The sequence below is a fragment of the Mesorhizobium sp. BAC0120 genome (genome assembly GCF_033542235.1).
Taxonomy (GTDB): domain Bacteria; phylum Pseudomonadota; class Alphaproteobacteria; order Rhizobiales; family Rhizobiaceae; genus JAWRCU01.
In genome coordinates this window covers 1-50,340 of the sequence record NZ_JAWRCU010000029.1, presented here as the reverse complement: position 1 = coordinate 50,340, position 50,340 = coordinate 1, and the positions used below count along the sequence as shown (strand labels likewise).

Genomic DNA, 50,340 nt, shown 5'->3' with positions numbered 1-50,340 from the left:
TCGACGGTTGTGGCCGAAGGGGCGTCGGGCGACTTCGCCAAGCCTCGAACCGGATGGCCATCCGGTTCGAGGCTCAGTCGCTTCCATCGCACAGAAACCTTTCCGCGCAGATACAAGGGGCAGCGCCGACGTCAAAGATCGATCATCGGCGGTATCAACCGCTATCAGCGTTGCCGTAATCAATGACTTCAATTCATTCTCTCCAATGCGGCCTCGGAACGAGCCGACGTTGGCTTGGCGGGTTCCGTGCCGATGCGGCGCCAGGTGAAGTCGGCTGCCTGCTCGCCCGCGGCTCCGGCAGCCTCAACCTGCGCCGCCGCGATCAGCGCGGCCATGCGGGCATGGATCGGCGACTTCACGCAAGCCGGATCGGTCGCGGCGGCGTCGCCGGCAATCGCCATCGCCTGGCATCGGCAGCCGCCCCAGTCGGTCTCGCGCCGCTCGCAGCTGCGGCATGGCTCCTGCATCCAGTCGGTGCCGCGGAAGGCGTTGAAGGCGGGCGAGCCCGCCCAGATCTCGGCGAGCGACCGCTCACCGAAGCGATCGAAATTGAGATGGGTAATCGTCTGCGCGGCATGGCAGGGCAGCACCGTGCCGTCCGGCGTCACCATGAAGGCGTCGCGCGCCCAGCCGCCCATGCAGGGTTTCGGAAAGGTGGCAAAATAGTCGGGCGGCACGAAGTCGATGTTCATGATGCCGGTGAGCCGGTCGCGCGCTGCTTCCACGATCTCCATCTGGCGTTCCACCGCCGCCCGGTCGGGCATCAGCGTCTCGCGGTTGACCAGCGCCCAGCCGGCATATTGCACATTGGCGATCTCGAGCCGCTCGGCGCCGAGCGACAGCGCAAGCTCGATGAACTCTGGCACTTCCTCGATATTGTGCCTGTGGATCGGCGCGTTGATGGTGAGCGGTAGGCCGGCCGCACGGGCGCGGCGGGCCGTCTCCAGCTTCTTTGCATGGCTGCCGCGATGATTGCCGATGCGCTCGGTGGTCTCAGGGCGCGCGCCCTGGAAGCTGAGCTGCAGATGGTCGAGCCCGGCTTCGGCGAAGGCCTCCATCCGGCCCTCGGCAATGAGCACGCCGGCGGTGATCAGGTTCGTGTAGACGCCGCGTGCCGACAGCCCGGCGATCAGCTGCTCCAGGTCACGGCGTAAGGTCGGCTCGCCGCCGGAGAGGTGGACCTGCAAGACGCCGAGATCGGCGGCCTGGTTGAACAGCTCGAGCCAGGTCTCGGTCGGGAGCTCGCGATTGGCTTTCATGAGCTCGACCGGATTGGAGCAATACGGGCATTGCAGCGGGCAGCGATGGGTCAGCTCCGCCAGCATGCCGATCGGGGGAATGAACGGCTCGCTCATAGCTTCACCAGCAGCTTGTCCGACCATTCCTGCAGGAAGGCCGTCACGTCGGCCGCGACCTCGGCCTCCTCGGCAGCATATTCCGCAGCAAGGTCGGCGATGATCTGACCGACGTTGGCCCGCCCATCGCAGCGGCGCAATATGTCGAGGCTGATCTCGTTCGGCCAGAACACCTTTTCCGGCGACAGCACGGCAAAGGCCTGCCGCACCGGATCGAACTGGATGCGCACGTGCCTGGGCAGCGACGGAACCGACCGGGGCGAAACGATGGCGCGTTCGCCGAGCGCCGTCATCGCCGTTCCTCCGGCCGGAAGGCGCCGGGCGGGATGTTGCCTTCGCCATAGGCATGCTGGAGCGCATCGAGCATGGCCCACAGAATATCGCATTTGAGCACCAGCGCGTCGATCACCGCCTGCTGGCGTTCGGGCGTGTCGGCATGGGTCAGCACATAGGTGAGCGCGAAATCGGAATCGCGCGAGGCCTGTTCCGGGCGCTTGTTGAAATAGGCCAGCGTGTCTTCGGTGACGTAGTCGTATTTGGCGAGCATGGCCGGCACGCGCTCGCCAATGATGACGGGCGAGAAGAGCTCGGTCAGCGACGATGCCACCGCTTCGAGCAGCGTTCGGCTGCCGCAGAAGGAGAGATAGGCGCCGACGGCAAAGCGCGTGGCCGGCAGCGCCAGCCTTTCGCTTTTGACGGCTTCGGCATCGAGCCCGAGCGAGGTCGCCAGATGCAGCCAGCGGGCGATGCCGCCGCTCCAGCCGTCCTCGCCATCATGATCCTCGATGCGCTTGCGCCATTCGGCGCGAAAGGCCGGGTCCTCGGCACGCGCCAGGATTGTGGCGTCCTTGCGGGGAATGACGGCCTGGTAGCAGTAGCGGTTGAGGGCCCAGGCCTGCATCTCGCCCTTCGACAGCGAGCCGGACATCATGCGGTGATGGAAGGGATGGCGGTTGTGATAGCGCTCGGCGCCGACCTGCCGAAGCACGGCTTCCAGCTGACCGGTTGAGAGCCCGCCCTTCGCCGCATTGTGGAAGTCGCTCACAATTCGATCTCCATGCCGTCGCGAGCGACCTCCCAGCCCGCTGCCCTTACGGCCGCGTGCTCGGCTGAGTTCTCGTCGAGAACGGGGTTGGTGTTGTTGATGTGGACAAAGATCCGGCGCGCAATCGAGACACCGGCCAGCCGTGCGATCGATCCCGCTTCACCGGACATCGCAAGATGCCCCATGCGGGCGCCGGTCTTGGTGCCGACCCCCGCGGCAATCATCTCGTCGTCGGTATAGACGGTTCCATCGAACAGCAGGCAGGCCGCGCCTTCGAGCCGCTCGCGCAGGCGATCGTCGATCTCTGCGCAGCCAGGAATGTAGAAGGCCGAGCGGCTGCCCTTGTCGGCAGCCATGCGCACGCCGATAGTGTCGCCCGTGTCGGACCGGAAATCGGCCTCCGGGCGGGCGCGATCCTCGAGAAAGAGCGCCACCTTTCCCGGCACGGCGAAGCGCTCAATCCTTATGCCTGTCTCTTGCCCGTCCGCCGCTCGGATCTCCATCTCCCCTTGCGCCGGGAGCTCCCGCCGCGGCACGACGGCCGGGTCGAGCACGTTGAAGATGGAGTTCGCCTCGAGCACTTTCAGGACCTGCGCTGCGGCGTAAATGGCGAAGGGCTGACGCTCGCGCAGGCTGAGCAGGCCGGCGATATGGTCGACATCGGCGTTGGTGAGCACGACCGCGCGGATCGGCGTCGAGCGCAACGGCGCGTCGGTGGCGGGCTGCAGTTCAGGGGTCTCGGCGATCTGCTGGCGAATGTCGGGCGAGGCATTGAAGAGCACCCAGTTGCGCCCATCGGCGGACGCAGCCAGACTGGACTGAGTTCGCGGGGCGATGCCTGCCGCCCCCATGCGGGCTACACGGCTCAGCCGATAATTGCAATTCCATTGCGGGAAGCCGCCGCCCGCGGCAGACCCCACCACCTTCAGGCGCAATGTGATCATCGCCTCGCGGGGTTCCTGATGCCCGGCAAAATCTGCTGCCCTGCAAACGTCACCGCTGAGATCGGGCGCGTCAAGGCTCGTCATGCCTGAATAGGCGAGGGTGCGTGTCCCCTCGCGGGACACGCACCCCGCGGCCTACTTCTTGGGAGTCATTTCAGCAGGCAAATACCGTGAAATCTCAAGGCCTGCGGCGACCTGACACATGGTCGGTTTGGTCCAGCTCTTCTTCATTCATTCCTCCTACTCACAGCGGCCCAACGGACCGATCTGTCGCTCATGAGCCATTGCGAGGCACCGTTGCGCAATGGCGCGTCCATCACTTTGAAATGGACAAACGAAAGAGCTCGTCCTGAAAACTAGCAATGCAAGAAAACTGTTCCAAATGGCTCACTGCGTGATCGGCCTGTCCTGCTCGTCGATCAAAGGCACGTTGTAGTCGAGCAGGATCTTGTTGATCTCCTTCTGGTTGTTTCTGATGAACTGGTTGAGCGTGCGCTTCCACTCCTGGTCTGAGGGACGCACGCCCATCGTGATCCGGTAGGCCATGCGCGACCCGCCTTTCTCTTTCACCAGCGGAACCGTCACGAGGTCTGCGCCCGACTTCTTGATGTAATAGCCCGCCATCGGGCCCCAGACGATCGCCGCATCAGTCTCGCCTTTGACCAGGTCGTTGATCATCACTTCACCCATGGAAGGGCTCGAGCGGGTGTCGATCATGAGCGGGTAGATCTTGGCCGTGCGCATCAGCGTCGCTCGCGCCATATTGGTGCATGGCGGCGTCGACTGCACGACGCCGATCCTCTTGCCGACGAGCCGCGGGTCCTCGATCGTCTCGACCCCGTCGAGCCCCCGGCCCTTCGGATAGACCAGCACATAGGCCGACCGGTAATAGGCGTTGGTGTTCTGCACCAGCTCGTCGCCTTGGGCATAGCCCATGATGATATCGCAGCGATTTGCTCGCAGCGTGTTGCGCACGAAGCCTGTGACCATCGGGAACCAGGTATAGGCGACCGACTTGCGTCCGGTCTTGTTTGCGACCAGCTCGGCCAGCTTGTTCTCGAAGCCTTGGCCACTCTCATCGCTGGATGGCATGCTGGACGGGTCGGCGCAGACGCGCAGCACGTCCGGGTCGACCAATTCTCCCGCCGCACCGAGCCCCGCTCCCTGCGCGCCGGCATTCGATGGCAGCAAGGCGAGCACGCCCATCGCCAAGAGGGCGATACGCAGTCGCGATGTGCCGTTGCGAGACATCGGATCAATCACCCATGCAGGAGCTTTCGGCGTCCTTGGCGGCCTGCGGCTTCTCTTCTTTCTTGGCCGGCCGGCCGCGCGGCAGGTCGCCGACGGCGCGCGCGCGCAGATAAATGTAGAGGTCGTCCATGTAGCAGTAGACGTTCTTGTTGTCGCCGAAAGCTGGCATGACGTTTTCCTTGCCCGCGCCCGTGTTCTTGCGCCCTCCGGCGACGGTCGACACGAACGTCGCGTAATCCATGTTCTTCAGCGAGGCCGCGAGCGCAGGGGCGTAGCTCGACCCCATGCCGTCCGGTCCGTGGCAAACATGGCAGTCGGAATGGTAGCGCCGGTATCCGCTGAATGTATACCAGTCCACCGTCCCGTCCGGCTGGATCTTGAAAGTGGGGTTCGCGTCGGCATCGAAATACTTGCCGTTGTCATCCTTGACGGCTGCCGCCTTTTCCTTGGTGTCTTCCGCCTGGGCGGAGACTGAGCCGGTTAGAATCAGAAGAACCACGGCAAGACCCGAAGCCAGTTTGTCGACAGTCATTCAAACTTTCCTTGATTTCGCCACGAACACAACCTTGCTGTCGCGATGCGGCGGTAACAGTTGCTTGTGATTTCGTGACGAAATCGAGAGCCCGACCGGTCTTCCCGGACAATCCGGGCTCTCGTTTGTCATGCCTTACGTCTGCGAGACGTCGGCCTGCTTATGGCTCCTGCGGAGGTCAATCCGGGAGGCCAAAGACGGTGAGCTGACCGCCCAGCGTCGTGTAGTCGGCAAGTGCTGCATAGCCACCGACCGCGCCCAAACCGGCGGTGCCGACCTGTGTGGCCTGGTCGCCTTGCTTGCGGCCCTGATCGACGGCGCCGTGCCATGCTGCGGCAAGGTCAGGCGACAGCAGACCGCCGGCGAGGCCGATACCAGCCCAGCCGCCGACGCCCGAGAGCACGGCGACGTACTGCTTGCCGTTGTGCTCGAAGGTATTGATGTTGCCGATGATGCCGGACGGGGTCTTGAACTTGTAGAGTTCTTTGCCGTCCTTATCGACCGCCTTGATGTAGCCTTCCAGCGTTCCGTAGAAGACCACGTCGCCGTCGGTCGACAATGCGCCTGACCAGACCGAGAACTGCTCTGGCTTCGACCAGACGATCTTGCCGTTGGCGGCATCCCAGGCAATGAAGTTGCCCATATTGGTGCCGCCGGGTGCCGGATACATCGCAACCGTCGCGCCGACATAGGCCTGGCCGGCAGTGTAGCTTACCTTGTACGGCTCATAATCCATGCAGACATGGTTGGTCGGCACGTAGAACAGCCCGGTCTTCGGGGAATAGGTTGCCGGCTGCTGGTCCTTCGTGCCCAACGCCGCTGGGCACACGCCCGTGGTGTTGGTGTCTTCGCCATTATGCTGCGTGGAATATTTCGCCACGACCTGCGGGCGGCCGTACTGGTCGCTCTTCGGATCCATATTGACTTCGGTCGCCCAGTTCACTGCCGGATCGTACTTCGCGGCGACGAGCAGCTCGCCCGTGACGCGATCCATCGTATAGGCGAAGCCATTGCGATCGAAGTGGACCAGAACGTCATGCGGCTTGCCTTTGACGTTCATGCCATCGACGAGGACCATCTCGTTGACGCCGTCGTAGTCCCACTCGTCATGCGGGGTCATCTGGTAGACCCATTTGGCCATGCCGGTATCGGCATCCCGTGCAAAAATGGTCATCGACCATTTGTTGTCGCCTGGGCGCTGCACAGGATTCCAGGTCGAGGGATTGCCGGTTCCGTAATAGATCAGGTTCAGCTTCGGATCGAAGGAGTACCAGCCCCAGGTGGTACCGCCGCCTTGCTTCCACTGCTCGCCTTCCCAGCTGGTGACGCCGGAGTCCTTCCCGACCGGCTTGCCGAGCTGGGTGGTCTTCTCGGGATCCATCAGCGTTTCGGAGTCGGGGCCGGTGGAATATGCGCGCCAGGCAACTTTACCGTCCTTGAGGTTGTATGCCGTCACGTGTCCGCGCACGCCGAACTCACCGCCGGATATGCCGACCAGAACCTTGTCCTTGAACACCATCGGGGCGTTTGTTCCGCTCTCGCCCTTGCCGCCGGCCGTGTTATCGCCGTTCTTGGCCTGCCAGACGACCTTGCCCGTCTTGGCATCGAGCGCTGTGATCGTGGTATCCGCCTGGTTCAGGATGATCTTGCCGTCGCCATAGGCGACGCCGCGATTGACGGTGTCGCAGCACATGATCGGAATGACGTTGGGATCCTGCTTGGGCTCATATTTCCATAGGATCTTGCCGTCGTTGTTGAGATCGAGCGCGTAGACCGCATTCGGGAATGGCGCGTGAATGTACATCACGTCGCCGATCACCAACGGGCCACCCTCGTGGCCTCGCAGCACGCCGGTCGAGAACGTCCACTTGACCTGCAGGTTTTTGACGTTGTCCTTGTTGATCTGGTTCAATTTCGAATAGCGGGTGTTGGCATAGTCACCCGTCGGCATCGCCCAGTTCTTGGCGTCCGATGAGAGCTTTATGAGCTCGTCGTTCGCCCATGCGCCATATGCCGAGGCGCATGTCACCAGCACAGCGGCAAGTGGAACACAGATGCTTTTACTGAATCCACGCATTGAGATCCTCCCGAGGTTCACAATCAGGAATCGATTGTTGAGCCCCACAAGGGCTTGCCCAAGCGATTCATGTGGTGGGAAGTATTTCCGGCAGCGTGTCACGACCTAAGCCAGATGAGCAGAGGGCACCATTACTGCCCACCTCACTTGGCCTACGAAAGACTGTCGCCGCTCCCTATGACGGTGACGCCCTTTGAAGCCGGAAACGCCGAAAGGCTATGTCATTGGAATGCGGTAAGCAAGAAAAAACCCGTGCGGATTTGTTGCATTGCAGCAGAGTTACTGGTGCGACGCAGTATGCAGAAATATATACAAGGAATTCTGCCTGATTGGCTATTTCGCCGTAACGAAAGTCGCTTGAGGATATATATGCGGCTGTTTTTCGAGCGAATTATTCAACAAGAAATTATAAAAGTAGTTGGCTATACAATACGAGCCAGAGCGGGTGAAGTAAGCAGGGCCGTCAGGGCCGTCCGATAGTGCAGGGAAACATGGAATAGAGGCCGTGCCGGAGCTGCCAAGCCGTTCCGAAATGCCGCCTGAAAACGCCCTTGAGAGCATCTGAAACTTCCTCCTTTGGTCTATATCCCCGGTTGACCAAGATGGCTGTAAGTCACCAATTACACCCAACGACGCTGATCCCGTTCCACGCCGATTGGAGGACACGCCGTGATCAGATCAAAAGGCCTTTTTGCCCTGCCGTACTGCCTCGTCGCCGTGCTGCCTTTCTCTGCCCCCGCCGAGGCTGCGGGAGACTATCCTACCAACGCCGTCGTAGACTATGTGCTCGGCTGCATGAGGTCGAACGGGCAGACACGGGACATGCTCGATCGTTGCTCATGCTCGATAGACGTGATTGCCTCGATCGTTCCCTACGAGCACTACGAAACCGCTGAGACCTTCAGGCGCATGGCGCAGATGAACGGCGAGGCCAGCGGGCTGTTCCGACAGAGTCTGCCGGCGAAGGCCGCCGGCGCTGAGCTGAGGCGCGCGCAGGCCGAGGCGGATATACGCTGCTTCTAGAGCCTTCTCTCTTAGGACGCCGCCCCAGCATCGGCGGGGCCTCAGTGCACATCCGGAAATCGCTGGCGGAACGACCGCAGCAGGTCATCCATCACTTGCGGGCTGCGGTATTGGCGCGGCAGGCGCACATCGAACACGCCCAGAGCATGAGCCGGTCGCGCCGACAGCACCACGATGCGATCGGACAGCATCAGCGCCTCGCGCAAATTATGGGTCACCATGAGGGCCGTCGTCGGCCGGGCGGACCAGACGTCCATGAGCAGATGGCGCAGCCGCTCGGCGGTGCGCTCATCTAGCGAGACAAAAGGTTCGTCGAGGAAGAGGACCGCCGGCTCGGTCGCGAACGCTCTCGCCAGCGCCGCCCTGCGTGCGAGGCCGAGTGACAGCTCCGCAGGGAACAGCGAACGCATGCCCGAAAGGCCGAGGCTGTCGAACAGCCAGTCGAGATCGGCAGCCCTGCGGTCCTTGGGCAGCGCGAGCCTGACATTCTGCTCGACGGTCCGCCAGGGCAGCAGGATCGGCTCCTGGAACACGGCAGCTACGCGGTTTTGAGCACCCTGCGGCAGTTGAAACGAACCGGTGAACTCCTTGTCGAGCCCCAGCAGGATGCGAAGCGTCGTGCTTTTGCCGCAACCCGAGGGGCCGAGCAGGCAGGCGAACTCGCCTTGCCGCACCTCGAACGAAAGATCGCGCAGGGCAGTGATGGAGACGCCTTCCGCCGACATGAAGGTCTTATCGGCGATGTCGACCCTAAGCGGGACGGCGGCGCCAACGGGTTGCATGTCGTTCAAAGGGCTGCACCAGAAGGAGTTCGATCAGAAGCATGATCGCCACGAAGGCGAGCGTGTAGGCGAGGATGCCGGCGACATCGAAGAGCTGAAAGAAGGTATAGATCTGAAAGCCGACCCCGTTCGAACGGCCAAGCAGCTCGACGACAAGAACGATCTTCCAGATGAGAGCGATGCCGGACCGCGAGGCTGCGGCAAAATAGGGCTGTAGCTGAGGCAGAAGCACGTGGCGCAGGCGGTCGAGCGCGCCGAAGCGATAGACGGCCGCCATCTCAGCATAACGCGGGTCGAGCGCTCTGGCGCCCTCGCGCATTGTCACGACGACATTCGGGATCTTGTTCACGGCCACCGCCCCGATTGCTGCCGCCTCGTTGAGCCCGAACCAGATGTAGGCGAGCACGATGATTACCAGGGCGGGGATGTTCAGGAACAGGATCACCCAGGGATTGAAGAACTGGTCGGCGCGGCGATGGCTGCCGAGCAGGATGCCGAAGGCGGAGCCGATGACCATCGCCACGAGATAGGCCGCGGCAACCCGGCCGAGCGTAGCCCCGAGGTGGAAAGGAAGCTCGCCGCTTGCCGTTTCGTTGAGGGCCACCTGCCAGACCTGGCCCGGGGAAGGAAAGGCGCGGCTCGGCCAGAGATTGGCGGCGACAGCCCAGAGCAGGCAGAGCCCGAGCAGAGAAATCGCGACAGTGGCGGCCGGCGCCATCGCCGCCAGCAGGTTGGCGCGGCCCGACGACGGCAGCAACGCGTCGCGCGCGCCACGATCGGTTTGCTCAGCCGTCATCTCCCAAGCCCTGTCCAATATGTTCCGGGCGCCATGTCCGTTCCACTGCCGACCAGCTTCTCGCCGCCGATCGAAGCAAGCACGCGATAGAGCTTGGCTGCGTCGGCTTCCTCCTCTGCGACGGGCCTCCTGGGGATGCCTTCGCGATAGCGGTCGCGCAGCTTCTCGAGCTCCTTGCCCTCGGCGCGGACGATCGGGGCGAGACGCAGCCATTCCTCGTCCGACTTGGCAAGCAAGTCCTTGGCTTGAGCGGAGGCCTTGACGAGGCCGGCCACGCCGCTCGGGTCTTCGACAGCCCACTTCTCATGGAAGACATAGCCCAGCGCCGACACCGGTCCCGAGGCGCCGAGCGCGTTCGCGGCGTCGTTTGCCCCGACCAGGCGTCGGAACCCGTTCGCCTCCAGCCTGGCGCAGAAGTGCCAGAAGTTGAGCACGGCATCGAGCTCTCCTTGCATCGCCTTTTCGGACAGCAGTGGCGGCGCGCCGAAGACGATGTCGTTCGCTGTCGGGAGGTCGATGCCATGATCGCGCTTTGCCAGCGCCTGGATCAGCAGCCAGCTCTTGTCCAGCGGACCGCCCGCGACGCCGATCTTCTTGCCCGCCAGCTCCGCTATTCCATCGATCGGAGAATCCGCCTTGACCATGATAGCGCCGACCGCGGTCGAGTAGGGTGCAAGCGTGAGGTCGCTTCCTTGCGAGCGCATCCGAGAGACCCACAGCCAGTCGGTCACGATCACATCGACGTTGCCGGCGAGCAGGGCCACATTGGTCGCGTCCTCGCCGGCGAAGCTGGCGACATCGAGCTCGATTCCGTTCGAGCTATCGAACTGATGCTGTTTGAGCGTGTCGAGCTCCCAGCTCACAGTGCCGAATTTGAGGACGCCGATGCGGACTTTGGCCGCAGCGACGGCGTTCGCGCCATCCGGCGCGGCTGCGACAAGCGCCGCGAGCATCGGCAGCCGAATGAAATTTCGTCTCGAAAGCGTCATGACGTTCTCCTGAGACCGCCGGCGCTCATAACGTACGTTCCTTGTCCGGAAAAGCGCATTTCCAGCGCACTACCCTGAGCTTCGGATGACCCTCGGACCATCTCGCTATCTCGCTCGGTGCAAGCACGATGCACTGGACTAGCGAACCGCGGCTCTCGAACTGGAGATGCTCGTCCCGGCATTCACCGGGCTTGGCCACAAGGCAAACCGTCAGAATGAGATCGACGATATTCATCCGGGCACCTGCCTCGCCTCGCCGGCCGGTACCTCCCGTCTCGCGCATGCCGCGCAGTGACGGACCGGTCGTTGTTAGAGACTTCCCATGGGTGCCCGAAGGGGAAATCCAGCGCCGATGAAGCTACGCGCTTGGTCAAAACCCGTCAACAATCGGCGACGTGCCGACACCTTGCGACAGGTCGACAGGCACAAGACCTTGGTACGGTTGAACTTTGCCTGCCTGCCGTCTAGCTTCGAAGAACATGCGGGCGCCGCCTTCTATCATGGAACCGCGGAGACTACGCCTTCCCGCTGAATGGCCTTTGCCGGCGGGCAGAAAGCATCGGCAGAGGTCGCCAGGGTACTCATGGGATTCAGAGAGGAAATGCCATGCGCTTTATGACTGCAGTTCTGACGGCCATGTCGATCGCAAGCCTGGCAGCAGGTCCGTCCCGCGCCCAGGACGCCGCGGCAGGTGAGAAAGTCTTCTCCCAGTGCAAGATCTGCCACGTCGCCGATCAGGACACGAACAAGGTCGGACCTTCGCTGCATGGGGTCATCGGCAGGACTGCAGGAACGCATCCGAACTTCAGCTACTCGCCGGCAATGATCAAGGCGGGAAAAGACGGCATGGTCTGGAACGAGGCCAATTTGACGAAGTACCTCCACAACCCCAGGGAAGTGGTGAAGGGGACCAAAATGGCGTTCGCCGGGCTGAAGAAGGATGAAGACGTCGCTAACGTCATCGCCTATCTGAAGCAGTTCTCGAAATAAACGCATTCCTTCTCCCCGTTTACGGGGAGAAGGTGGCCCGAAGGGTCGGATAAGGGGCAGCGCCAACTTTGAAAGGTTAGCGCCGCCCCTCATCCGCCTGCCGGCACCTTCTCCCCGTGAACGGCCATGAACGGGGAGAAGGACGCAACTCTCCTCACGCCACTCTTCCCAAAGCACCGTCGGCCGCTTTGCGGATGGCGGCGATGTTCGCGCGATAGCTGGCCTCGCTGCCGCCCTTGAAGATCGCCGAGCCGGCGACGAGCACGTCCGCCCCGGCGGCGGTTACCAGCGGCGCCGTCTCCGGTGCGATGCCGCCGTCGATCTCGATATGGATCGGCCGGGAGCCGATCATCGTTTTCACCCGTTTTACTTTCTCGACGACAGCCTGAATGAAAGCCTGGCCGCCGAAACCCGGGTTGACCGTCATCAGGAGGATCAGGTCAAGCCGATCGAGCACATATTCGATCATGCTCTCCGGCGTGGCGGGATTGAGTGAGACACCGGCCTTCTTGCCGAGCGCCTTGATTGTCTGCAGCGAACGGTCGAGATGCGGCCCAGCTTCGGCGTGGACGGTGATCAGATCCGCGCCGGCCTCGGCAAAAGCCGCGAGGTACGGATCGGCCGGCGCGATCATCAGATGGCAATCGAAGAGCTTGTCCGTTCGGTTACGGATCGCTTTCACGACCGGCGGGCCGAAGGTGATGTTCGGCACGAAATGCCCGTCCATCACGTCGAGATGGATCCAGTCCGCCCCGGCGGCAGCAACGGCCTCTACCTCGTCGCCGAGCTTCGAGAAGTCGGCCGACAGGATGGATGGAGCGATGATGGTCTTTGCGGTCATGTCGCTTCTCCGTTCGCCTTGCAGCATTCTGCCGTTCCAGCGGGCAGGCGCCGCCCGCACCTTTATCCTATACCTGCACACCGACGCCATCGGCCTGGGCGCTCATCGCGAACACCCGGCTAGCGGTGATGTCCTTGGCCGAGATGGTCGAGAGCGCCGCGGCGTGCAGCGGTCCCTTCGCCGTTTCGAATAGCCGATTCGCTTGTCTCGGCCGCGCCCAGTCTAGCTCATTATGGATCGAGCAGGGACTGGCGGATACGGCTGCGCCCGGCGGCGGGCGATATGGTCGGGCGTCGCAGCCGCCGCTCCCCTTGCGCAGAGAATTGCTGATATCCCCTGCCTTGTTGGTTCACTGCCGCTGCTTCATCGCCTCCGCGACCGTCTTCGCCAGCGCATAGAGCCTCTGCTCGATGAGCGTCGGGACCTCGCAGACATAGGTCAACGACTGGACGCGCTCCTCGAAGATGCGGGTCTCGCCGTCGAGTTCGTCGGTGCGTGCCGCGACCTCGTTGGCGCTCGCATCGGGCTTGGCGCTCAAAGCGTCGAGCTCGGAGCGTTCCTTGCGCAGCCGGGCAGCCAGCTCGATCTGTTTGCGGGCATAGCGGCCGATGCCGGAAATCACCTGCGATCGCTCCGCGTTCATGCGGTCGAACAGGCCCTGCACCAGCATCGGCAGCCGGTCCTTGGCTTCGTCGGCGGGTAGGCGAGCGGCGAAATCGCGGATCTGCTTTTGCGCATCGGCAACAGGCACACGTCTTTGAGCCAGCTTGTCCACGAGTTCAGAGACGTCCTTGTCCTTTGACCAGTCCTTCGCCGAAGCCGGCAGCTCTGGCCCATTCCAGACCTGGACCAGCGACAGCTCGGTCACCTTCGGCTGGACGCAGGGCCAGTCGGGGTCCTTGTTCTGCGCGGCGGGTGCCGTGGTGCAGGTAGCGGCAAGGAAAATGGCGGCAGCGAGGAGGGCGGAGGATAGCCGTTTTGCGGCGGTGCTGCCCGTCACCCTTACCCTCTCCCAGTCAACGCTAAGGAAATTGCATCTGGCGCGGCGCTGGTGACTCCCTCCCCCTTGTGGGGAGGGATACAGGGTGGGGGTGCCTTGGCGATTATCTTGCAAGGTTAGGTGAAGCAGGCGCCACCTGCGGATTGGATTGGCGCGCGTCTGACCCCCACCCTGTATCCCTCCCCACAAGGGGGAGGGGGTCGTCAACGTTGCGCCTTCATATCCCATTGACCTGCCGCAGGTAGGGAGAGGGAAGTCTGAAACATAGATGCCCCGCATCAACCGTTTCCTCCCGTCCCTTGCTTCCGGATCATCAGCCCGCGCGAAGGATCGTAGGCGATGATGGCGCCTGCCAGGAAGACCGCCGTGAATCCCACCACGACCACGAACGAAAGCCAGTCGACCTGGCCGTAGAAGGCAAAGCGGATCAGCTCGACGGCGTATGTGAATGGATTGACGAGGCAGAGCTTGTAGAGCAGCGGGCTTGCTTCCTGAATGCGCCACAGCGGGTAAAGCGCCGAGGAGGCGAAATACATCGGGAAGATCACGAAATTCATGACCCCGGCGAAGTTCTCGAGCTGCTTGATCATCGACGATAGGAAGAGACCGAGCGCCCCGAGCATCAGCCCGGCAAGGAAAATCGCGGGTAGGGCGAAGAGATAGCCGTACCATGGCGGTTTCACCCCCCAGAACCATGCGATCGCAAAGAATACGTAGACCTGCGCGATCGACACGATGACGCCGGCAAGCAGCTTCGAGACCAGCAGGAACCAGCGCGGAAAGGGGCTCACCAGCAGAGTGCGCATGTTGCCCATCTCGCGGTCATAGACCATCGAGAGCGACGACTGCATGCCGGAAAAGAGCAGGATCATGCCGGCGAGGCCGGGCGTGATGTAGACCTCGTAGAGCACATAGGTCTTGTAGGGCGGAATGATGGAGACGCCGAGCACCTGGCGGAAGCCTGCCGCGAAAATGAGGAGCCACAGCAGCGGCCGGACCAGCGCCGCGATGAAGCGCTCGCGCTGATTGAGGAAGCGCAGCCCTTCGCGGATCAATATGCCTTTCAGGCAGATGACATAGTTGCGGAGACCGAAGCCCGCTGTCCGCATCGGCACCGTGCCGGCTTCCGCCGTCCTTGCAGGCGCGCTCATGGCAATTCCTCCGATGCGGTCGCTGTTGCCTTCTGATTGAGCTTCGAGAAGGCTTCGGCGATGGACTTTGTTCCGGTCGAACGCATGACGTCCTTCACTCCGGCATTGGCGGCCACATTGCCCTCGACCAGTACGACGACATGATCGTCGCAGTCGACTTCGTCGATCAGATGGGTCGCCCAGAAGGCGCTTATGCCCTCTTTCTGCACGAGGCCGCGGATATTGGCGAGGATGCCGGCACGAGACTGCACGTCGAGCCCGACGGTGGCCTCGTCGAGCAGCAGCAGGGGAGGGCGGTGCAGCAGGGCGCGGGCGATTTCGACGCGCCGCATCTGGCCGCCGGAAAGGCTGCGCGCCTTATCGTGCAGACGTCCGCTCATCTCGACCGTTTCGAGTACGGCATCGATGCGGCTCCGCGCCTCCTTCGAACCCAGCCCATGGAGGGAGGCGTGGTAGGAAAGGTTCTGGTAAACGCTCAAATCGAGATCGAGCGTGCGCGCCTGGAAGACGATGCCGAGGCGCCGCAAGGCCTCGCCCGGCGTGCGGCTGATCTCATGGCCGAAGATGCGGATCGCGCCGTGGCGCGTATCGTAGAGATGGCTGATCAGCGAGAAGAGTGTCGTCTTGCCCGCCCCGTTGAGGCCAAGCAGCACAGCGAAGGTGGCGGGCCGTATAGAGAAGGTGACCTCATTGAGCGCGCGCTTCTTCCCGTAGGAATGGCTGACGCCGACGACATCGAGCGCCGGGATGCCGCTTTCCCCGTTGCCGTTCCTTACGTGCTGCATGACGGGGCTCCGGGTTGAGTATGTGCCTGCACGGCCTTTTCCCCTTCGCGCCCCCCTCTGTCCTGCCGGACATCTCCCCCACAAGGGGGGAGATTGGCTGTCATCGATGGTTTCGGCAATCTCCGGCGTCGCAGAAGTGGCACCGGCAATGCGGCCGTCCAATCTCCCCCCTTGTGGGGGAGATGTCCGGCAGGACAGAGGGGGGCAACGTAGGGCATCAACCTGACCAGTGAATCGGAACTCCAACCTTTCCTGCGGCGGATCGCCTCGCGCACCTACTTGACCGTGATCGTCCCCTTCATGCCCTTGTCCGCCAAGCCGGGCACAAACCAGCTATAGCTGCCGGGATGCACGGTCGTGAACTGGACCAGGATCGTGCCGTCGGAGTCGTATTCTAGCCAGGCCGGCGCTCCGTTCATATGAACCTCGAGGTCGTTGATCACGATCTGGTTCATCCATACCTCGCGGAAGAGATCGGTGTGGAACTGGTATTCGTAACCGCCTTTGGCCGAAATCTTCCAGCGGTAGCCCTGGCCGGCGATCAGCTCGAAATCCTTCTGGTTGACCGCGTACTGGTCTTGCTTGGTGCCGAGGATCAGCTCCGGTACGCTCTTGCTGGTACGGGTGACCTTTTCGGGCGGCGCGGCCGCATCTTTCGTCTTGTTCGCCGCAGTGGTGCTATCGCTATTGTCCGCAGCCCAGGCTTGCCCTTGGGCGAGAACCAGGCCGACCAATGAAGCGAATGCGATCACCCAGGATTTCCTCATGTTTCCATCCCTTCCGCTCGTTTGTAGCTGAAATGGTTCAATTGGGTGATACGACTACGCCCCATGGCTGCTGGCCAACGGTGACCGACTGCACCGGCTCGTCGGTGGCAACGTCGATGAAGGTGATGTCGTTCGAATTTCCGTTGGTGGTGATGAGCGTCTTCTGGTCGGGCGTGAAAGCGAGATGCCAGACGCGCTGGCCGACCAGCACATATTTCTCGACCTCGTAGGTATCCGTATTGATGACAGCCACCTGGTTTGCAGGGCCGAGCGCGACATAGGCCTTCTTGCCGTCGGCGGTGATGCATATTCCGACCGGCTGGATCGCCTCGGAGCGCAGCCCGGGAATGGCGAAATCGATCTTCTTGACCACCTGGCGCGTCTTGTTGTCGATCACGCTGACGGTTCCGCCGACCTCCGCGCTGACCCAGACCTGCGAGCCATCGGGCTTGAATTCGGCAAAGCGCGGGCGCGTGTCGACCAGCACATTGTCGGTGACTTCATGGGTCTCCGTGTCGATGAAATGCGCCATGCTCGTCGTTTCCGACGTATTGACCATCGTCTTGCCATCCGGGCTGACACCCATGCCTTCCGGCTCGACGCCGACCGGGATCTCGGCAGTGACCTCCTTGCTCTCCACGTCGATTGCAGTAACGAGGTTGTCGTTCTCGTTGGCGACATAGAGCGTCTTGCCGTCAGGCGAGAGCACGAAGAGCTCGGGATCGGGACCCGAGGGCAAGGTGCCGACGATCTCGAAAGTCGTCGCGTCGATCACCTGGATAGTGTCGTCGTCGCTCGCGCAGAGATAGATGAACTTGCCGTCATGCGAGATGGTGATGCCGCGCGGCCGCTGGCCGACGGGAACGGTCTTGACCACTTGCATCGTTGCGGTGTCCACGACGCTCATCGTGTTGTCTTTTTCGTTGGAGACATAGGCCAGGTTGGCACATGCGGGGCCGGCAAAGACGGCGGCCGCAAGCCCGGCTGCCATTGCGCAGGATCTTCTGAGCACCTGGAACTCCTCCCTATTGTCTATTTGAGCGTGCACTTGGTCTCCGGCTGGTCCACCCCAAGTGTGTCCAGTTCCGAAACCTGGTGCAGGAAACCTTGCTGAGGCGATGTCGAAACGACCGATGTCCGATCGCCCAGAAAGATCGGCTGCCTGAGCTGCAGGTTCCATTTGCGAAACGTCAGCTTTTGCCCCTTGAAGGCAGCAATCGAGAAATCGTCCGAGCGAATGTAGTCGCTGATCTTCTTTGGGTCGTCGCTCTGTGTGCGCGCGGCTGCCTCGCCGACAATTCTCACGGCCGTCCAGGCCGACATGTCCTTGGACAGCATGCGCCGGCCACTGGCCTTGGCAAAGCGGTTCTGCATCTGCGAGCCGCCCCACTGCTCGCTGGCGGGATGCCAGCTCGATGGAACGAGACCCGCGCTGCCTGCGACTGGCCGTGGGATCCAGGTATGATAGGGCACATAGGTGCCGAAGACCTGGCTCTCGTCGGCGACAAGGACGACATCGTGTTCAGGAAGGTCCTGCATGAAAACCGGCATCTGTTGCTGGATCTGGATGATGCCGGTATCCGTCCTGCGCGAAGTGCCTGTGTCCTTGAATTCTTTCTCCGCGACAATCTGGCCCCCGAAGCGGGTCGCGGCTCGCCGCAGTGCGTCGGCGAACAGATGATCGGGCTCGTGCGAGCCAAACAGCAGGACCCATTTCGGCCATTGCTTCCAGATCAGGTACTGCGCAAGGCCGTCGGCCAGCATGCTCCGAGTCGGCTCAATATGAAACACGTTGACGCGGCATTCTTCCTCTCGAAGGATGTCGTCGGTGGCGCCGACATTGAAGATCAGCACGCCCTTGTCGCGAGCGATGTCGGCGATCGACAGGAGCTGCTTGGCTGAAAGATCGGCCAGCACGTAGCGATCGCCCTTGGCGATCATATCGTTGAAGGCCTGGACGACGTCTGCGTCGGGCTTCACCTCGTTGACGTCGAGCGTGAACTTCTGGCCGAGAAACTTGCCGGTCGTGTTGTTGTCGTTGATCGCGACATTGGCGCCGGCAACACCCTCGTCGCCCGGCGGGATGTCGAGAACGGAGAGCGCGAGTTGCGGCGCATAGGCGCGCAGATAGCCGATCTTTATCTCGATGGACTGGTTCTGTGGTTTCGCAGCTTGCGCCTGATTTGATGGCTGCTGCGCCAGCGCGGGCCAGGCGTTGACGCTCGCCAAAAAAAGTCCGAAGAAGACCGCAAGGGTGTTTGGCACCATGCCCTTCATAGCCAGGCGTTTCTCTCGCACGCTCCATCGCCCAGCCTGAAGCCGGGCTCCGAGGAGCGGTATTATTGGTGCCGTGATGACGTTAGCCCAGCTTTTTTCGATCGCCAAGTCCTTGACTTTCCTGTTCACGGCAAGTTTTGGCGCATGTGTTGCGGCGTACGCAGGCCAGCCGGTCGCAAAGATGGCCGTTTTCGATTTCGAGCTGGAGCATGGCAGTCAGGTGCCGGGAACGCCGGATCACCATGATGCCGAGCAGGCGAGGCTGCGGGGGGTGAGCGAAAGGTTGCGCGACAATCTGGCCAGGGCCGGGTTTGCCGTCATCGACATTGCTCCTATTGCCAAAAAGGCCGCGGCTGCCAAGCTGACCGCTTGCGGCAATTGTGCCGACGGCTTCGCCGAGGAGATCGGCGCTGACTATGCCTTTACCGGGGCAGTCTACAAGGTATCCGAACTCATTCTGAGCATGAATGTCGTCGTGCGGGATGCGAAGACCGCTCAGCCGGTGACCAGCGCCATTGTGGACTTTCGCGGCAACACTGACGAATCCTGGCGGCGCGCCATAGATTACCTGTATCGCAACGTGCTGTCTCAGAGGCTGGAGAAGCTGAAGAAATGACCAAGATGCTCGCCAGCGTCACCGGCGTCGCCGAGGCGGAGGTCGCCATCTCCGGCGGGGCGGATATCATCGACCTGAAGGACCCCAAGGCGGGCGCGTTGGGTGCGGCCTCGACGGACACTGTTCGCGAGACAGTAAGGGCCGTCGCAGGGCGGCGTGCTACCAGCGCAGTCTGCGGCGATCTGCCGATGGAACCCGGCACGATCCGCGCCAAGGCTGAAGAGATCGCGGCGACCGGCGTGGACTATGTCAAGATCGGGTTCTTTCCGTCGCACAAGGCGGCGGCCTGCGCCGAGGCGGTCGCATCCCTGGCCGGGCGAACGAAGCTGATTGCCGTGCTCTTTGCCGACAAGGTACCTGATCTCGGATTGCTCCCGGTCCTGGCCAGGCATGGCTTTCATGGGGCGATGGTTGATACCGCAGACAAGACGAAAGGCAGGCTGCTCGAGCATCTGGCACCGGAACGGATTCCGGGCTTCGTCGACCGTGCGCGGTCGCTGGATTTGAAGGTCGGTTTGAGCGGCTCGCTGGAAGCGCCGGATATTCCACGGCTTTTGCCGTTCTTACCAGACTTCCTCGGCTTTCGCGGAGCGATCTGCGACCGCTCGCAGCGCACTGCCTCGATCGATGCTGAAGCGGTTGCGCGTATCCGCGCGCTGATCCCCGAGGAGCGGAGTGCCGGCCGCTCGGCGAGCGTGGATTATCGCCTGCTCGCGGCGCGCGGCTATGCGCCCGGAAGCGTCGACCCGGCGCTCGGCACGGACAAGATTTTCGTGCGCGATTTCGTGCTGCCCGTGCAGATCGGGGCTTACAGTTTCGAGCATGGCCATACGCAGAAGGTGCGCTTCGACGTGACGGCTGACGTTCTCAGGGTGACGAAGAGCCCGGAGGACATGCGGCACGTGTTCTCCTATGACATCATCATGGACGGCATCCGCACCATCGTCGCGCACGGCCACATTGAACTCAGCGAGGCACTGGCCGAGAGGGTGGCGTCACATGTTCTCGCAGATCCCCGCGTCATGAGGGTCACGGTCCGCGTAGAGAAGCTGGAGCTGGGTCCTGGCGGCGTCGGCGTCGAGATCGAACGCAAGCGGGCGCATGAGCAGCCCTCGGCGCTGAGAACCGATGCGCTCTCCGCAGACCATGAGAAACCCGGCAGCGGCAAGAAAGGCCTCAACTCGTGAGGCGGGCCGTCGTCAAGCTCGGCGGCAGCACCGCCCACGCGGGCGAGATCGACATGTGGATCGCGGCACTGGCGGGCTCCACCCTGCCTCTCGTCATCGTGCCGGGCGGTGGGCCGTTCGCCGACAAGGTCCGCGAGGCGCAGAGGAGCATGGGGTTCTCGGACAGGGCTGCACATGCAATGGCGATCCTCGCAATAGACCAATTCGGCCACGTGATCCTGGATCGCGACGAGAGGCTGGCGGCCGCCCGCTCGCTGGACGAAATGGAACAGCTGCTGGCGTGGGGCAAAATTCCGGTCTGGTTGCCGTCGGAGCTGGCCATTCCCGCGCCGGATATCCCGGTTTCCTGGGACGTCACATCGGATTCGCTTGCCGCCTGGCTTGCCGGCAAGCTCGGTGCCGGGGCGTTGCTGCTGATCAAGCAGACGAGGGCATTCTCCAGGGGGGACGACGTCGATACACTGACGGCCAAAGGGATTGTCGACGCTGGGTTTGCCGGCATGCTGCCGACCGGGATCGACTTTCTTGTGGCAGGTCCGCAGGATGTGGCTACGGCCGGGGCGATGCTGGCGGCTGGCAGGTTGCCAGGGGTGCGAATTGCCGAAGCGGGAATGCAGAGGGCGGGATAGTCAGGCTATGTCAGGTCTTCTTCATTGCTTGGCCGCAGACGCAGTATCCGGAGACGCTCCCGCGCTGCCGACCCCTCATCCGTCGCCTTCGGCGCCACCTTCTCCCACAAGGGGAGAAGGGGGAGCTTGGCACTTAGGCCGCAGCAAATCGCCGACGTCGGACATTGGCAGACCCGCATATGCAGCGCTCCCCCTTCTCCCCTTGTGGGAGAAGGGGGCTCGGCGCGTAGCGCCGAGACGGATGAGGGGCTTGCAGAGCGCGACGACACCGGATGTAGGCGCCCCCACCACGCAGGTCCGGGTCTAACCCATGCTCGAACACCTCCACACGCCGCGCTGGGCATGGGCGCTCACCGGCTCCGGCCACTTCTTCACGGAGAGCTTCGCGCTGATCCACCAGTTGGTGCATTGCGACATCTTCGTCTCCAAAGCGGCGAACGAGGTGCTGCGCATGTATGGCCTGAAGCTGGAATTCCCCGACACCATGCGCGTGCTGCACGACAAGACGGCGAGCGCGGTGCCGGTCGGCGCGTTCTACCATGGTGTCTATCACACTGTGGTGGTGGCGCCGGCGACATCGAATACGGTGGCGAAATGCGTCTGGGGCATTTCCGATACGCTTGCCACCAATATGTTCGCACAGGCCGGCAAATGCCGTGTGCCGGCGATCGTCTTTGCCTGCGATACCGCGCCGGAGCTGGAAACCATGGCACCGCACGGTCTGGTGAAAGTCTATCCGCGCCGGATCGACCTGGAGAATACCGAGCGGTTGAAAGGTTTCGAGCGGACAAAGGTCGTCGAGTCGCTGGCTGATCTCGAAGGGGCGATCCGCGCGCGGCAGGCGGAGCTTGCGGAAAATGGTTAAGCACTGGGGACAGTTTACTTTTTTCCGCTCGCACAACTTTTTCAATGTCGCGGTCTTTCCGCGGAAAAAAGTAAACTGTCCGCGGCGGCGCCATGGCTGAGCGTCTCGTCTTCCTTACCGGGCATCTCGCCAGAGCGCGGCTGGAAAAGCTGCTTGCCGGTCTTGGGAACACGGAATTCGCATGGGAGGTCGTCGACATCGGCGTGAAGGTCGCGGCCTTGATGACCGAGGACATCATCATACGCCGGTTGAAGCTTGCCGACGGCGCGAGCCGTGTGTTCCTGCCCGGACGGTACCGCGGCGACCTCGAGCGGCTGTCGACGCACTTCGCCGTGCCGTTCGTGCGCGGTCCGGACGAGGTCGCCGACCTGCCGGCCTTCCTCGGCCGCGCGGGCGAGCCGCCCGACCTTTCACGCCATGACATGCGCATCTTCGCCGAGATCGTCGATGCTCCAAAGCTGTCGGTTGCGGCGCTTGTCGAGCGGGCGATGGGGCTTGCCGCCGCCGGCGCCGACGTCATCGATCTCGGCTGCCTGCCGGAGACGCCGTTCCCGCTGCTCGGCGAGGCCGTGCGGGCGCTCAAGACCGAAGGTCTCTCCGTCAGCGTCGACTCCGCCAATCTGGATGAGCTGCGGACGGGCGCAAGAGCGGGGGCGGACTATCTTTTGAGCCTCGACGAGAATTCGCTGGCGCTGGCCTTTGATCACGAAGTGACGCCGGTGCTGATCCCGTCTATCCCCGGCGACCTGGATTCGCTCGGACGCGCGATCGAGGCGGCGGTGCGCGCCGGCATTTCGTTCATTGCCGATCCCGTTCTCGACCCGATCCATTTCGGCTTTGCGCAATCTCTCGGCCGTTTCATCGAGGCGCGGCACCGCTGGCCGGAAGCAGAGCTCCTGATGGGCACGGGCAACCTCACCGAGCTCACCGACGCCGACAGCTCCGGCGTCACCGCGGTACTGGCCGGCCTCTGCTCGGAGCTCCAGATACGCAACGTGCTCGTCGTGCATGTCAGCCCGCATACGGTTCGGACGATCGAGGAGCACGATGTCGCTCGCCGTGTCGTGTTTGCTGCCAGAAGCGACGGCGCGCTGCCGCGCAGCTACCATCCCGGCCTCTTGCAGGTCCATGACCGCAAGCCCTTCGTCGCCTCGCGCGAGGATATCGACGCGCTGGCCGCAGACGTGCGAGACGCCAATTTCCGCATCATGACCGCCGAGGACGGCATTCACGTCTTCAACGGCAAAGGGCACAATGTTGCGAAGGACGCGTTCGAGCTGTTTCCAGACCTCGGTGTCGAGAATGACGGCGCGCATGCATTCTATCTCGGCGCGGAACTGATGAAAGCGGAGATCGCCTGGCGGCTCGGCAAGCGCTATGCGCAGGACGAGCCACTCAACTGGGGCGTTGCTGCCCCACCGCCGGAAGAAGACAGGACGCGGCTTGCCGAAGCCGGCCACACGCTGCGCGCCAAGAGCTCCGGGAAGGAGCGTGAGTGATGCCTTACATTCGCGAAACGATCGTGACGACTGCCGACGCGAACGGCAAGATCCATATCGCGCCGATCGGCATCATCGCCGAGAAGGATGGCTGGGTCATCGCGCCATTCCGCCCGTCGGTCACGCTCGACAATCTGGCCGAGGTGCCGGTCGCTATCGCCAACTACACGGACGACGTCCGCATCTTCGCCGGCTGCCTTACCGGCCGCAGGGACTGGCCCACCGTTCCGGTCGAAGGCTTTCCGGTTCCGCGGCTCAAGGCCGCTCTCGCCCATTCGGTGCTTCATGTCGAAACCGTCTCGGACGACGGCGTCAGGCCGCGGCATTTCTGTCGCGTGGTAAGCGAGGCGACCCACGCGCCCTTCACCGGCTTCAACCGCGCCAAGGCGGCGGTGCTGGAGCTCGCGATCCTGGTCAGCCGGCTCGGCATGCTGCCGCGCGACAAGGTCGAGACGGAAATTGGCTATCTCACGATCTCGATCGACAAGACCGCCGGGCCTCAGGAGAAGGAGGCCTGGGGCTGGCTTATAGAGAAGGTGACGGAGCATTTTGCCCAGGTGGATGTCGGGGAGCACGCTGGATCGGCGAGGCGTTAGAGCCTCCTTCTTTTAGAGTTGGCGCTGCCCCCCACCCTTATCCTCTCTCCGAGAAAAACGGGTGAGGAAATAGAAGCTGCGAGCGTGAGCTTTCCCGGCGTTACCACCTCTCTGATGCGAGCAGCGCCACGGCCGCGGCGGGCGCCGCGCTGCTAGCCTGGCTGCGGACCGCATCATCTGCCGGGATGATGTCGGCCAGGTCGAGGAAGCGGCGCTCCATGCGCCCGGCGAGCCGCCTGATCTGCCAGCGCCCGGTTCCGGCGCCGACGATCGACGTGTCGTCGCTGAGAGGGCCCGCGACGCGAAATGCGGCGTCGTGGACCAGGCGCAGCTGCTGCTCGCTGAACCAGCGCGCGACGTCCAGCCATTCGCGTTTGGTCAGGTCGGCGGCGTCGCGGCCGATTATCCGCGCCAGTCGTGCGGTCGAGGCTTCCACCGTCTTCTCCTTGCCGTCGGCGGCAGGGTGCTTGTCGTTGGCCTCGTCGAGCACGCCGAGAATGCGGTGCACGTCGGCAATCGAGGCGAAATATTCGTTCATCAGCGGCGTCAGCCTGCCTCGTACCGGCGCCGAAGACGCGACGCCGAACAGGAAGGTGCGCGTGAAGCCGGTATAGACCAGCTCGCCCGTCAGCAACCGCTCGGCGTCGGTAAAGCCCTGGTTTGCGACCTTGCCCTGGCGGACCGCAATCAGGTCAGTGGTGGTCGAGCCCATGTCGACGAACAGGGCGTCGCCTGCAAGCTTCGCCACCAGCGCCGCGGTCGCGTGCCAGTTGGCAGAGGCCACTTCCATAATGAGCCGCGCTGCTTCCTCGATCCCGACGAAGCCGGACTGCCCGGCATAGATCAGCCTCTCGCCGGAGGGGAAATGCTCAGAGATTTGCTGGAGCAGGGCGACGACGCCCGCCTCGCGCGAAGGGAAGATGTCCGACAGCTCGCCGGTCATGGTGAAGGCGTGCAGGCTCGCGCCACTATAGAGCGGCGCCGCCTCCTGCAGAGCCGAGGCCAGCCTGTCGAGACCGAGCCACAGCGGCGTGGCCAAGGTCGCCGCTGCGACGATGCGACCGTGCTCGGCGCGCGTGACCTTCAGATGCGCGCCGCCGATATCGAAGCCGGCGACGATGTCGTTTGCTTTTTCCACGTTTTCTAGCCTTCATCGAACAGGCGGACAACTCGCGGAGAGAACGTTTGCGTATCATTCCAGTCCTCGACTTGAAAGGCGGCGAGGTGGTCCGGGCCGAAAGGGGCGACCGAGACCGCTACCGGCCGATCGTGACGTCGCTTTCCGCCAGTTCCGACCCGGTCGCCGTAGCCGAAGGGCTGCGCAGGCTCCATCCCTTTTCGACCTTCTACATCGCCGACCTCGATGCGATCGAAGGCCGTGCGCCGAACAGCGCAGCGCTCGCCAGGCTGAGGACCATGCGCGACGCGCCAGATCTGTGGGTCGATGCGGGCCTCGCCGAAGATGAGATGCTGGCCGCGGCCCTCGCCGAAGCAGGAATTAACCCGGTGCTGGGCTCGGAGTCGCAGCGTGACGAGGTGCTGCTCAGACGGTTTCGCGACCATCCCGGTCTCATTCTGTCGCTCGATTTCTTTGCCGACGGGTTCCGCGGTCCCCCGTCTCTTCTTGACCAACCGGAGCTCTGGCCCCAGAGGGTGATCGTCATGACGCTCGCCAAGGTCGGCTCGGCCGCAGGTCCGGACTTCGCGCGGCTCAAGCAAATCAGGGCTAAGGCTGGAAGCCGCCTGGTCATTGCGGCTGGCGGCGTGCGCGGCGAGGCCGATATCCGTGAGCTGTCGTCGCTCGGCATCGCAGCGGCCCTGGTCGCGACCTCGCTTCACGATGGCACGCTGACATCCGGTCAAATGGCGTTGCTTGGAGGTTAGGAATGGCATATGGCGCGGCACGGGTGACTCCCTCCCCCTTGTGGGGAGGGATTCAGGGTGGGGGTGCCTCGCGATTACCCTGCAAGGTTGGCTGGCTGAAGCAGGCGGCACTACTCCGGGCTGGCTTGTCGCGCGTCGGACCCCCCACCCTGAATCCCTCCCCACAAGAGGGAGGGGGACACCGGCGTTGCGCCCTCCGGCAGACAGGGCCAACCGGATCGGAAGCCTCAAATCCCCAGTAGCGATTTCAGCCGGCGCAACAGACCGTCCGGCTCGGCAGACGGTTCTGCCTGTGCGGGGCTGTTTCTTGTCTATGCGGCGAAGGGGTGCTTGACCTTGTCCCTCTCGGCGGTAACCTCGGCTGCGGAGGGCTTGCCTTCGACCGCCCGCTGAAGGGCTTCCTTCGTGGCCTGATAGTTGTACTGCTGGATCTTGGCGTCGTCGGCCGCATCCCAATGGATGAACACGCCGACGCAGATAAATACGTCGTCAGCCTCGTTGGCCGGAATGATGCCGTCGGCGACGCTATCCGCCACGGCCTTGGCGACCGCGTGCTGCGCCGGCCCGAACATCTGCACCGCCTGCTTGGCACCCTTGATCGTGACCTTGTTGAACATCACCGTGTTGGGCTTGGCGGGGAGATTGGGCGCGATCACCGCCAAAAGCGTGGTGAAACCGTCCTTGTTGTTGGTGAGGGCGTTGCAGAAGGCTGTTTCAACCGCGCTTCCCCGCGGTCCGATAATCAGGTCGATATGGGCTACTTCGTTGCCTTCGCCGACGAGCGATTCACCGACCAGGACTTTCGATATCTTTGCCATGCCAGTTTCCTCCGAGCGTATTTAGGGAGTCCAAGGAGGCCGCTCCCGAGCGGACGCTCGATGGACGACTATCCTTGTTGGCAGCGTCCGGATTGGCCGGACCGGTTGGCTAGATAGTCGCGGATGCACTGCTTCCGCGAGGGAAATTCAAGCATCAACGTTCCGTTTGCGCAAGTTTGACGCCGAGGCTGTGGACTAAAATACAAGCCACGGTCAGGTCGGCCGAGGTGCCCGGGTTGATGCCGCGGGCCTTCAGGCGCCGATCGAACTCCATGAGCAGTTCGATGCGCGCGGCCTCCTCGCGGATGGATTCCAGCGATGTTCGGACTGACGCCGCTTCCTCTTGTACCTGGCCGGCGACGGCGGCGCCATGCTTGCGTGCCACATGGCTGTCCGGAAAGCCCGCGAGAAAAGCCATATAGGCAAAGACCGTGGGCCACATACCGCGCTCGTCGCGGGAGGCCGCCGCCTCGAATGCTTTGAGCCCAGTGCCGAACACGTCTTCGAAGTGGGTGACGTATTGCCTCGCGATCCTGTCGCGCCCGGCTGCCTCGCGCATCGCATCGAGGAGATGCGCCTTCGGCTCCTCCCGCACGTCATGTGTCTCGGCCGATCCTAGCCCACCGGGCGACGCGAGCACGATTGCCTCGAAGACGGCCTTCGTGTCGTCCATGGTCATGTCATCGAGAACCGACCCCAGATTGTGGCGCAGCTCGCCCTTCATTTCGGCAGCGCAGGCGAGGGGTGCCGATAGAAGGATGATGCCGAGATTGGTGTTGGTGCCGACTGCCTGGCGAGTCACCTGGACAGCCCGAAGGATACGTTGCCCGACCGGGAGGTCCGGGTCAGTGAGCGGCAGGGACGATACGCTGGCGCTGGCGAGGAAATGCTCGGCCGACATGCCATGCCCGTCGGCGAACAGATGGACGTTGCCCGGCTTCAGCGCCTCGATTTCGCACCGGCAGGCATCTTCATAGGCAAGCTGGATCAGTTCCCGCGAAAGCGTCATGTCACGAATTCGCCGGCGAGACGAAACGATACGGGCGCGCGGCCGCTGTCACCTTGTCGGCCCGCTCCGCGAGGAACTGCAGCAAGGCGGCGGCGATCGCATCGGCAATGTTGACGGCGGCGACCGATTGCAGGCCGGACCAGGCCGGCATGCTGTTCACCTCGAGCACGGACAGGCTGCCGTCGGCCGCGGGCACGATGTCGACGCCGGCGAAAGCCGCGCCGACCGCAGCCGCCGCGGCGATCGCCAATTCGGCGAGCTCGGTCTCGTCATGCGCGGAGACAAGCTCTGGTATGGCGCCGCGATTGACGTTGGTGATCCAGTCGGTTCCGCGGCGGCTCATCATCGCCACTATCTTGCCCGCACAGACGAAGACCCGGAAGTCCCGGAAGGGTGGGCCGTCGCGCGGCACGTAATGCTGGAGATAATAGACGTCGTTCACCTCCTCCGTCATTGGGAGGTCCGACAGCGCACGGATCATTCTTATGCCGCGGCCTTGCGCGCCGAAGAGCGGCTTCAACACGAGCGGCGTCCGTACGAGCTCGCGAGCAGCTATCGCCTCTGCCGCGGCGCGTCCTTCGACGGCGAAAGTCGGCGGCGTCCGCAGTCCCGCCTGCTTGAGCAGAAATGTCGTCATCGACTTGTCGACGCAGCGCTCGATCGCCTGTGCGGAGTTCCATACCGGCACGCCAAGCCTGCCGAGCGCGTGCAGCACCCCGAGGCGACGTGTGATGGCCTCGAACGATCCCGCTGCGATTGAACGGACCAGCACGGCGTCAGGCAAACGCTCGGCGAAGCCCGGTATCGCCAGCCCATGAGGGCCCTCAGTGTCGAACGCGATCTCCGAGAGCGGCGCCGTTGCCACCGCCGCGCCACGCCGGCGCAGCCTGTATCCGATGCTGCCATAGCGCCTGCCCGCATTGTCGTTGAGGATGAGGATGCGGGGGATCATGGGGTGTCCCGAAGGGGAACGATGTTTGACCGTGGCGCCCCTTCGCGCCCCCTTCTGTCCTGCCGGACATCTCCCCCACAAGGGAGGAAATTGGACGGCCGTTTTGGTTTCGCCAATCGGCAGCATTGCAGGATGAGCGCCGTCAAATATGAAAGCCGATCTCCCCCCTTGTGGGGGAGATGTCCGGCAGGACAGAGGGGGGCAACGTAGAGCGTCAACGCAAAATCCAGATCTACAATAATATCCTACCCCAAGCTCCTCTCGAGCATCTTCAGATCCCGCCGTCCCGCGCGGAACGTCTCGCCCGTTTCGAGCGCCATCACGATGACCTCGGCGGGGCTGAACAGCAAGGGGTCGATGGCGTAGAAATCGCCTTTGAATTTCTTGAAAATCTCGGCAAAGGGCTGACCGTGATCCCGTGACGTGTGGCTCGGCAGCTTTTGAGCCAGCTCCTTGGCCTGTGCTGCCGGTCCCTTCACGAACAGCTGGACGACGCTTCCGTAGATGATCGCGTCATTGGTCCGCCCCATGGCGGTCAGAAAGTCCGGGTGCGGAGCCGGGAGTGGTGCGGCGCCGATCCCGTCGAGGATGTTCTCCAGCGGGAATTTGAGATCGTTCGCCTTGTGCATCGCGACCTCCAGCACGCGGGAGACGATCTGCACGGTGCCGGCCAGGCTCTGCGTCGGCGCGTAGAGGAAGGTTAGCTTATCGGCCGGCAGCCCAGTCGCCTTGGTCACCTTCTCCACGACGGCAGGCGGCGGCGGTTTCGGCGTCTCGAGAACGAGCACGGCCGAGGAAGCCGTGTCGCGATAGGCAAGTGTGGAAAACAACGGCTCGACCCGCGCAAGCGCCCGTGCCGGACCGGAGCCCATTGCGAAATAGTCGCCGTTCGAAAGGTTCCAGCCGGCATATTGGCTGGCGAGGCAGGCAAGAACGGGCTGGGAGGAACGCACCTCCAGCGTGAAGGGCCATGTCTCCAGCGTGCGGTCGATGACCGCCGAAATGCTGCCGAGACCGCCCATTGTGGCTTCGGCTATCCGCAAGCCGGCCTCGATGCTGCCGGTGACCTTGGCGCCGGCGTCGATGAAGCGCTCGCCGGACGAGCCGGTCGAGACCGCGACACGGAGGCGATCGGCGTCGCGGACCATGCCGTCGGCGATGCGCTGAGCATTGTCGTTCAGGAACGCCGAACCGTCCCTCATGTCAGCTCTCCTCCAAATAGCGCTGCAGGTCTCTGGCGCGCGCCTTGACGATCCTTTGCGTCACGGCGGCGTTGCGACCGCGAGCCAGGATCGTGCAGATCGGGTCGCCCGCGGCAAGCCGCGTGCCGGCAGACTGATGGTCGGCTGTCCAATCCGGCCAGGCGAGCGCCGGAAAACGCATCACCGGCCCGGAGGCGTAGGTGATCATGGATGCCATCGAATCGGCAAAGCGCGGCAGCTGGTAGGGCTCGCCCCGCGAGGCGTTGAGATGCGCTTCGATCAGCGGCGCTTCGGTGCTGTCGAAAATGTCGAGCGTGGCGCCGGGCCGCGGATTGATTTCGACAAGCTGGTAGCGATCGGCGTTGCGGATGAAGTCGGCGCTGCAGAGGCCGACCAAGCCGGCGCGCTCCGCGAGGCCGGAAAGCCAGCCGCCGATCAGCTCGGCATCCCGTCGACCAATGCGTTTCAGCCGCACGGCGCCGCCATAACGATAGGGCGCTTCTGGCGCAGGCGAGGTCCACTGCCGGCTGAAGCCGACGACGCGCGCACTGCGTCCGTCGCCGATGAAGAGCGCCGAGATGCTGCTGCCGGAAACGAAACGCTGGAAGTAGTGACCTGAGGCCGGCGCGTGGCCGTTGGCCCGCCTGATATGCGTGCCGCCCGCGCCCCCTGAGGCCTTGACCACCCAATTTTCCGGGTCGGGCGGCGCCTCCCGTCGAAAATCCGGGTGCGGAATGCCGAGTGCGGCGCAATCTTCGGCAAGGGACTGAGGATTCTTGACCCGGCGGATAGCTGCCGCGCGGTTTCCTACCAGGGGAAAATGACGGGCGAGCTCGTCGACGATCTCCGGCTTTCGCTCGAAGCCCGATCCCAGGACAACAGCAGCGAGCGGGTCGTTTCCGGCCAGCTGCCGAACCGTCTCCATCAGGCGCGCCTGGTCGATGCCGCTCTTGAGATCTCCGGGAAGTTTGAGCGCGCGCTCGGCCATCGCGACGGTATCCGTATCGCAGAAGAAGTCGGCGACCAGCGGCCGGTAACCGGCCCGTCGTGCCGCCGCCGCCAGCGCACGGCCCGAGATCGCTGCGATCAGCAGGAAGCCGGCACTACTTTGCGGTCTCGCGAGCAAGGGTGAATGCATCCTGGAAGTCGAAGGCGACAGTCTTGTCCGCTTCGATCATTTTTTTGAAGAGGCCAGATTCGACCTTGTATTTGACGTTGCCGATGGCAAGCGGGCCGATGCCGACCGCTTTTGTCGCTTCGAGCGGGTCGGCATTGGCATTGACGGCGAGACCCTCGATGCCAGCCGGCGGAACCGCATTAACGTCAGCAGCAATGAGCAGCTTGTCCGCCGCCGACAAATGCTCCCTTGAAATCACCTGAACGCCCGCTTTGGCGGCAGCGAGTATCACCTGCGTGGTCTCGACCAGCTCCTTCTTACGCTCATCGGACGAGCCATCGACGGGTTCCACCTCCACCTTGAAGCGGGACTTCATCTCCGCTGCGATCTTCTTCACGCGCTCGACCCCGTCATACCCGACTATAGTGACCTTGGCGGCCTCGTTTGCGGCAATGACGGCGGTGCAGAAGCCCACCACACCGGTTGCGCCGAAAATGGCGATTTCAGTATCCTTCAGGCCGCGCTCGAACTTCTTCTGCAGCGCCTTCTCCACCTTGGCGACCATTGCCGCCGCAGTAGTGAACGAGCCGGCCGGATCGGCGAAAACGGAAACCTGGAAGGGCGGCACCATCGCCTTTTTCGCTGCATCGAACATGTCGAGGGCCAATGGAGCGTCCTTGCCGGCGATAAAGATGCCGGTGTCCACGCCGGCATCCGGTGGGCGGGAGAAGATCGCATCCTGGACAAGACCGGTCACTTCGCCGACCTTCACGCCGACATAGGGCACGACGGCGTCGAAACCCGCGTCCAGTGCCATGTTCACGTCGAATGGGCTCATATGAGCCAGTGGGGTCAGCATGTGCAGAATGTGCTTGCGGGCCATTTGCCTCTCCAAACTATGCGACGCCGGGCCGAGACTCAGGTGCCGACAAGATCGAGCCCGGTCGAGCTGATCTTCGCGCCGGAATTCCTGCCCTGGACGACCCTGACCTCGATCCCTTGCGCAGCGCCTTTTCGGGCGGCCGTGACCATCTCTACTGCGGCGTTCTCCGATTGGGCGAAGGCGAAGCCGGTCGGCCCCCACGAGCTTTGGCCGATGCCGACTGCCCCTGCCTGCGCAAGTTCATGGGCAATGGTCTCGACCCGCTTCGAGGTGTACATGCCGCCCTGGGCCGGCGCAAAATGCGCGCCGACGAGCAACTGGATCGCCGTGATCGCCGCGCCGAAAGCAGCAAGGTCGCGCTCGATCAGGCCCGGCATGACGCCGGTGAGCACCTGATGGCAGATTGCGCCGGTGCCGCTTGCGGGGAAGGGCGGGAGCGAGCGGAAGGCTTCGATTTCGTCCTCGCCGTGCAGCCCGCTTTGCATGTGGTCGAGGATCAGGATGATCCGCCAATCGTCCGGAAATGGTAGGCGGGCGATGACCGTTGGTGGCCGGCCGCTGTCACTCCTGCCGGCATCGATGATCACGCCGCCCTCGGCGAAGCTGGCGATGCCGATGCCGGAGCGGTTGCCGCGCGCGAGCAGGGTTGCGTCGCCGTCGATGTCGAGCGGAAGGCGATGCAAGGTGCGCAGCGCCGCGGCGACCGCCAGCGAGATCTGCGTGCCCGAGCCGAGGCCGGCGTGACGCGGGATAGACTGTTCGATTGTCAGACGATGCTGCGCGCGGATGTCGAGTTGCCTACATAGCGCCGTCAGATGGGCGGCGGCGCGTTCAGCATCCGGGCCGCTGACCATGGTTTCGCCCGAGCGCGACAGCGTCACTACGGTTTCAGGCTGGCTGAGGGGGAGACCGACACTGCCAAAACGCCGAGCGGCGCTGCCGCTGGGATCGAGGAAGCCAAGATGAAGACGGGCGGGCACTCTTATCGTAACAGAAATCGACATCTGCCCCCCGATGGGTGCATCATCATGCATCAGGAAGTCCAGGTGCCCGCAGCCATGATAGCCTGTTTCGTCCCGAGGGCAAGCGCGAGAGGGCGGTGGAACCTGTACTTTGGTTTCCGGGGCACTGACCGAACCCAAGCGATATGCGGAGGCCGAAATGAGCGAGACGACGAAGGAAAAGGTCTATTCGGAAGACGAGATCGTGGACCGGCTCCAGAAGGAGCTGCCGAAATGGTTCTATGAAAAGGGCTGGATCCGCCGCAAATACAAGACTCACAGCTGGAAGGGGACACTGATGGTCATCAACACGGTGGGCCATCTGGCGGAGGCGGCATGGCACCACCCGGACATCACCGCCTCTTACGCCTGGGTCGAGGTGCGGCTGATGAACCATGCCGCAAAAGGCGTCACCGACAAGGATTTCGAGCTGGCCAAGAAGATCGAGGATGTCGTCCAGTGGCAGCCCGCCAAGGAAGGCGGCGCGCTGGAAGGCACGCCGCCGACGGATCAGCGCTTCGCCTACGTCAAATACGACTGAGCGAAGGCAATAGGGCAATAGGGCAATAGGGCAATAGGGGAATAGGAGATCCGCCAACAGCTCGGCGCTGACCGGTGCTCTCCCGCCTATTGCCTTATTGCCCTATTGCCCTATTGCCCTATTGCCCTTCTGCAGGGGTTCACGGCCTTTTCTGTTTCGTCTAAAATCGGGCCGGCACCAGAAAGTAGCGTAGTGGATGGCGGTTGCTTGGATCGGCAACCGGGAGACGCTGATCGAGCGCGCGGTCGAGCATGCTGCGGCGCTTCTATCTTCGAGCCGCTGCCCGGTTTTCAGCTTTGACACGGACATACATGGCACACGCGCCGCGATCGCCCTCGCAGAGCGGGTAGGCGCCGCCTACGACCATGTGGATGGCGAGGCGCTCGCGCGCGAGACGGCGCTCTTCACCGACAGGGGCGGCATGTTCGTTTCGCCCGGCGAGGTGCGGCGGCGGGCCGATGTCGTGGCAATCGTGGGCGAGCTGCCCGATATGCATCGCGATTTCGTGGCCGAGCTAGCCGAGACGGTTCCCGATCTGTCGCCCAGCAATTCGCGCGAATTCTTCCTGATCGGCGATGGCAGGACGCGCGCACCCTCATTGGGCTCCGGGCGGCGGTCAGTTCGGCTGTCCTGCGGCGCGCCGGGGCTGGGCGCCACGCTGGCGGCCTTGAGAGCGCAATGCGCCGGACGTCAGGTCACAGTGCCCGTTTCGAATTTCGGCCGATTCCAGAATGCGCTCGCAGACGCACGCTTTCCAGTCTTTCTGTTCTCCGGCCACGCAACCGACGGGCTTGCGCTGGAGATGCTGCAAGGGCTGATCGCCGACCTCAATCGCAGGTCGCGCGCGGCCGGGCTACATCTACCGGCGAGCGAGAGTGGCTGGGGTTCGACGCTCGCCTCGACTTGGATCTCCGGCTATGGGCTGCGCACCGGGTTTGCCCGCGGATTTCCGGAATTCGATCCCTGGCGTTTCGACGTGCAGCGGGCGATTGCTGCCGGTGAAGCGGATTTCCATCTGTGGGTTTCGAGCAACGGCGGTGAGCCGCCTGCAAAGCAGAACAGCACCAAGCTGATTGCGCTCGCCAAGACGGCCTACCGTATTCCCGGGGCAGCGGTCACAATCCCGGTCGGCGAAGCCGGTGTCGATCACGACGCCGTCGTCTACTCGGCCCGCACCGGGAGCCTGGCCTGGATCGCGGCGCAATCGTCTTCCGAGCTGCCGTCGGCAGCGGCGATCCTCCGCTCGATCGCTGAGCACGCCACTGCGGGGGCGCCTTTCCCATGCTGACGAAGATTGGCGGCGGCGAAATCATCGATCCCGCGAGCGGCCGTGCCGGCAAGGGCGATATCTGGATCAGGGACCAGGAGATCGTCGATGCACCGCCCGACGGCAAGGCCGACCGCACCTTCGACGCTTCCGGCTGCATTGTCATGGCGGGGGCGATCGACATCCACTCGCATATCGGCGGCGGCAATGTGAACACGGCGCGGCTGCTTCTGCCGGAACAGCATTCAGCCCATGAGGCGCGGCCTGCGGCGACGCCCCTCTCCAATGCCGGCTGGTCGACTTTCGAGACCGGCTGCCGCTACGCCAGCATGGGCTTCACCACGGTCATCGAGCCGGCTATGCCGCCGGGCGCGGCGCTGCACACCCACCTCGAGCTTGCCGATATTCCGATCATCGACAAGGGAACGCTGGCCATCCTCGGCAATGACGACTTCCTGCTGTCGATGATCCGCGACGAGCCCTCGGCCCGCATGATCGAGGACTATGTCGCATGGACCGTCGGCTCGACCCGCGCGCTCGGGGTGAAAGTGATCAATGCGGGAGGCGCGGCCGCCTTCAAGGAGAATGTCCGCACCTTCTCACTCGATGATGTCGTGCCCTCCTATGGCGTCAGCTCGAGGAAGATCGTCAAGACACTGCAGGCGGCGGTCGACAAGCTCGGCATTCCGCATCCGCTGCATGTGCACTGCAACAATCTCGGCGTGGCCGGGGCCGCCGACACGGCCGCAGCGACGATCGCGGCGGCAGAGGGCATGCCGCTTCATCTCGCCCACCTCCAGTTCTACGGCTACGGCACAGAAGGCAGGCGCAAATTCTCTTCATCCGCTGCGCGGCTGGCGGAGCTGGTGAATGCCACGCCGGAAGTGACGATCGACGTCGGCCAGGTGATGTTCGGCCAGACTGTCACTGTATCCTCCGACGTGCTCAGGCAATTCTCGGCGCGCGGCACGGCCCATCCGAAGAAGTTCGTCATCCACGACGGAGACGGCAATGGCGGCGGCATCGTGCCTTACCGCTACCGCCCGGATTATTACGGCACGATCCAGTGGGCGATAGGCCTGGAGCTGTTCCTGCTGATCAATGACCCCTGGCGCGTCTTCTTCACGACGGACCATCCCAACGGTGCGCCCTTTACCGTCTATCCCAAGCTCTTCGAACTGCTGATGAGTCGCGATGCGCGCAACGAGATGGCCGCGTCGCTTTCGAAGTCCGCTATGGCGCTCTCGACACTAGCCTCGATCGACCGGGAATACACTTTCGAGGAGATCGCGATAATGACGCGCGCCGCCCCGGCGAAGCTGCTGGGCCTGGCCGATCGTGGCCACCTCGGCGCCGGCGCCGTCGCGGACGTTGCGGTCTACCGCAAGGACAAGAATATCGCGAAGATGCTCGGGCGGGCCGCGCTGGTGTTCAAGGACGGCGATTTGGTCGTCAGGGACGGCGAGGTCACCCATTATCGCTGGGGGAGGGCGCTCCGGCTCAATCCACCGCCGGACGGCGCGATCGTGCGCCGGCTCGAGGACTATCACCAGCGCCGCTACGGCCTCTCCCTCGACTGGTTTACCTTCCCCGATGCCGCGATTGTTCGCGAAGAGCCGTTCCGCGAGGTGCCATGCCGAAGCTAGAGAAGCTGGAGGTGAATGGCGTCGTGATCGACGACACCTTCGCGGAGGCCTTCGGCATGCGCGCGACGGCCGTTCTGATCACCGCTCCGAGCCGAAAATGGGCGCTGCAGGCGGCAGCCTCGATGACAGGCTTTGCGACGTCGGTGATCGGTTGCGGCTGCGAGGCGGCGATCGATGTCGAGCTGCCGCCGTCGGCGACGCCGGACGGGCGCCCAGGCTGCCGCGTGATGATCTTTGCGGTGAGCACCGACGAGCTGCAGAAGCAGCTCACGAACCGCGTCGGCCAATGCGTTCTGACGTCACCCGGCAGCGCTTGTTATGCCGGGCTCGACGGGCCCAATCAGCTGAAGCTCGGTTCGGCGCTGCGCTATTTCGGCGATGGCTGGCAGATCTCGAAGAAGCTTGGGGGCAAGCATTTCTGGCGGGTGCCGGTGATGGACGGCGAGTTCCTGTGCGAGGCGACGACTGGCATGACCAAGGAGGCTGTCGGCGGTGGCAACCTGCTGCTGCTCGGCGAAAGCGGCGCCAAGGCGCTAGCCGCTGCGGAGGCGGCAATAGAAGCCATGAACCAGGTGCCCGGCGCGATAATGCCATTCCCAGGCGGCATCGTGCGTTCGGGCTCTAAGGTCGGCGGCAAGTACAAGGGCATGATGGCTTCGACCAACGAGGCCTTCGCCCCGACCCTGCGCGGTGTCGTGAAGAGCGAGCTCGGGCCCGACATCAACGGCGTCTTGGAGATTGTCATTGACGGCGAGACCAGCGACGCGGTCGCTGCCGCTATGAGCGCCGGCATCGAGGCCGTGACCAGGCTGGGAGCCAAGAAGGGCGCGAAGCGCATCAGTGCCGGCAATTACGGCGGCAAGCTCGGCAAGTTCCATTATCATCTGAAAGACCTGCTGCCGTGAAAGCGCTGACCTTCACTTTGATCGCCAAGCCGCCGGAGCGGCTCGACCTTGCGCCGCTCGCGCCTCAGCGGCTGGCTGTGCTGGATCGGCATGCCATCGAGAAGATCAGGATCGGCCAGTCCAAACGCGCTTCTACGGTGGGTGACATTTTCCGGGTCGCCGGCTCGGATGTTGAGAACATGGTCTTCGACGGCGGCAGTGACCGCTTCGATTGCGTGGCCGCCGGAATGACGGAAGGCACGGTCCGGGTCATCGGCGATGTCGGTGCTCAGGCCGGGCGCGGCATGCGCGGCGGCCGCTTGACGATCGAGGGCAATGCCGGGCCGCATGCCGGGTCGGGCATGCGCGGCGGCAGGCTGGAGATCTGGGGCCGCGCCGGCGACCATCTCGGCGCGCCGCTTGCGGGCGAGCTTGCAGGCATGGCCGGCGGCATGCTGATCGTCAGGGGCAAGGCAGGCGACTTCGCCGGCGACCGGATGCGGCGTGGCCTGATCACGGTGCTGAAGGGCTGCGGCAACCATGCCGGTTGCCGCATGATCGCCGGAACGCTGGTTGTGGCCGGCACCGCGGGCGAAATGCCGGGCTACCTGATGCGCCGTGGCTCGATCCTTCTTGATCGCGCGCCGAGGAACCTGTCGCCGAGCTTCGTCGAATCCGGCGCCCCGGACAACGTCTTCGCCACGCTTGTTGATCGCCACCTGATTGCCGAAGGCATCCTCAAACGTCCACTCCTGGGCAACGCGCCGCTGAGATATGGCGGCGACAATGCAGTGCTGGGGAAGGGCGAAATACTGTTCCCGAGGTGAGGGCGCCTACTGAAGTGTCCGGCAAACGAGTCGGAGGACGGATCAGAAAGCCGGAATCTTTTAGAACCTAGAACAACGGGCGCCCCTCGCGCAGGGATCAGACGCACTAAAGAGGCGGCATCTTCGGCAGAGCATGTCCTGCGCCAAGGCCGCTGTCGTCCGCGTCCCGCAGCTCTCTGGGGACATCTCGCTTCAGCACCTCGCCAAGCACGAATGCTGTTTCCTTCAGAAGCGCCCGGACTTCTTCAGTGTCCAGGCGCTCGATATCGTCAATCGCATCCAATAGCTCGACGACAAGCTCAACTCCGCGCTGGTGCAATTCTGGCAACATCAAGCCCTTCTAGTGATGCTGCCCTATTACCGGGGATTCCGTTTCCCTTCATTAACAAATATTACCAAATGACAAAGTTACCCCGCCTCTAGAACAATGATCCTTGAACGGGCGCTGTCGAGTCCGCTTTGGTCGCCTTGAGCAGGAGCTGGGTCGACGGCTTCGGGACGATCACCAGCTGGTCATCAGGCAAGGGCCGTTGCAGGTCCCTGGCCTCGGACCAGGGCGCAGAGAGCCATGTCTCCACCTCCTCCTGTGTCGTGAGGATCACCGGCATGGCCTTGGCATGGATCGGGGCGACAATCGCATTCGGCCGCGTCGTCAGGATGCCATAGACCTGGTGGTCGCCGGGGCCGTCCTTGACTCTGCGGATGCCCTGCCATCGCGTCCAGAGCCCGGCGAAGAAGAACAGCGGCAGGCTCTCCCCGATCGCGAACCAGTGGTTCCGTTGAATGCCGGTATCGGGATCCTTGTCGCCCGGCTTCGGGCTAGGCTCGGCGAAGATGTTGGCGGGGACCACGCAGCGGTTCTCCGCTGCAAGATAGGGCTGCCAATGGGCATATTGCGTGTTGCGTATGTTGGTGGTGCCGGGATCCGCCTTGCCCTTCACGCGCTCGGGCGGTGTCGGCATTCCCCATAGCAATCTTACGAGTTCTCGCTCGCCGTCAGGCGCATTGCGGACCACCGGGCCGGGCTGGTTGGGGTAGACGTCAAAGGATGGCTCGAAATTACCCGAGCGATCCCGCATAGCGCGGGTCCACTCAATGATGGCGCGCTGGGTGGTGGTGACATTGTAGAGGTTGCACATGGCGGGGAATGTGTATCACCTCGAGCAAAACTACCAGGGGTTGGGCCGACGACGGGATGCTGGGCTCGCTCGCGATTTCTGACACCCTGCCACTGATGGACATCATCGGCGAGCGCGTCGCCATTTCCGGCACGCAGCAAGTCCAGCGGGGTCAGCGCATGGCGTGATAGGGCTTCAGAGGCTGAAACTGCCCGATGCCATGGCGCAAGCCAAAGGCAAATTGAACTTGCCCGCCGCGCCGGGGGGACGCGACGGGCACGCAACGCCGGAGTGAGTGGCTTCCTCGCCCAGCCGTCACATCACAGAGCGATAAAGATCATTAGGCAGCGCTAATAGGGCATCATTGCACACGATTACGTGAAGACCCGTGAAGAAGGCGCGGGTACGGCAGACCTGATGTTTCGAGCCCCCCTTGTCATTCGCTGTCGCGCCCTGTCGCACGGCAATGAAGCAGAAGTCTGCTTCACAGCTGACGCCCGGTGGGCCCACTGCATCAATGCGGCCATCAATGCTTTAGGGCGTCCCGGACCTTATCTTTGACCTTGCCGACGCCTTTTTGAATGCTCCCTTCAGCCTTGTCGGCCTTGCCAGAGGCGCGAAGGCTATCATCTCCGGTGGCTTTGCCTACTTTGTCCTTGGCCTCGCCGCGCAGCTTCTTGGCCGAGCCCTTCACTTCATCCTTATGCATGGTTCTCTCCATCACTGGTGGAGGACAACATGCAGTGCAGCTGAAAAGTTCCAGAGCCTGGTGGAGGATGGTGGTGCGATACAGACGACGCCCGGGACCGCTCCAGCCTACCGGCGGACTTTCCGTTCCGGGAATGGACACGCCAGCGCCGACTGGTCACGGCGTGTCCCGGCCGCGCGCGAGAAACTGAATGCCTCCGCCACGGCAACGAAGTTCTCCAGCTATTCTATTCCCAGATCCGGCGCCCGTGTTGCCGCAAAAGACGAATGTATCTCAGGCAACATACTGAAATGTCGAAGCTATGCAAAATCGGAATGCCATGTTGTTGAAAATGAATTGGCGCAATCGGCGCGCGCGATTGCAGGGTGGCGCGCACCTCGCGACTGGCGTGCGAGGAACGAGGGGACGCAGCCATCGTGGGAAGAATCGTCTATTGCAACGGTGTTTTCACGCCGGAGGAAGACGCGCGTATCAGCATCTTCGACCGCGGCTTTCTGTTCGGTGATGCGATCTACGAGGTCACGGCTGTCATTGCCGGGCGTTTGATTGACAATGATCTCCACCTTGACCGATTCGAGCGCTCGCTGGCCGCTCTTTCTATCCCCATGCCCGTGCCGCGTCCGGAATTGGAGCATATCCAATTCGAGCTGATGGCGCGCAACGCTCTCATGGAAGGCACGATCTACCTGCAGGTATCCCGGGGCGAGGCCGATCGCGACTTTGTCTATCCCGCGGGGCTTAAACCGAACTTCATCGCCTTCACACAGGCGAAAAAGCTTGCTGACACGCCCGCACAACGGAACGGCATTGCTGTCAACCTGGCGCGAGATCTGCGCTGGGCCAGGCGGGACATCAAGACCGCGATGCTGCTCGGCCAGGTGCTGGCCAAACATGAGGCCCGCGCCAAGGGGTATGACGATGTCTGGATGGTCGAGGACGGCTTGGTTACGGAGGGCTCATCCTCTACAGCTTTCATCATCACTGCCGACAATCAGGTCGTGACGCGCCCGAATTCGCAATCGACCTTGCCCGGTTGTACGCGCAAGGCAGTACTTCGGCTCTGCGAAACCCACGGCCTTCATTTCGAGGAGCGCGCCTTTACACCGGCGGAAGCGCAAGCGGCGACCGAGGCGTTCGTCACCAGCGCCTCATCCTTCGTCACCCCCGTTGTCAGGATCGGAGAGGTCGCGATCGGAGATGGCCGGCCCGGTCCGCTGACCTGCCGACTGCAAGCCTACTACATCGAAGCCGCGCTCGGTTCCGTGCCGGTCTCGCCTGCATAACCACGACCACAACCCCGATCTATCCACCAGAGGAGAACCAGATGAAATTCAGCAGCAAGCTCGTCGGCCTTGCCGTCGGCTCTATAGTAGCGCTCGCCGGCACGGCCGCATCAGCGGCCGAGGGCTACGGCGAATGCAAGCTCTACGGCAAGCAGGGCACCGAGCACATCACGCCGGCGGTTGCTGGCCAGTTCACCGTCGTTATCAACCTGCCGGCAGTCGGCGAATTCAACGGCGACACGCCGGAGAGCATCACCAACGGCCGCGAATTCTGCATGGCGGTCAACATCGCCTACCGCCTCGGTCTCGACAAGGTCGTGCTGAAGAACGCGTCCTTCGATTCCATCGTCGCGGGCCAGAACAAGGATTTCGATGTCGCCCTGGCGCAGATCTCGGTGACGGAACCGCGCAAGAAAGTGGTCGATTTCTCGACACCCTATTCGTTTGGCTCCTATGGCCTCGCGGCCAAGGCGGGGTCCAATTTGACCGAAGAGAATGTACGTGACGCCAAGTTCGGCACGCAGGCGGGCACCACCATGGTGTCATGGGCGCAGGATACGTTGAAAGCGAAGAACCTGTCGGTCTTCGACGACACCGGGGCGATGTTCACAGCCGTCGCCGCAGGCAATGTCGATGTGGCAATGACGGAACTGTCCATCGTTCTAGGCCAGGTTGCCGCCTCGAACGGCAAGCTCGAAGTGGTAGGCCAGTACGACGTCGGCGGTGAGACCGCGGGAATCTACCCCAAGGGTTCGCCGGCAAAGCCGGTGATCGACAAGATCATCGCCGATATGCAGCAAGACGGCACGCTCAAGGACCTTGAGCTGCAATATCTGGCCCCCGCATGGGGTGGCAAGACGCCGGCCGACGTCCCAGTCTGGAAGTACTGAGTTCATGGCGGTGCTCGATCACCACGCGAAATCGGACGAAGCCGGGCGCGCCGCAGCATGGCGCGCCCGGACCGTTACGCGCACATATCGCGGCCGCACGGCGCTAACCCTTGCGCTGGCTGTGCTGACCTTCGTTGCCGTCGCTGTCTCGGTCCAGCACATCGGTTCCTTCGCCGTTTCGCAAGGTATCGCGTCCACTGCCGTGGTGGTGCCGGGAGCGATCGCCGCCTTGGCTGCGGCGGTCGTGTTGGTGATCGCTGCGCGTGCTTTCCTGAAATCACTGGCTTCCAGCCGCAGCGACGATGTCTATGCCGCTCGCGCGCTTGGCGCAGAGGCCTCAATGGCGGCCTGGCAGGCGCTGTCCTGGTGCGGAGCGCTGCTTATCGTGACCGGTGGTGCCTGGTTCATGGTGCTGAACGATGCCGCTGTCAGCCGTACCTTCTTCGATCTGGCGCTGATCCGCGAATCCGCCGGCAAGGTACTTCGGGCCTTCGGCACCAACATTGTCATCTTCGCGGTTTCGGCAGTTCTGATCCTGATATGGTCGCTGCTGGTGGCTGTTGCCCGCACGCTTCCTGGCGATGCCGGGCGGCCTCTGCGCTTCCTCGCCATCGCCTATGGCGACCTGTTTCGCGGCCTGCCCGCTATCATCACCATCTACCTGATCGGCTTCGGGTTGCCGCTGACCGACCTGCCGGTGCTGTCGCACCTTTCTTCCACCGCCTATGCAGTCATCGCGCTGACGCTGACCTACGGGGCCTATACGTCGGAGGTCTATCGTGCCGGGATCGAGGGCGTGCATCATAGCCAGGTCGCGGCCGCCCGTTCGCTCGGGCTCAGCCATTTCAAGACCATGCGCTACGTGATCGTGCCGCTTGCCGTGCGCAACATCATTCCGCCGCTGATGAACAACTGCATCAGCCTGCAGAAGGACACCGCGCTGGTTGCCATCATCGGTACCATCGACGCCTTCAACCAGTCGAAGATCATAGCGGCCAACAATTTCAACCTTTCGGCGGTGACCACGGTCGCGATCCTGTTCATCGCCATTACCATCCCCCAGGCGCGGTTTGTCGATCGGCTGATCGAGCGCGACCGACGCCGGATCAGGGCGGGAGGCTGAAGCGTGGCGCTGCTCGAAATCGATGGCGTGACCAAGCACTATGGCTCGGTCGAGGTCATTTCCAACCTGTCGCTCTCCGTCGAAGAGCATGAGGTAATCTGCCTGATCGGCCCGTCGGGCTGCGGTAAATCTACGCTGCTGCGCTGCATCAACCGGCTGGAGGAGATCTCACTCGGCGAAGTTCGCATCCATGGCGACCGGATCACCGGGCCGGGGGTGGATCTCGACCGGCTTCGGCGCGACATCGGCATCGTATTCCAGGGGTACAACCTGTTTCCCCACATGACGGTGCTGCAAAACACCACGCTTGCGCCGCTGAAAGTGCTCGGCATGAAGCGTCGCGAGGCCGAGGATCGGGCGATGGCGTTCCTCGAGCGCATCGGCCTGGCGCACAAGGCCGGCGACTACCCCGACCGGCTTTCCGGTGGGCAGCAGCAGCGCGTTGCCATCGTGCGCGCCCTGATGATGGACCCCATGCTGCTCCTGCTGGACGAAATCACCTCCGCTCTCGATCCCGAACTCGTGGCGGAGGTTCTGGACATCGTGCGCGATCTCGCGGCCAAGGGCATGACCATGATGCTTGCCACCCACGAGATGGGCTTTGCCAGCGAAGTCGCCGACAGGATCTGCTTTCTTCAATCCGGGACAATCTATGAACAGGGGTCGCCGGCTGAGATATTTGGCAATCCGAAGCGTGAGCGGACGCAGGCCTTCCTGCGCAGCCTGAAAAAGGCCGGGAGACTGTAGCGGAGGCATGATGAAGGGTTCCGGAATGCCATCAGCGCGCGATCTCGGCTTGAGCTCGGGCATCCTGCCGCCGGGATCGCTGAATGCCATCACCGATGTGGTCGGGGTGACGGTCGGCCACCGCACCCTTTGCAGTGAGACGCTGGCCACCGGAGTCACGGCCATCCTTCCGCACCAAGGCGATCTTTTCCGCCAGAAAGTTCGCGCGGGAATAGAGGTGATCAACGGCTTCGGCAAGTCCGTGGGCATGATGCAGGTGGCCGAACTCGGCACCGTCGAAACACCGATCCTCTTGACCAACACGTTCTCCGTCGCACCATGCGCAGAAGCATTGGTGCGCCGGGCGATCGCGGCCAATCCGGACATCGGCCGCGAGACCTCCACCGTCAATCCGCTGGTCTTCGAGTGCAATGATGGCGTGATCAACGACATCCAAGCCATGGCAGTGACCACAGCCGACGCCGAGGCGGCGCTCGACGACGCCAGGGGCGGTGCGGTGCTGCAGGGTGCGATAGGAGCGGGGACCGGGATGACAAGCTTCGGCTTCAAGGCCGGCATCGGTTCCGCCTCGCGGCTGATGCGGATCGACGGAGACGATTATACGCTAGGAGCGCTCGTGCTGGCCAATTTCGGGCGGGTAGGGGACCTCGTGCTGCCGGACGGCCGCCGGCCCAACCCGCGCTCGTCTGCGGAGACGGAAAAGGGATCGGTCATCATAATTCTTGCCACTGACCTACCGCTCGGTGACCGTCAGCTCCGCCGCGTGGCTCGCCGAGCCGGGGCCGGACTGGCGCGCCTCGGTGCCTTCTGGGGCAATGGCAGCGGCGACATCGCCTTGTGTTTCACCACGGCCGATCCGGTCGCGCATGAACCGCGGAAAGCTTTCCAGTCCCTCCGGCAGCTTGCCGATGATCGCATCGACATGCCGTTCCGCGCCGCCGCGGAGGCGACGCAGGAGGCGGTGTTGAATGCGCTTTGTGCCGCGCCGGCTACGACAGGGCGCACTGGCCGTTCGTTCCCGGCGCTCGCGGCATGGCTGATGGAGAACCCGCTACAGTGAAGATATTCCTCAGCGCGGACATAGAAGGAACCGCCGGTATCGCTCATTGGGACGAGGCCGATCGTAGCCATTCGGATCATCGCGAGTTCCGGATGCTGATGACGGCCGAGGTGGTGGCAGCCTGCGAGGGTGCGCGCGCCGCCGGCGCCGAACAAATCGTCGTCAAGGACGCGCATGACAGCGGCCGCAATCTCGTCCTCGATCTGTTGCCCGACTATGTCCGGGTAATCCGGGGCTGGTCCGGCCATCCCGATAGCATGATGTTCGGCATAGCTGCCGATTTCGCTGCGGCGATCTATGTTGGCTACCATTCAAAGGCGGGAACCGAGGCGAACCCCCTGGCCCATACCACTAGCACCGCCGTCTCACGGCTGTTGCTCAACGGAGAGGTCGTCTCCGAATTCACCGTGAACGCACTCTGCGCCTCCCGCTATGGAGTACCGTCTGCCTTTCTCGCAGGGGATGCCGGGATCTGTGCCGATGCGCGCGCAATGATATCGGGCATCGCCACGGTGGAGACTTTGGAAGGGGCAGGGCGCGCCGCGACCTCGCTCTCGCCAGCGTGTTCCCGGGCGCTGATCCGGCAGGGTGTCGAGGCCGCCCTTTCCCGCGACCTCTCCGGGCTGGTTCCGCCGTTGGCTGAGACCTACGAGGCTGTCGTGGAATTCTCCAATCCGTCCGACGCGTTTCGAGCTTCTTGGTATCCGGGCGCGCGTTCGCATGGACCGCGCGCGGTCGCTTTCGCGGCAAAGGACTTCTTCGAGATCCAGCGCGCGCTTCGTTTCGTTCTTGCGTGAACGTCGATCTGTCGAACTTGCCCTTCCCGCATCCAACGAACTACGCGGCGACCTTCCCGCGAAAGAGACCGATGCCGCGGGAACCTTTCACATGCGTTCTCATCCGCTAAGTTTGGGTCCTGATTGTGCCGGGCAAATGGATTGTTTCGGCCGCAAGCTCCGGAACCGGATTGACGCGATCCAGTTGAGTCTCGCTTCGAGGAGCGTGCGTGAATGCCTTCCAGGGCGGCGAGAGCGCCGCTGTCGTTCATCGAGTTTCAGATGCCCGAACTGGCCAGCAAGCCGCCTGCCGGAAGCGAATGGATTCACGAAATCAAGTATGATGGATACCGCACGGAAATCGTCCTCGATGGTGGCAAAGCACGCGCCTACACGCGGCGAGGCTATGACTGGACTGAGCGATATCCATCGATCGTCGAGGCCGTTGAAAAGCTCCCAGCCAGGTCGGCCATCATCGATGGTGAGGCCGTGGTGCTCGGTGCAATGGGCCGCCCCGACTTCCAGGCGCTGGAGCGCGAGCTCGGCAAGCGGCCGAGCAAGATCATCTACTATGCTTTCGATCTGCTCCGGCTTGATGGTCGCGACCTGCGCAGCCGCCCACTGATCGACCGCAAGGCGGCATTGCAGAAGCTGCTGGAGAGTGCAGAGTCCGGGTTGGTATATTCCGACCATCTGAAGGTGAGCGGCGAGCAGGTGTTCGAGCACGCCTGCCGCCTTGGCCTGGAGGGAATAGTTTCCAAACGCGTCGATGCGCCCTATCGGTCCGGCCGATCGGAGACATGGCGCAAGGTCAAATGCTCCCGCTCCGACACCTTTCCGATCGTGGCGTTCGTTGAAAAATTGGGCGCTCACCCGCGCCGAGTGGCTTCCCTGTACATTGGCCGACAGCAGGACGGGCGGCTGATCTATGCCGGAAAGGTCGGGACCGGCTACACCCTGACGAGCGCACGCCAGCTCCGTGAAATCCTGGATCCACTCATTCAGACCAGTTCGCCGCTCAGTCACCCCATAGACAAACCGAAAGCCACCTGGGTCCAGCCGGTGGTTCTCGCGGAGGTCGGTTTCAGCGGCGAAACGGATCGTGGGGTCCTTCGGGAAGCGGTGTACAAGGGCTTGCGGCAGGATCTGGCGCCATTGCCGCGCAAACCGGCCGCACAATCAAAGCCGCGCGGCGCTGGCAGCACCCACGGCGTGCCCCGCGAGAACATCCTGCAACTGCTGCCTGATGCCGTGGTGCCCAGCAAAGACGAGCTGCGCGCTTACTGGCGAAAGGTCGCGCGACGGGCGCTCGATCATCTCGCCCAACGGCCGCTCAAGCTGGTACGGCACACGCACGGCATAACCTTCTTCCACCGCGGTCCTCTCCCGGAAATCCCGCCGAGCGTGCATCAACTGCACATTCAGAAGCGTGAGGGCGGAGAAGGTGTGCGCGTCTGGATCGACGACCTCGATGGCCTGCTCGGCCTCGTCGAGATGGATGCCGTCGAACTGCACCCGTGGAATGCGACTGTGAATGACATCGAGCATGCCGACCGGCTTGTGCTCGACGTTGATCCGGGAGAGGGGATCGAATGGGATCAGGTCATCCAGACAACGTTGCGCCTGCGCGATCTCCTGCAGGAGGCAGGCCTGGCGAGCTGGCCGAAACTGACGGGCGGCAAAGGCATCCACCTTATGGCGCCGTTCGAGAAACGCCTCACTCATGATGCCGCTCGAAAGGCGGCCCGAGCGGTTGCGCAGCGCCTGCTCGACGAACGTCCTGACCTTTACGTCCTTTCAGCTGCCCCGTCGGCTCGAACCGGCCATATCTTTCTCGACTACTTGCGCAACGGCCGTGGCAATACGGCGGTTGGCGCCTGGTCGCCCCGTGCCCGGCATGGATTTCCGATCGCCGCACCAGTCACTTGGGCGCAGGTGGAATCCGGCATTCAGCCCGATGTATTCACCATGACGCACGCGTTAAGGAGAGGGCGAAGGGCGGCGTAGAAAGGGAAGGCGCCGCCTGCTTGGCAGGGACGCCGCCCCCCAATGATCCCCGTTGTCGGGGCGAGAGCCTCAGCCCCCGATCACATGCACGATCTTGCGCGTGCTGGGTTCGACCAGCACCGTCTTCTTGCCGATCACGACATATTCGTATTTGTGCTTCACTTTAGGCACGCTGAGCGTGTGCAGTTCGACGGTGTCCGGCAGGGTCGCTCCCACCGTGATATCGACACCTGCGGGTGGTTCGACAGGCGTGACCTTCTCTGTCGTCACATATTCCCGAATGGCGGTTTCTTCGTCGGGGCTGACGACTACCGTGTCGGCAGCTGCCACGCCGATGCCTGCCAGTAAGAGCGTGGCGGTCAAAGTTGATACTATTGGCTTTTTCATCATTCTATTCTCCGCGTTCACGAACAGCCGTCTTCGGCCATTTCATGTCGGGTAGTGGCACCCGGCACGTCATCTCCAACTGCAATCAGCGGTCGCGGTTGCGGTCAAACCAGCGTGTCGGACTTCTGCCCTCTCTGCATTGGGGACCAAGGTCTGATGATGCGCGGCAGAGGTCCATGCCCCGGAACACTGTGCCCGGCGCCGCGTTTCGACGGGTTCACCAGTAAGGATCCGTCGGTGTATCGCGAAGAAGGACAACTGGCCTTCGGCCGCCCCGCCAAGAACGATTGCCCTGCGATTGCGAAGATAAGGTGGAACGATCAGCCCGACGGTATCGCTGGCCCGCCCGGCGTCGTCGCCGGTGTGGTCATCTTCTTCGTGACGACCGTCTGGGTTCTGCTCATAGGAGGCGTGCTGGTCTGGTCATTGCTTCCAGCCAAGGCAGTGTGGCCCGTCAGCATAGCTTTTGGTGTGGAACTGGTTGGCGTGGCAGCTTCGCTCGGCTACGTCATCTGGATGGCGCGGCGCAGCTGACAGCCCTTACGACCCCAGTTCCTTCAGAGCGTCTGAGTGCCGGCGCTGTTCCGTTTCCCAGCGCTCCATCTCCAGAGCTTCATCTTTGTCCAGCTCTTCCCGTCGCCGCGCGAGAGCCTGCATTGCTTCGTCGTGGCGGGCTTGCGCCTTCTCGAAATCGGCGTTGGCTTTGGCGACCATACGCTCACGCTTCTTCCTGGCCCGCTCGCGCTCCGCCGCCTCCTCTTTCTGGCGTTGAAGAGCCTCTTTCTCGCGTTGGCTTTCGAGAGCCGCCGCACGCTTCGGCTTCTCCTCGGCTTTTCGGCCGGGTTTCTTTTCGGAGACAGCACGCTGGGAACGCTGACCCGACGGCTTGCGGCTTTCCTTGGGCGCTTTCGGGAGCGGGGCGTGTTCGCTGAATTCGCCCTGCGATCCGACCGGTCGCCGCAGCACGACGCCAGGGGCGGCCATCGCCGCCTCCACTATTTTGGGATCATCGGTTTGCTCCGCATAGCCGCGCTCGAAGATGTCCGTATCTGCGCCCCAAGCCTCCGCAGCCGCCCTCATCGATGGCGCCGCTACAGCTAGCTCGAAGAAGCCTCCTGCCGAGGTTCGATACACCTTGAGTTTTCTTGCCATGCGACTGACCTCTGGCGCTCACACCGGTCGAACGGGCCGGTCGAATGAGCGTGGCGCAGTTCTTCATCGCAACGCAAGCGCCTTCGGACGCTTGGCAAACCGGACAATCTTATCTCTCAGCCTCGTTGATGGCACGGCAGCGGAAACAAACCGGAGACATTCAGCCCAGCTCGATGTCAGCCGATTCTGCACGTAATGGTGGAACCATTCCGCTTAACAAATGTTAGCAAGGGACGAGGAGAGAGCCGAGCGACCACAGGGCTGGCGCACTCGGCTCCAGGAAGCCCGCCGCAACCCCGCGCAGGCGGGCTTTCTGTTGAAGCGGCCCACCTTATGGAAGGGCGGGCCCGCTCCAGTGGCGCTGTCCTTAAGCGTTGTTAGTCTATCTCATTTCTGCTGTTCTGTCGCATGGGATGCACAATTTGCTGTGGCTCAGCAAATATGAGGTTCCTGGACAGTGGATATTGTGGGCCGCCTGATTTCTATCCGCGCGGGCGGCTGACATCATTGGAGGTCTCGTGATCACCCTCTACGGCTTCAAGAGCTGCGATACGGTCAGGAAGGCAAGGGCGTGGCTCGACGCCCGGGACGTCAAGTACGACTTCTTCGACTACCGCGTCGAGAAGCTCGATCCGAAGGTGGTCGATGGCTGGTTCGCGCGGGCGGGCTGGGAGAAGGTCTTCAACAGGAACAGCACTGTCTTCAAGGAGCTGCCGGAAGCCGAGCAGGCAAGCATCGACGAGAAGAAGGCCCGAGCCATGATCCTTGCCGAGACCAACCTCATCAAGCGCCCGGTGCTCGATGCGGGTGGCCGACTGTTGTTCGGCTTCAAGGCGGCCGAGTACGAGCAGGTGGTAGGGCAATAGGGGAATAAGGGAGTAGGTGAGTAGGTAAGCAAGGCGGAGTGCGGCTTTCGGGTGCGCGCCCAAATTAGTCGACCGTGAACTATTGCGATTTCACGTTGATACGAGGCGAAGCTGAGTGCTGAAGGCAGCCAGCATCAGGCACAGCAAAAGGCTGAGCCATCGTATGAGGCGTCGGAAATTGTAGCCGGCTGCGG

54 protein-coding genes are annotated in these 50,340 nt (G+C 63.1%); 24 read left to right on the top strand and 30 right to left on the bottom strand.

The features are described from left to right. Positions 1-188: 188 nt before the first annotated feature. From pqqE to SAZ10_RS32245, 7 genes are all read right to left on the bottom strand, one after another. Positions 189-1,355, bottom strand: a complete 1,167-nt coding sequence (gene pqqE, locus SAZ10_RS32275; RefSeq protein WP_318613625.1) for a pyrroloquinoline quinone biosynthesis protein PqqE — start codon at positions 1,353-1,355, stop codon at positions 189-191. Beyond that, entirely contained in the window at positions 1,352-1,648 is a 297-nt protein-coding gene (pqqD, locus tag SAZ10_RS32270) for a pyrroloquinoline quinone biosynthesis peptide chaperone PqqD (RefSeq protein ID WP_318613624.1), read from the bottom strand. The genes pqqE and pqqD overlap by 4 nt, the downstream gene beginning before the upstream one ends. Then, positions 1,645-2,400, bottom strand: coding sequence for a pyrroloquinoline-quinone synthase PqqC (pqqC, locus tag SAZ10_RS32265; RefSeq protein WP_318613623.1), 756 nt, complete (start codon positions 2,398-2,400; stop codon positions 1,645-1,647). The genes pqqD and pqqC overlap by 4 nt, the downstream gene beginning before the upstream one ends. Continuing rightward, positions 2,397-3,335: a pyrroloquinoline quinone biosynthesis protein PqqB gene (gene pqqB, locus SAZ10_RS32260; protein WP_318613634.1), complete on the bottom strand. Its 939-nt coding sequence runs from the start codon at positions 3,333-3,335 to the stop codon at positions 2,397-2,399. The genes pqqC and pqqB overlap by 4 nt, the downstream gene beginning before the upstream one ends. 396 nt (positions 3,336-3,731) lie before the next feature. Beyond that, positions 3,732-4,595 (bottom strand): substrate-binding domain-containing protein, encoded by an 864-nt coding sequence (locus tag SAZ10_RS32255; protein WP_318613622.1) that lies wholly within the window; start codon positions 4,593-4,595, stop codon positions 3,732-3,734. Positions 4,596-4,599: 4 nt separating this feature from the next. Continuing rightward, positions 4,600-5,127, bottom strand: coding sequence for a c-type cytochrome, methanol metabolism-related (locus SAZ10_RS32250; protein ID WP_318613621.1), 528 nt, complete (start codon positions 5,125-5,127; stop codon positions 4,600-4,602). Between the two features lie 178 nt (positions 5,128-5,305). Then, a complete protein-coding gene (locus SAZ10_RS32245) occupies positions 5,306-7,204 on the bottom strand; it encodes a methanol/ethanol family PQQ-dependent dehydrogenase (RefSeq protein WP_318613620.1) in 1,899 nt (632 codons plus the stop codon). A 669-nt stretch (positions 7,205-7,873) separates the two neighbouring features. Between SAZ10_RS32245 and SAZ10_RS32240 the strand changes: the two genes are divergently transcribed. Further along, positions 7,874-8,227, top strand: coding sequence for a hypothetical protein (locus tag SAZ10_RS32240; protein WP_318613619.1), 354 nt, complete (start codon positions 7,874-7,876; stop codon positions 8,225-8,227). Positions 8,228-8,268: 41 nt separating this feature from the next. On the opposite strand, the gene SAZ10_RS32235 is transcribed toward SAZ10_RS32240, so the two are convergent. The 3 genes from SAZ10_RS32235 to SAZ10_RS32225 all read right to left on the bottom strand — a co-directional run bounded on the left by SAZ10_RS32235 (position 8,269) and on the right by SAZ10_RS32225 (position 10,794). Continuing rightward, the gene (locus SAZ10_RS32235; RefSeq protein ID WP_318613632.1) at positions 8,269-9,009 is read right to left on the bottom strand and encodes an ABC transporter ATP-binding protein; all 741 of its coding nucleotides are present in this window, start codon (positions 9,007-9,009) and stop codon (positions 8,269-8,271) included. Beyond that, complete coding sequence (locus tag SAZ10_RS32230) at positions 8,978-9,727, bottom strand: ABC transporter permease (protein WP_318613630.1); 750 nt, start codon at positions 9,725-9,727, stop codon at positions 8,978-8,980. Before SAZ10_RS32230 ends, SAZ10_RS32235 begins: the two co-directional genes overlap by 32 nt. A gap of 74 nt (positions 9,728-9,801) precedes the next feature. Continuing rightward, the gene (locus tag SAZ10_RS32225; RefSeq protein WP_318613618.1) at positions 9,802-10,794 is read right to left on the bottom strand and encodes an ABC transporter substrate-binding protein; all 993 of its coding nucleotides are present in this window, start codon (positions 10,792-10,794) and stop codon (positions 9,802-9,804) included. Positions 10,795-10,960: 166 nt separating this feature from the next. On the opposite strand from SAZ10_RS32225, the gene SAZ10_RS32220 reads away from it, so the two are divergent. Both SAZ10_RS32220 and SAZ10_RS32215 read left to right on the top strand, forming a co-directional pair. After that, on the top strand, positions 10,961-11,089 hold the full coding sequence (locus SAZ10_RS32220) for a hypothetical protein (protein WP_318613617.1): 129 nt from the start codon (positions 10,961-10,963) through the stop codon (positions 11,087-11,089). 320 nt (positions 11,090-11,409) lie between these two features. After that, positions 11,410-11,784 carry a cytochrome c family protein gene (locus SAZ10_RS32215; RefSeq protein WP_318613629.1) on the top strand — a complete coding sequence of 125 codons (375 nt, stop codon included), beginning with the start codon at positions 11,410-11,412 and terminating at the stop codon, positions 11,782-11,784. Positions 11,785-11,938: 154 nt separating this feature from the next. On the opposite strand, the gene rpe is transcribed toward SAZ10_RS32215, so the two are convergent. The 7 genes from rpe to SAZ10_RS32175 all read right to left on the bottom strand — a co-directional run bounded on the left by rpe (position 11,939) and on the right by SAZ10_RS32175 (position 18,605). Continuing rightward, positions 11,939-12,625 carry a ribulose-phosphate 3-epimerase gene (gene rpe / locus SAZ10_RS32210; RefSeq protein ID WP_318613616.1) on the bottom strand — a complete coding sequence of 229 codons (687 nt, stop codon included), beginning with the start codon at positions 12,623-12,625 and terminating at the stop codon, positions 11,939-11,941. 349 nt (positions 12,626-12,974) lie between these two features. After that, complete coding sequence (locus tag SAZ10_RS32200; protein WP_318613615.1) at positions 12,975-13,625, bottom strand: hypothetical protein; 651 nt, start codon at positions 13,623-13,625, stop codon at positions 12,975-12,977. A 278-nt stretch (positions 13,626-13,903) separates the two neighbouring features. Continuing rightward, complete coding sequence (locus tag SAZ10_RS32195) at positions 13,904-14,776, bottom strand: ABC transporter permease (RefSeq protein ID WP_412535338.1); 873 nt, start codon at positions 14,774-14,776, stop codon at positions 13,904-13,906. Next, positions 14,773-15,561, bottom strand: coding sequence for an ATP-binding cassette domain-containing protein (locus SAZ10_RS32190; protein WP_318613613.1), 789 nt, complete (start codon positions 15,559-15,561; stop codon positions 14,773-14,775). Before SAZ10_RS32190 ends, SAZ10_RS32195 begins: the two co-directional genes overlap by 4 nt. A gap of 275 nt (positions 15,562-15,836) precedes the next feature. Continuing rightward, complete coding sequence (locus SAZ10_RS32185; protein WP_318613612.1) at positions 15,837-16,328, bottom strand: hypothetical protein; 492 nt, start codon at positions 16,326-16,328, stop codon at positions 15,837-15,839. Positions 16,329-16,365: 37 nt separating this feature from the next. Beyond that, positions 16,366-17,319 carry a YVTN family beta-propeller repeat protein gene (locus SAZ10_RS32180; RefSeq protein ID WP_318613627.1) on the bottom strand — a complete coding sequence of 318 codons (954 nt, stop codon included), beginning with the start codon at positions 17,317-17,319 and terminating at the stop codon, positions 16,366-16,368. A gap of 41 nt (positions 17,320-17,360) precedes the next feature. Then, positions 17,361-18,605: an ABC transporter substrate-binding protein gene (locus SAZ10_RS32175; protein ID WP_318613626.1), complete on the bottom strand. Its 1,245-nt coding sequence runs from the start codon at positions 18,603-18,605 to the stop codon at positions 17,361-17,363. A 76-nt stretch (positions 18,606-18,681) separates the two neighbouring features. Between SAZ10_RS32175 and SAZ10_RS32170 the strand changes: the two genes are divergently transcribed. From SAZ10_RS32170 to SAZ10_RS32145, 6 genes are all read left to right on the top strand, one after another. After that, positions 18,682-19,221, top strand: coding sequence for a DUF3280 domain-containing protein (locus SAZ10_RS32170; RefSeq protein ID WP_318613611.1), 540 nt, complete (start codon positions 18,682-18,684; stop codon positions 19,219-19,221). Continuing rightward, positions 19,218-20,408, top strand: a complete 1,191-nt coding sequence (locus SAZ10_RS32165; RefSeq protein WP_318613610.1) for a (5-formylfuran-3-yl)methyl phosphate synthase — start codon at positions 19,218-19,220, stop codon at positions 20,406-20,408. The genes SAZ10_RS32170 and SAZ10_RS32165 overlap by 4 nt, the downstream gene beginning before the upstream one ends. Then, positions 20,405-21,037 carry a dihydroneopterin aldolase gene (locus SAZ10_RS32160; protein ID WP_318613609.1) on the top strand — a complete coding sequence of 211 codons (633 nt, stop codon included), beginning with the start codon at positions 20,405-20,407 and terminating at the stop codon, positions 21,035-21,037. Before SAZ10_RS32165 ends, SAZ10_RS32160 begins: the two co-directional genes overlap by 4 nt. 310 nt (positions 21,038-21,347) lie before the next feature. Next, positions 21,348-21,902, top strand: coding sequence for a flavoprotein (locus SAZ10_RS32155; RefSeq protein ID WP_318613608.1), 555 nt, complete (start codon positions 21,348-21,350; stop codon positions 21,900-21,902). 92 nt (positions 21,903-21,994) lie between these two features. After that, positions 21,995-23,401 (top strand): DUF6513 domain-containing protein, encoded by a 1,407-nt coding sequence (locus tag SAZ10_RS32150; RefSeq protein ID WP_318613607.1) that lies wholly within the window; start codon positions 21,995-21,997, stop codon positions 23,399-23,401. After that, complete coding sequence (locus tag SAZ10_RS32145; protein WP_318613606.1) at positions 23,401-23,997, top strand: DUF447 domain-containing protein; 597 nt, start codon at positions 23,401-23,403, stop codon at positions 23,995-23,997. Before SAZ10_RS32150 ends, SAZ10_RS32145 begins: the two co-directional genes overlap by 1 nt. Positions 23,998-24,097: 100 nt before the next feature. Here SAZ10_RS32145 and SAZ10_RS32140 read toward each other — a convergent pair whose 3' ends face one another. Continuing rightward, complete coding sequence (locus tag SAZ10_RS32140) at positions 24,098-25,135, bottom strand: hydantoinase/oxoprolinase family protein (RefSeq protein ID WP_318613605.1); 1,038 nt, start codon at positions 25,133-25,135, stop codon at positions 24,098-24,100. Positions 25,136-25,182: 47 nt separating this feature from the next. Between SAZ10_RS32140 and SAZ10_RS32135 the strand changes: the two genes are divergently transcribed. Beyond that, complete coding sequence (locus SAZ10_RS32135; protein ID WP_318613604.1) at positions 25,183-25,881, top strand: HisA/HisF-related TIM barrel protein; 699 nt, start codon at positions 25,183-25,185, stop codon at positions 25,879-25,881. Between the two features lie 311 nt (positions 25,882-26,192). Here SAZ10_RS32135 and fae read toward each other — a convergent pair whose 3' ends face one another. From fae to SAZ10_RS32100, 7 genes are all read right to left on the bottom strand, one after another. Next, entirely contained in the window at positions 26,193-26,699 is a 507-nt protein-coding gene (gene fae, locus SAZ10_RS32130; protein WP_318613603.1) for a formaldehyde-activating enzyme, read from the bottom strand. A gap of 154 nt (positions 26,700-26,853) precedes the next feature. Further along, positions 26,854-27,708, bottom strand: a complete 855-nt coding sequence (locus tag SAZ10_RS32125) for a triphosphoribosyl-dephospho-CoA synthase (protein WP_318613602.1) — start codon at positions 27,706-27,708, stop codon at positions 26,854-26,856. 1 nt (position 27,709) lies between these two features. Next, complete coding sequence (locus SAZ10_RS32120; protein ID WP_318613601.1) at positions 27,710-28,660, bottom strand: RimK family alpha-L-glutamate ligase; 951 nt, start codon at positions 28,658-28,660, stop codon at positions 27,710-27,712. Between the two features lie 245 nt (positions 28,661-28,905). Next, positions 28,906-29,862 carry a methenyltetrahydromethanopterin cyclohydrolase gene (mch, locus tag SAZ10_RS32115; protein WP_318613600.1) on the bottom strand — a complete coding sequence of 319 codons (957 nt, stop codon included), beginning with the start codon at positions 29,860-29,862 and terminating at the stop codon, positions 28,906-28,908. Position 29,863: 1 nt separating this feature from the next. Beyond that, positions 29,864-30,988, bottom strand: a complete 1,125-nt coding sequence (locus tag SAZ10_RS32110) for an ATP-grasp domain-containing protein (RefSeq protein ID WP_318613598.1) — start codon at positions 30,986-30,988, stop codon at positions 29,864-29,866. Beyond that, the gene (locus tag SAZ10_RS32105) at positions 30,966-31,862 is read right to left on the bottom strand and encodes an NAD(P)-dependent methylenetetrahydromethanopterin dehydrogenase (protein WP_318613597.1); all 897 of its coding nucleotides are present in this window, start codon (positions 31,860-31,862) and stop codon (positions 30,966-30,968) included. The genes SAZ10_RS32110 and SAZ10_RS32105 overlap by 23 nt, the downstream gene beginning before the upstream one ends. A 35-nt stretch (positions 31,863-31,897) precedes the next feature. Next, positions 31,898-32,866: a beta-ribofuranosylaminobenzene 5'-phosphate synthase family protein gene (locus tag SAZ10_RS32100; protein ID WP_318613596.1), complete on the bottom strand. Its 969-nt coding sequence runs from the start codon at positions 32,864-32,866 to the stop codon at positions 31,898-31,900. Between the two features lie 157 nt (positions 32,867-33,023). Here SAZ10_RS32100 and SAZ10_RS32095 point away from each other — a divergent pair, with 157 nt between their 5' ends. The 5 genes from SAZ10_RS32095 to SAZ10_RS32075 all read left to right on the top strand — a co-directional run bounded on the left by SAZ10_RS32095 (position 33,024) and on the right by SAZ10_RS32075 (position 38,028). Then, entirely contained in the window at positions 33,024-33,404 is a 381-nt protein-coding gene (locus SAZ10_RS32095; RefSeq protein WP_318613595.1) for a 4a-hydroxytetrahydrobiopterin dehydratase, read from the top strand. 196 nt (positions 33,405-33,600) lie between these two features. After that, a complete protein-coding gene (locus SAZ10_RS32090; protein ID WP_318613594.1) occupies positions 33,601-34,692 on the top strand; it encodes a tungsten formylmethanofuran dehydrogenase in 1,092 nt (363 codons plus the stop codon). Continuing rightward, positions 34,686-36,317 carry a formylmethanofuran dehydrogenase subunit A gene (locus SAZ10_RS32085; protein WP_318613593.1) on the top strand — a complete coding sequence of 544 codons (1,632 nt, stop codon included), beginning with the start codon at positions 34,686-34,688 and terminating at the stop codon, positions 36,315-36,317. The genes SAZ10_RS32090 and SAZ10_RS32085 overlap by 7 nt, the downstream gene beginning before the upstream one ends. Beyond that, positions 36,305-37,222 carry a formylmethanofuran--tetrahydromethanopterin N-formyltransferase gene (gene fhcD, locus SAZ10_RS32080; RefSeq protein ID WP_318613592.1) on the top strand — a complete coding sequence of 306 codons (918 nt, stop codon included), beginning with the start codon at positions 36,305-36,307 and terminating at the stop codon, positions 37,220-37,222. Before SAZ10_RS32085 ends, fhcD begins: the two co-directional genes overlap by 13 nt. Then, positions 37,219-38,028, top strand: coding sequence for a formylmethanofuran dehydrogenase subunit C (locus SAZ10_RS32075; RefSeq protein ID WP_318613591.1), 810 nt, complete (start codon positions 37,219-37,221; stop codon positions 38,026-38,028). The genes fhcD and SAZ10_RS32075 overlap by 4 nt, the downstream gene beginning before the upstream one ends. Positions 38,029-38,134: 106 nt before the next feature. Here the strand turns inward: SAZ10_RS32075 and SAZ10_RS32070 are convergent, their stop codons facing one another. From SAZ10_RS32070 to SAZ10_RS32060, 3 genes are all read right to left on the bottom strand, one after another. Continuing rightward, the gene (locus tag SAZ10_RS32070) at positions 38,135-38,359 is read right to left on the bottom strand and encodes a hypothetical protein (protein WP_318613590.1); all 225 of its coding nucleotides are present in this window, start codon (positions 38,357-38,359) and stop codon (positions 38,135-38,137) included. An 88-nt stretch (positions 38,360-38,447) separates the two neighbouring features. Continuing rightward, the gene (locus SAZ10_RS32065) at positions 38,448-39,167 is read right to left on the bottom strand and encodes an SOS response-associated peptidase (RefSeq protein WP_318613589.1); all 720 of its coding nucleotides are present in this window, start codon (positions 39,165-39,167) and stop codon (positions 38,448-38,450) included. Positions 39,168-39,672: 505 nt separating this feature from the next. Beyond that, positions 39,673-39,855 (bottom strand): CsbD family protein, encoded by a 183-nt coding sequence (locus SAZ10_RS32060; RefSeq protein ID WP_318613588.1) that lies wholly within the window; start codon positions 39,853-39,855, stop codon positions 39,673-39,675. A gap of 416 nt (positions 39,856-40,271) precedes the next feature. On the opposite strand from SAZ10_RS32060, the gene SAZ10_RS32055 reads away from it, so the two are divergent. The 7 genes from SAZ10_RS32055 to ligD all read left to right on the top strand — a co-directional run bounded on the left by SAZ10_RS32055 (position 40,272) and on the right by ligD (position 47,741). After that, positions 40,272-41,138: a D-amino-acid transaminase gene (locus SAZ10_RS32055; protein ID WP_318613586.1), complete on the top strand. Its 867-nt coding sequence runs from the start codon at positions 40,272-40,274 to the stop codon at positions 41,136-41,138. 41 nt (positions 41,139-41,179) lie between these two features. Beyond that, positions 41,180-42,028 (top strand): ABC transporter substrate-binding protein, encoded by an 849-nt coding sequence (locus tag SAZ10_RS32050; RefSeq protein WP_318613585.1) that lies wholly within the window; start codon positions 41,180-41,182, stop codon positions 42,026-42,028. A 4-nt stretch (positions 42,029-42,032) separates the two neighbouring features. Next, the gene (locus tag SAZ10_RS32045) at positions 42,033-43,151 is read left to right on the top strand and encodes an amino acid ABC transporter permease (RefSeq protein WP_318613584.1); all 1,119 of its coding nucleotides are present in this window, start codon (positions 42,033-42,035) and stop codon (positions 43,149-43,151) included. Between the two features lie 3 nt (positions 43,152-43,154). Beyond that, positions 43,155-43,898, top strand: a complete 744-nt coding sequence (locus SAZ10_RS32040; RefSeq protein ID WP_318613583.1) for an amino acid ABC transporter ATP-binding protein — start codon at positions 43,155-43,157, stop codon at positions 43,896-43,898. Positions 43,899-43,923: 25 nt separating this feature from the next. Next, positions 43,924-44,958: a P1 family peptidase gene (locus SAZ10_RS32035; protein WP_318613582.1), complete on the top strand. Its 1,035-nt coding sequence runs from the start codon at positions 43,924-43,926 to the stop codon at positions 44,956-44,958. Further along, a complete protein-coding gene (locus tag SAZ10_RS32030; RefSeq protein ID WP_318613581.1) occupies positions 44,955-45,755 on the top strand; it encodes a M55 family metallopeptidase in 801 nt (266 codons plus the stop codon). Before SAZ10_RS32035 ends, SAZ10_RS32030 begins: the two co-directional genes overlap by 4 nt. Before the next feature lie 213 nt (positions 45,756-45,968). Then, the gene (gene ligD / locus SAZ10_RS32025) at positions 45,969-47,741 is read left to right on the top strand and encodes a DNA ligase D (RefSeq protein ID WP_318613580.1); all 1,773 of its coding nucleotides are present in this window, start codon (positions 45,969-45,971) and stop codon (positions 47,739-47,741) included. 69 nt (positions 47,742-47,810) lie between these two features. Here the strand turns inward: ligD and SAZ10_RS32020 are convergent, their stop codons facing one another. Beyond that, positions 47,811-48,131: a DUF1236 domain-containing protein gene (locus SAZ10_RS32020; protein ID WP_318613579.1), complete on the bottom strand. Its 321-nt coding sequence runs from the start codon at positions 48,129-48,131 to the stop codon at positions 47,811-47,813. A 234-nt stretch (positions 48,132-48,365) separates the two neighbouring features. Between SAZ10_RS32020 and SAZ10_RS32015 the strand changes: the two genes are divergently transcribed. After that, complete coding sequence (locus SAZ10_RS32015) at positions 48,366-48,662, top strand: hypothetical protein (protein WP_318613578.1); 297 nt, start codon at positions 48,366-48,368, stop codon at positions 48,660-48,662. A 6-nt stretch (positions 48,663-48,668) separates the two neighbouring features. On the opposite strand, the gene SAZ10_RS32010 is transcribed toward SAZ10_RS32015, so the two are convergent. Further along, entirely contained in the window at positions 48,669-49,124 is a 456-nt protein-coding gene (locus SAZ10_RS32010; RefSeq protein ID WP_318613577.1) for a hypothetical protein, read from the bottom strand. A gap of 674 nt (positions 49,125-49,798) precedes the next feature. Here SAZ10_RS32010 and SAZ10_RS32005 point away from each other — a divergent pair. Beyond that, positions 49,799-50,146 (top strand): Spx/MgsR family RNA polymerase-binding regulatory protein, encoded by a 348-nt coding sequence (locus tag SAZ10_RS32005; protein WP_318613576.1) that lies wholly within the window; start codon positions 49,799-49,801, stop codon positions 50,144-50,146. Positions 50,147-50,340: the final 194 nt, after the last annotated feature.

Coding starts and splice junctions, on each gene's coding strand:
- pqqE (WP_318613625.1), bottom strand. CDS start 1,355: ATGAGCGAGCCGTTCATTCCCCCGATCGGCATGCTGGCGGAGCTGACC.
- pqqD (WP_318613624.1), bottom strand. CDS start 1,648: ATGACGGCGCTCGGCGAACGCGCCATCGTTTCGCCCCGGTCGGTTCCG.
- SAZ10_RS32255 (WP_318613622.1), bottom strand. CDS start 4,595: ATGTCTCGCAACGGCACATCGCGACTGCGTATCGCCCTCTTGGCGATG.
- SAZ10_RS32250 (WP_318613621.1), bottom strand. CDS start 5,127: ATGACTGTCGACAAACTGGCTTCGGGTCTTGCCGTGGTTCTTCTGATT.
- SAZ10_RS32245 (WP_318613620.1), bottom strand. CDS start 7,204: ATGCGTGGATTCAGTAAAAGCATCTGTGTTCCACTTGCCGCTGTGCTG.
- SAZ10_RS32235 (WP_318613632.1), bottom strand. CDS start 9,009: ATGCAACCCGTTGGCGCCGCCGTCCCGCTTAGGGTCGACATCGCCGAT.
- SAZ10_RS32230 (WP_318613630.1), bottom strand. CDS start 9,727: ATGGCGCCGGCCGCCACTGTCGCGATTTCTCTGCTCGGGCTCTGCCTG.
- SAZ10_RS32225 (WP_318613618.1), bottom strand. CDS start 10,794: ATGACGCTTTCGAGACGAAATTTCATTCGGCTGCCGATGCTCGCGGCG.
- SAZ10_RS32220 (WP_318613617.1), top strand. CDS start 10,961: ATGCTCGTCCCGGCATTCACCGGGCTTGGCCACAAGGCAAACCGTCAG.
- SAZ10_RS32215 (WP_318613629.1), top strand. CDS start 11,410: ATGACTGCAGTTCTGACGGCCATGTCGATCGCAAGCCTGGCAGCAGGT.
- rpe (WP_318613616.1), bottom strand. CDS start 12,625: ATGACCGCAAAGACCATCATCGCTCCATCCATCCTGTCGGCCGACTTC.
- SAZ10_RS32195 (WP_412535338.1), bottom strand. CDS start 14,776: ATGAGCGCGCCTGCAAGGACGGCGGAAGCCGGCACGGTGCCGATGCGG.
- SAZ10_RS32190 (WP_318613613.1), bottom strand. CDS start 15,561: ATGCAGCACGTAAGGAACGGCAACGGGGAAAGCGGCATCCCGGCGCTC.
- SAZ10_RS32185 (WP_318613612.1), bottom strand. CDS start 16,328: ATGAGGAAATCCTGGGTGATCGCATTCGCTTCATTGGTCGGCCTGGTT.
- SAZ10_RS32180 (WP_318613627.1), bottom strand. CDS start 17,319: ATGGCAGCCGGGCTTGCGGCCGCCGTCTTTGCCGGCCCCGCATGTGCC.
- SAZ10_RS32175 (WP_318613626.1), bottom strand. CDS start 18,605: ATGAAGGGCATGGTGCCAAACACCCTTGCGGTCTTCTTCGGACTTTTT.
- SAZ10_RS32170 (WP_318613611.1), top strand. CDS start 18,682: ATGACGTTAGCCCAGCTTTTTTCGATCGCCAAGTCCTTGACTTTCCTG.
- SAZ10_RS32165 (WP_318613610.1), top strand. CDS start 19,218: ATGACCAAGATGCTCGCCAGCGTCACCGGCGTCGCCGAGGCGGAGGTC.
- SAZ10_RS32155 (WP_318613608.1), top strand. CDS start 21,348: ATGCTCGAACACCTCCACACGCCGCGCTGGGCATGGGCGCTCACCGGC.
- SAZ10_RS32150 (WP_318613607.1), top strand. CDS start 21,995: ATGGCTGAGCGTCTCGTCTTCCTTACCGGGCATCTCGCCAGAGCGCGG.
- SAZ10_RS32145 (WP_318613606.1), top strand. CDS start 23,401: ATGCCTTACATTCGCGAAACGATCGTGACGACTGCCGACGCGAACGGC.
- fae (WP_318613603.1), bottom strand. CDS start 26,699: ATGGCAAAGATATCGAAAGTCCTGGTCGGTGAATCGCTCGTCGGCGAA.
- SAZ10_RS32125 (WP_318613602.1), bottom strand. CDS start 27,708: ATGACGCTTTCGCGGGAACTGATCCAGCTTGCCTATGAAGATGCCTGC.
- SAZ10_RS32120 (WP_318613601.1), bottom strand. CDS start 28,660: ATGATCCCCCGCATCCTCATCCTCAACGACAATGCGGGCAGGCGCTAT.
- mch (WP_318613600.1), bottom strand. CDS start 29,862: ATGAGGGACGGTTCGGCGTTCCTGAACGACAATGCTCAGCGCATCGCC.
- SAZ10_RS32105 (WP_318613597.1), bottom strand. CDS start 31,862: ATGGCCCGCAAGCACATTCTGCACATGCTGACCCCACTGGCTCATATG.
- SAZ10_RS32100 (WP_318613596.1), bottom strand. CDS start 32,866: ATGTCGATTTCTGTTACGATAAGAGTGCCCGCCCGTCTTCATCTTGGC.
- SAZ10_RS32095 (WP_318613595.1), top strand. CDS start 33,024: ATGAGCGAGACGACGAAGGAAAAGGTCTATTCGGAAGACGAGATCGTG.
- SAZ10_RS32090 (WP_318613594.1), top strand. CDS start 33,601: ATGGCGGTTGCTTGGATCGGCAACCGGGAGACGCTGATCGAGCGCGCG.
- SAZ10_RS32085 (WP_318613593.1), top strand. CDS start 34,686: ATGCTGACGAAGATTGGCGGCGGCGAAATCATCGATCCCGCGAGCGGC.
- fhcD (WP_318613592.1), top strand. CDS start 36,305: ATGCCGAAGCTAGAGAAGCTGGAGGTGAATGGCGTCGTGATCGACGAC.
- SAZ10_RS32070 (WP_318613590.1), bottom strand. CDS start 38,359: ATGTTGCCAGAATTGCACCAGCGCGGAGTTGAGCTTGTCGTCGAGCTA.
- SAZ10_RS32065 (WP_318613589.1), bottom strand. CDS start 39,167: ATGTGCAACCTCTACAATGTCACCACCACCCAGCGCGCCATCATTGAG.
- SAZ10_RS32060 (WP_318613588.1), bottom strand. CDS start 39,855: ATGCATAAGGATGAAGTGAAGGGCTCGGCCAAGAAGCTGCGCGGCGAG.
- SAZ10_RS32050 (WP_318613585.1), top strand. CDS start 41,180: ATGAAATTCAGCAGCAAGCTCGTCGGCCTTGCCGTCGGCTCTATAGTA.
- SAZ10_RS32045 (WP_318613584.1), top strand. CDS start 42,033: ATGGCGGTGCTCGATCACCACGCGAAATCGGACGAAGCCGGGCGCGCC.
- SAZ10_RS32035 (WP_318613582.1), top strand. CDS start 43,924: ATGCCATCAGCGCGCGATCTCGGCTTGAGCTCGGGCATCCTGCCGCCG.
- ligD (WP_318613580.1), top strand. CDS start 45,969: ATGCCTTCCAGGGCGGCGAGAGCGCCGCTGTCGTTCATCGAGTTTCAG.
- SAZ10_RS32020 (WP_318613579.1), bottom strand. CDS start 48,131: ATGATGAAAAAGCCAATAGTATCAACTTTGACCGCCACGCTCTTACTG.